Source organism: Amycolatopsis sp. NBC_01480 (genome assembly GCF_036227205.1).
Lineage (GTDB): Bacteria > Actinomycetota > Actinomycetes > Mycobacteriales > Pseudonocardiaceae > Amycolatopsis.
Window position 1 is genome coordinate 1702035 of the sequence record NZ_CP109442.1, and the last position, 56848, is coordinate 1758882.

Below are 56848 nucleotides of genomic sequence, written 5' to 3' on the forward strand. Positions count from 1 at the left end.
TGCTGGTCGCCGGCTGCTCGGGCGGGGGCACCCCCTCGGCGGCGCCGCCGTCGTCTTCGAACGGCACCCCGCCCGCGGCCTCGACGTCCGCCGCACCGACCTCAACGCAACCGGTCACGACCACGCAGGCCGCGCCGTCGACGAAGAAGCCGGCCGCCGGCGCGGTCGAGCGTTACGAGACTTTTCTGCACGCGGTGGGCAACCAGGACGTCAGCACGGCCTGCGAAATCGCCGCGCCCGCCGCCAAGAAGGCGCAGGACGAGGGCATGGGCCCGTGCGAATCGACGTTCCCGATCACGTTCTCGATGTTCAGCCCGGCGCAGCGGAAGGCCCTGCAGGCCGCCACCGTGGACCGGGCCCGCATCACCGAGTCCGCGACGAGGGTCGACATCCCGGCGAAGGCGGTCAAGTCCGCCGCCAAGTTCACCGACAGCGACCTCGGCGACGCCGTTCTGGAGCTACGCAACGGAAACTGGTACGTCACCGACTGACCGCCCCGCAACGGCGACCTTCAGCCCCGACTTGATCACACTGAGGACTACGCCACTCCAGGCCCGAAACCCCGCCCAGCCAACAACTTCCCGGCAAAGACCGGCCGCACTCCACACCGCAAGGCGACCACCCCGGGGGTCCGGGGGCGTGCCCCCGGGCGGGGCCTGGGGGTTGCACCCCCAGAAGGCACTGACGCGCGAGGTGGTTCGCGCTTTCCGCGAACACACCCCACCGCCGAAGCAGGCGTCACACCACGCGTTTCTTCAGCTTTCGCCGCTCTCGCTCGGACAGGCCGCCCCAGATGCCGAAGCGCTCGTCATGCGCGAGTGCGTACTCGAGGCACTCGTCCTTGACCTCGCAGCCCAGGCAGATCCGTTTGGCTTCACGGGTGGAGCCGCCCTTCTCGGGGAAGAACGCCTCCGGGTCCGTCTGCGCGCACAGGGCGCGCTCCTGCCAGTCCTGCTCTTCTTCACCGGCATCGAAGAGGTCGGTCAGATCCCCCAGTTGCTGCTCCGGGTTCTCTCCCCAACCCACGACGTGCCCCCACTCCTTGTTATCCGCTTCCGACCGCACGTCCGCCTCCTCGCTCCTACGCACTCCCCAGGCTGGCGGTGGTGAAACGACACCCGCTGTCCCCTCTCGACAACGAATGACATCACTGTGATTACACCCGTGTAGTGCGATCAGGTCAAGCGGAGTAGCGAGTTCGGGGGATACCTCTCGCCCCGGTGCGCAAGGGGACACGCCGGAGACTTCACACCGGGCATACGGAAGACTGGTGGGGTGCAGAGATCAGCAGTGCGGCCCAGCCCGGTCTTCTTCGGCATCCTCGCGGTGGCCGTCCTAGGCGGCTTCCTGGCCGCCTACGGCGATTCCGCGTCCCTGTTCGGCAGCAAGGACCCGATGTTCATCGCCGGGGTGGTGCTGCTGGTGGCGGGGGGCTGGATCGCCTCGCTGACGCTGCACGAGTTCGGCCACGCCATCGTCGCCTACCGCGGCGGCGACGGAGGCATCGCCGACAAGGGTTACCTCACGCTCGACGTGCGCCGGTACACCGACCCGGTGCTGTCGATCCTGCTGCCGCTGATCTTCCTGCTGATCGGCGGCATCCCGCTGCCGGGCGGGGCGGTGTGGATCAACCGGGGCGCGCTGCGCACCCGGGCCACCTCGATGTGGGTCTCGCTGGCCGGCCCGCTGAGCAACCTCGGCGTGGGCGCCGCGCTCTGCCTGGTGATCGCGCTGGTGCCGATGGCCCAGGGCCTCTTCTACGGGCTGTCCTACCTCGCGCTGCTGCAGGTGATGACGTTCCTGATCAACATCCTGCCGATCCCGGGCCTGGACGGCTGGGGCGCGCTCGAGCCGTACCTCTCGCCGCAGGCGCGGGAGTTCGGCGCGCGGGTGCGGCCGTGGGCGCCGCTGGTGCTGTTCGCGCTGCTGTTCGGCTTCCAGGCGGTGTCGAACCTGCTCTGGAACGTGGCCGGCGCGATCTTCCGCGCGCTCGGCGGCAGCGGCATCGCCGGGGCGATCGGGCAGACCGCGTTCCTGTTCTGGCGCAACTGACCCCGGACTCGTGAGTGGCTATGCCGGTTAGAACCGGCATAGCCACTCACGAGCCCGACCAGCGCGAGTTGGCCATGAGCCACACGTGGGCGCGCTTCCACACCTGCTTGAGGCCGTGCCGTTCGCCGAAGTAGTCGCCCGCCGCGCCGACGACCGGCAGCAACCCGAGCGCACGGTGGTAGAAGCGGCCCCGCGGCCGTTTCTCCAGTTCCTCGGTGATGCCCCAGAGCGAGCGCCCGAGCCGCCAGAGCGTGCCGGCGACGGCCTTCACTGTCACCCGTCCGTGTTCACGCTTGGAGTCCGTCAGCTCTTCGGTGAGCTTCGCCGCTTCACTGTCCTCTGCGGACTCATCGTGCGCGGCGTGCTTGCCGTCGGCCAGCGCCGGATCGATGTCGCGCTCGAAGAGCACCGCGGCGATCAGGCGTACGCGGCTGCCGACGTCGGTCACGCCGTACTCACCCGCGATCGCGCACAGCAGCAGACCCTGCGACGCGGCGCCGAGCGTGTCCTGCACCGGCAGCCGGTCCGCGAGCGCGCCGCCGAGGCCCGGGATCGAGGTGAGCAGCGCGGTGAACCGGCCGACGCGGTTGACCCACCAGCCGGCGCGCTGGTCGATGTCCATCGCCGCCCAAGCCGCGGTGCCGGGCACCTTCACCGACGTCAACGCGTCGAGCACCTTCTTCTTGAAACCCGCGTCGCCGAACTCCTCGTTGTGCGCGGCGCTGCGGGCGCGCGCCTGGAGGCCGAACGGGTCGGACTCGCGTAGCGCGTCGAGCATCGGCGCCGAGGCCCGGACGAACGGGCGCAGCACCGCGACGACCTGGCTGTCGGAGATCGAGTCAGCCACGGGCTGCCGTCCGATCCGGGGCCGTCCGATCCGCGGCGGCCCGGCCGAGCCCGCCGCCGAGCACCAGCGCCGCCGGCAGCGCGCTGGCGCCGAGCAGCAGCAGCGCGCGCCAGTCCTGCACCAGCACCAGGTCACCGCCCGGGCCGAACAAACCGAGGCCCAGCACCGTGATCACCCAGACGACCAGCGGCACCCAGGACAGGCCCGGCCGCACGAGCTTGCCGGCGGTCAGCACCAGCCACGGCGTGGTGACCGCGCCGACGAGCACGGTCAGCGGCAGCGGCACCACGTCGAGCGGGCCGACCCGCAACGGAAGGAAAAACAGCTCGAGCACACCCAGCACCAGTGCGTCCAGGCAGAGCAGGACCAGCATCAGGCGCCGGCCCGCCGGCAGCGGAGTCGTCATGTCAGAGGCCGCCGAACAAATCGGTCGCGGCGCCCGCGGCGTCCCCGTGCGCGAGCACGAAGTACTCGGCGCCCGGGATCGGCTGGGCGATGTCGTTGGTCAGCGCGAAGTGGACCACGTCGCCGTCGACGACCGTCAGCTGCGTCTCGTGGGCGCGCAGGGCCGCCAGCTTCGCCGGGAGGTGGGCCGAGATGTCGAGCACGGTGCTGACCTTCTCATCCGGGGTGCCGGGGAGCTCATCCCCCGCCGGTACCCGGAAGGGTGACGAGCCGTCGGCGCGCAGTTCCGCCAGCCCGGCGTCGACCGCGGTGCGCGAAGGGACCACATGGAAGACGCGTTCGACGGACTCCGCCCCGGGCGCCGCGGCCATCGTGACGTCGTGGGCCCGGATGTGGTCGGGGTGGCCGTACCCGCCGAAGGCGTCGTAGGTGACCACGACCTGCGGCCGCAGCTCGTCGATCAGCGCGCGCAGCTGCACCGCCTGCTCGTCGATGAGCCCGCCGGCGAACGCGCGCGGGTGGTCGGCGGCCGGGGTGCCCGCCATGCCGGAGTCGCGCCAGCGGCCGATGCCGCCGAGGTACTCGTGCCGGGTCACGCCGAGCGCGGCGCACGCGGCGGCCAGCTCACCCGACCGGTACCCGCCGAGCTGGTCGGCCGCGCCGGCCGCCAGCTCGGCCAGCCGCGGCGGGACGATCTCGCCCTCTTCGCCCAGGGTGCAGGTGACCAGGAAGACCTCCGCGGCCTCCGCGGCGTAACGCGCCATCGCACCCCCGGTGGTGATGCTCTCGTCATCGGGGTGGGCATGGACCAGCAGCAACTTTCGGATCACACCGATCAGGTTAATTCCTTGTCACTTCGGGTTCCGTCACGGCTGTGTGACTACTCCTTTCGCAGGGTCCACAAAAGGGAAGGCGTCCGTTATTGTCCCCCGGGCGAATGACTCACCCGAGCAGTGGACAAGTCGCCACGTTCATCCGTTTAGACACACGATCGACTACTCGCCGTAGTCGATCACCGGCAGAAACCGTGGTAGAGCTAGGCAAGACGAGATTGCTGTTCCATCACAATCTCACTGAGAGTGTCCGGATCGATAGTTTTGACGGCTGTCCACTGCCTAGGTTGCACGACTACGGTGAGCAAACTCGATTACATCGAAGCTTGCGGTCAGGAAGAGGTCGCCTCGCAAACCCGCGACGGCGTCGAGCAAGGAGAATCAATGTTAGTGACGACAAGGTCGCGCGCCGTGAAGCTAGGTGCGTTCGTCGCGGGCGCGGCCCTTCTGCTCTCCGCCTGTGGCGGCGGTGGTGGCAACAGCGCAGTGCAGACCGGGCAGGCATTCGCCGACTGCGACGCGAACCCGAACACCTGCAACACGGCCGCGGCCGACCAGCTGCAGGACGGCGGCGACGTCACGTACGCCATCGAGAAGAACATCCCGAACTGGAACGTCGTCTCGGCCGAGGGCAACGTCTTCGAGACCGGCGAGGTCACCAAGGGCATCCTGCCTTACACCTTCTACGCGACGCCTGACCTCAAGCCGGTGCTGAACAAGGACTTCGTCGAGTCGGCGGACGTCACCAGCACCAACCCGCAGGTGGTCACCTACAAGATCAACCCGAAGGCGGTCTGGTCGGACGGCACGCCGTTCTCGGCCGACGACTTCGTCTACAACTGGAAGACCCAGAACGGCAAGGACTGCCCCGACTGCGCCGCGGCCAGCACCTCGGGCTACGACCAGGTCTCCTCGGTCGTCGGCTCCGACGGCGGCAAGACGGTCACCGCTACCTTCTCCAAGCCGTTCACCGACTGGCGCCAGCTGTGGAGCTCCTCGGGCGCGATGTACCCGGCGCACCTGGCCGCCCAGCACGGTGACACCACCACCCCGGCCGGCCTCGCCGCCTCGTTCAAGTGGTTCGGCACGACCGTCCCGACCTGGTCGGGCGGCCCGTGGAAGATCTCGAAGTTCGTCAACAACCAGTCGGTCACGATGGTCCCGAACGACAAGTTCTGGGGCGCGAAGCCGAAGCTGGCCAGTGTGGTCTTCCGCGTCATCACCGACGCGACGCAGGAGCCGACCGCGCTGCAGAACAACGAGGTCCAGGCCATCTACCCGCAGCCGCAGGTCGACCTGGTCAACCAGGTCAAGAACATGCCGAACATCTCCTCCTACATCGGCCTCGGCCTGCAGTGGGAGCACTTCGACCTGAACCTGAAGAGCAAGGCGCTGGGCGACAAGGCGCTGCGGCAGGCCCTGTTCACCGCGGTCAACCGCAAGGACATGATCGCCAAGACCGTCGGCCAGTTCACCGACAAGGTCCAGCCGCTCAACAACCACAACTTCATGCCGCAGCAGGCCGGGTACAAGGACGTCATCTCCTCGACCGGCCAGGGCACGGGTGACATCGACAAGGCCAAGAAGATCCTGACCGACGCCGGTTACAAGATCAACGGCACGCAGCTGATGGACCCGTCCGGCGCCGCTGTCCCGGCCCTGCGGATCCGCTACACCGTCGGCAACCAGATCCGCCAGAACGAGTGCGAACTGTTCGCGCAGGCGGCGGCCCAGCTCGGCGTCAAGGTCAACGTCTCCTCGACCGACGACCTCGGCACCACCACGACGACCGGTGACTACGACATCATCGTCTTCGCGTGGGTCTCCTCGCCGTTCGTGTTCGGCGGCGCGGTGCAGAACTGGACCACCGGTCAGGGCAACAACTACGGCAAGTACAGCAACCCGCAGGTCGACAACCTGATCGGCCAGGCCAACGCCGAGACCGACCAGACCAAGGCCGCGGACCTGCTGAACCAGGCCGACCAGCTGATGGCGAACGACGCGTACGTGCTTCCGCTCTACCAGAAGCCGACCTTCCTCGCGGCGTCGGACAAGATCGCGAACATGCGGAACAACTCCACTCTGGACGGCCCCGTCTACAACATGGCGGAGTGGGGCCTCCGCAAGTGATCACCACCCGGTAGATTCCTGTTACCGGTGAGGGGCCGGCGCACGCCGGCCCCTCACCGTTTGCCCGTTTCCTACCGTTCCCGAACCGTACGCCCGATGCCCCCGCCACCGCCCCGGCCCTGCCACCACAAGCGGCGGTCGCCGGCAGAACACCGTCCAGAGCAGGAAGACCTCCATGCTTGCCTTCGCATTGCGCCGGCTCTTCGTCTCGGTGCCGATTCTGATCGTTTCGACATTTGTCGTATTCGTAATGGTTTCTCTGTCGGCGAACCCCCTGAGCCCGCTGATCCAGAGAAGCCCGCCCCCGCCGCCGCGCACGATCGAACTGGAGCGCATCCGGCTGCACCTCGACCAGCCGATCCTGGAGCGCTACTGGCACTGGATCACCGGTGTGCTGAGCGGTGACTTCGGCCCGTCGGTGCAGTCGAACATGAACATCGGCCACGAGGTGATCAGCCGGTTCGGCGTGACCCTGCGGCTGATCGTGCTGGCCATGGTGGTCGCCCTGATCCTGGCGGTGATCATCGGCGTGGTCAGCGCCGCCCGCCAGTACTCCAAGTTCGACTACACGGCGACGTTCTTCGGCTTCCTGTTCCTTTCGATGCCCTCGTTCTGGTTCGCGATCGTGCTCAAGCAGATCGGCATCTCGATCAACACGAGCGTCGGCGACCAGATCTTCTACACCATCGGCTCCTCGTCGATCATCGTCACCGGCGGCGCCTGGGCCCATTTCACGGACATCGCCGGCCACCTCGTGCTGCCGACGATTTCGCTGGCCCTGACCAGTTACGCCGCCTGGAGCCGGTTCCAGCGCGCGTCGATGCTCGAAGTGCTCAACAGCGACTACGTCCGGCTCGCCCGGGCGAAGGGCCTGCCCCGCTGGACGGTGACCCGCAAGCACGCGCTGCGCAACGCGCTGATCCCGCTCACCACGGTGACCGCGCTCGACATCGGCTCCATCCTCGGTGGCGCCGTCGTGACCGAGACCGTGTTCCAGTGGCAGGGCGCCGGAACGTTCCTGCTCAACGCGATCCAGCAGAGCGACGTGTACGCGGTCGAAGCCTGGCTGCTCATCGCGGCGACGTTCATCATCCTGCTCAACCTCATCGCCGACCTGCTCTACGGCCTGCTCGACCCGAGGATCCGGTATGCCTGACAACTTCGGGGGCCAACCCCCCACCACGCTCGGCGGCTCCCGTTTCGCCCCGGACAACCCGGAGACCCCGGCCGGTGCGCCCGAGCGCGAGTTCACCGTCAAGGAACGCAGCCAGGCCCAGCTGGTCTTCCGGCGATTCCGCCAGCACCGCCTGGCGATGATCAGCCTGGTCGTGTTCGTGCTGATCATCCTGTTCGCCTACGTCGGCGCGCTGGTCTGGAAGTACGGCCCCGGCGAAATCACGGAGGACAACTCGGCGCCGCCGTCGGGCGCGCACCCGTTCGGCACCGACGCAGTCGGCCACGACACGCTGGCCCAGGTGATGCGCGGGACGCAGATCTCGCTGCAGATCTCGGTGCTGGTCGCCGTGTTCGCGACGATCGTCGGCACCGTATGGGGCGCTGTGGCCGGCTACTACCGCGGCTGGCTCGACACAGTCCTGATGCGTATCTCCGACCTAGTGCTCACCCTGCCGCTGCTCGCCGTCGCCGCCGTGCTGGCGCACCAGTCGGGCGGCAGCTGGTCGCTGATCGCCGTGGTCATCGCCGGGCTGTACTGGGCGTACGTCTCGCGTGTCGCCCGCGGTGTGGTGCTTTCCTTGCGGGAGAAGGAATTCGTCGAAGCGTCCAAGGCGCTCGGCGCCAGCGACGCGCGGATCATCTTCCGGCACCTGGTGCCCAACGCGCTCGGCTCGATCATCGTGAACCTGACGATCCTGGTGTCGATCGCGATCCTCCTGGAGACCGCGCTGTCGTTCCTGGGCTTCGGTGTCCAGGTGCCCGACACCTCGCTCGGCCTGCTGGTCAGCACCGCGCAGACGGCGGTCGACACCCGCCCGTGGCTGTTCTACTTCCCGGGCCTGTTCATCATCCTGATCGCGCTGACGATCAACTTCATCGGGGACGGCCTGCGGGACGCGTTCGACCCCCAGCAGACGAAGGTGCGCGCATGACCGAGTACGACTCCCAAACGGGGAGCGGCGATCCCGTCCTCGTGGTGGAGGACCTGACGGTCCAGTTCCCGACCGGCGAGGGCCTGGTCAAGGCCGTCCGCGGGGTGAACTACCAGTTGCGCCGCGGCGAGGTGCTGGGCATCGTCGGCGAGTCCGGTTCCGGCAAGTCCGTCACCTCGCTGGCCGTGATGGGGCTGCTGCCCCGCACCGCCCAGGTCACCGGCTCCATCCGCTTCGGTGGCGTGGAGCTGCTGAAGTCCAGCGAGAAAGAGCTGAACAAGGTCCGCGGCAAGGGCATCTCGATGGTCTTCCAGGACCCGATGACCTCGCTCAACCCGGTGTACACCGTGGGCGACCAGATCGCCGAGGCGATCACCGCGCACAACAACGTCCGGAAGGACGTGGCGCGCAAGCAGGCGGTCGAGCTGCTCGAGCTGGTGCGCATCCCGAACCCGGCGCAGCGCGCGAACGAGTACCCGCACCAGCTTTCGGGCGGTATGCGCCAGCGCGTGGTGATCGCGATCGCGATGGCCAACAACCCGGACGTGATCATCGCGGACGAGCCGACCACCGCCCTCGACGTCACTGTGCAGGCGCAGATCCTCGAAGCGCTGAAGGCGGCGCAGCAGGAGACGGGCGCGGCGATGGTGCTGATCACCCACGACCTCGGGGTGATCGCGGGCGCGGCCGACCGGGTGCACGTGATGTACGCGGGCAAGGTCGTGGAATCCGGCACCGTGGACGAGATCTTCTACACGCCGCGGATGCCGTACACACTGGGCCTGCTGGGCAGCCTGCCCCGCCTCGACGTGAAGACCGACCGGCTCACCCCGATCACCGGCTCGCCGCCCGCGACCACGAACATGCCGCCGGGCTGCCCGTTCAGCCCGCGCTGCCCGCTGTCGCAGCCGATCTGCGACGAGGAGGAGCCGCAACTGGTCGCCGGCCCCGGCGGCCAGCACGCGGCCTGCCACTTCACCGACCAGGTGGTGGGCCGGGATCCGGCCGAGCTGTTCAGCGCCACCTCGGCCGACACGGCGGCCGTACCGGTCGTCGTCGAGGCCACCGCGAGCGACACGGAGACGAACTCATGAGCGAGGCAACGGCGGCCCGGACGCCCGTCCTGTCCGCGAAGAACCTGGTCAAGCACTTCCCCATCCGCGGCGGGGGGATCCTGCGCCGCACCTCTGGTGCGGTGCAGGCGGTGTCGGACGTGTCGTTCGACATCTACGACCACGAAACCTTGGCGCTGGTCGGCGAATCCGGTTGCGGCAAGTCGACCACCGCGCGCGTGGCGCTGGCCCTGCAGCCGCTCACCTCGGGCGAGGTGACGTACGAGGGCCGCAGTCTGGGCAAGATGCACAACCGCGAGCTGCAACGGCTGCGGCGCAGCATGCAGATCGTGTTCCAGGACCCGTACGCGTCGGTGGACCCGCGGCTGCCGGTGAACGAGATCATCGCCGAGCCGCTGCGCATCCACGGCATGTACAACGACGGCGGCCGCCAGCAGGTCCGTGACCTGATGAAGACCGTGGGCCTGCGCCCGGAGCACGGCAACCGCTTCCCGCACGAGTTCTCCGGCGGCCAGCGCCAGCGCATCGGCATCGCCCGCGCGCTCGCGCTGAAGCCCAAGGTGCTGGTGCTGGACGAGCCGGTGTCCGCATTGGACGTGTCCATTCAGGCCGGTGTGCTGAACCTGCTGAAGGACCTGCAGGCGGAGTTCGGGCTGTCCTACCTGTTCGTGTCGCACGACCTCTCGGTGGTCCGGCACGTGGCGGACCGCATCGCGGTGATGTACCTCGGCAAGATCGTGGAGACCGCGGCGGCCGAGGACCTGTTCCTGCACCCGACGCACCCGTACACGCAGGCCCTGATCTCGGCGATCCCGGTGCCGGACCCGCGCAAGGAGCGGACCCGCCAGCGCATCGTGATCACCGGCGACGTGCCGAGCCCGGCGAACCCGCCGTCCGGCTGCCGGTTCCGCACCCGCTGCCCCAAGTACGCCAACGAAATCGACGACGCGGGCCGCAAGAAGTGCTCCACGGAGGAGCCCGCCCTCATCGACCGCGGCCAGGGCCACCCGACGGCCTGCCACTTCGCTGAGAGCTTGCAGCTGATCTGAGTTCTGTTGCCTGTGAAGGCCTTCTTCCCCGCTTTGGACGCGGGGAAGAAGGCCTTCACTGCGTTGGGAGCTAGTTGCTGCCGCGAGTCCAGTTCACCGCGGAGCCGAACGGCCCGCCCATCGGCGGTCCCGGGGTAAGGCCGGAGACGCCCTTGCCGACGGCGAGGGTGTCGGCTTCCTGGAAGAGCGGGATCGCCACGTTGGCGGCCCACAGGGCGGGCTCGAGCGTCTTCAGGGCCTCGGCGGTGGTGGTGGAGCCGGTGAGGGCGGAGTCGATCGTGGCCTGGAGGCTTTCGTCGCACAGGCCGGCGGCGTTGGCGGGGACCACCGGCTTGGTCTTGTCCGCCGTGGCCTGTTCCGGGGCGCAGCCGAAGTTCGACGCGAGCACCGACGCCGGGTCGCCGCCCACGGCCTGCGGGACGACAGCGATGTCGACGCCGACGTTGCCGTTCGCGTCCGGGCCGGCCTGCTGCTGGCCGTTCACCACGGGCATCGCCAGCAGCGAGGAGAACAGGTCGCGCGGCTGGGGCGTGACGGCGGTGATCTGGACCCCGCCCGCGATCAGCTCGGCCGACAGCTCCTTGACGATCGAGGCGTACGGCTCGGCCTGCCCCGGCGACGCGATGACCAGAGACAGCGTTTTGGTGCCCTTGCGCCAGACTCCTGCGTCCTTGGTATAACCCGCGGCCTTGAAGTGTTGCTCGGCCTTCGCCGTGTCCGGTGCGGCGGGCGGGCCGGCCGGGATGGTGGCCGCGTAACCCTTGTCCGCCGGCGGCATCACCTGCGCGTCGGCCTTCATCGCCGCCGACGGGCCGCCCTTGGCGCCCGCGGCGATCAGCTTCGAGCGGTCGATCAGCGCCGCCACCCCGGCCCTCAGCTCGGAGCTGGACAGCGTCGCACTCACCGGCCGCAGCAGCACGCTCGCCTCGACCGGCCGCGCCAGCGTGTGCAGCTGCACCGCCGGCCCGAGGTCGTTCAGCAGCTGGAGCCCGGCGGAATCGGTGCGGGTGACGGAAAACTGGTCGTTGCCGCTGCGCAGCGCCGTCGCGATGCCGGACGGGTCGGAGCGGCGCAGCACCAGTGTGTCGACGGCCGCGGGCTTCTCCCAATAGCGGTCGTTGCGCTGGAGGATCACCTCGCCGCGCGCGGTGTCGATGCTCTTGATCGCGAACGGCCCCGCCACCGCCGGGAAGCTGGACGCGAGCGCGGTCGGCCAGCCGCCCGGCGCGTCCTTGAGCAGGTGCTGCGGCAGCAGGTTGTCGAACAGCGTCTGCCAGGCCGGGTACGGCTTGGTGAAGGTGACCTCGACGCCCTTGCCGCCGTCGCGCTGGTCGATGTTGGAGATCAGCCGGTAGCCCGCGGGCTCGATCACGCCGGGCTGGGACTTCATCGCGTTGTACAGGTAGATGAAGTCCTCGGTGGCGATCGGCGCGCCGTCGGACCAGGAGGCGTCCGGCCGGATCTCGTACTTCACCGTGAACGGCATCTGGGAGACGACCTCGGCCGAGGTCATCAGCGTCTTGTCCAGCGTGCGGGTGCCGTCGTCGGCGGTGCGGAACACCGAGGGCAGCAGCAGCTGCGAGAGCGCGGTCGTGACCGTGGAGGAGTCCGCCAGGTTGTGCGGGTTGTAGCCGCCGACCACGTCGTCGACCCCGACCACGATCTGCGACGGAGTGGGCAGCGCTGGCGTGCTGGTCGACGCGGCGGGCGAGGACACCACCGGCGGCGGCGGGGTGTTCGAACACGCGGCGAGCAGCACGCCCGCGAGCGCCAGCACCGGCGCCGCCTTGCGTCCCATCCGCACGCTCTCGTCCCTCCGCCTTCTGCTGCCCGAGCCCGATATGCTGCCATGCCGGGCCATCCCCCGGCACCGAGATTCCCACATCCGGCACGGCCTCGTGACACCGGAGTGGATACCGCCATCCGGTGGACGGGTGAGCGGGGTCCGGGGTTCCCTCAGCCGGGACCCGAACCGGGCCGGGAGTGGGCAGCGGCACAGCCCGAATCGGATACAGCCGCCCGGGCCTCCCTATTAGGGTCCGGTCAGTGAACAACCGCGTCCTGGTGCTGGCCGTCGTGCTGCTTTCGACGGTGACCTTCCCGCTGACGATCACCGGGGCTTCGATCGCGCTGCCGGACATCCGCGCGCGCCTGGGCGCCGGCATCTCGGCGACGCAGTGGGTGGTGAACGGCTACAACGCCGCGTTCGCCGGATTCCTCGTGGTCACCGGCTCGCTCGCCGACATCCTCGGCCGGCGGCGGGTGTTCGCGGCCGGGGTGGCGCTGTTCTGCGCGGCCAACGCCGTCAGCGTGCTGGCCGGCGGGATCGTCACGCTGAACGTCGTGCGCGCGCTGGGCGGGATCGGCGCCGCGGCCGCGGTGGCCGGCGGCGGGGCTGTGCTGGCCGGGACCTTCCCGGGGGCCTCGCGGGCCCGCGCGTTCGGGCTGCTGGGCACGACGCTCGGCGCCGGGCTGGCGTTCGGCCCGACGGTCGGCGGACTGCTGGTGGACGCGCTGGGCTGGCGCGCGGTGTTCGGCCTGCCCGCGGTCGTGTCGGCCTTGGTGCTCGCCTGTGTGCCGCTGCTGCCCCGCAGCACACCCACGCCAGGGCGGCGCCTCGACGTGCCCGGCGCGGCCGTCTTCACCGGGGCGTTGCTGCTGCTCATTTTCGCGCTGGTCGAGGCGCCCGAACTGGGCTTCGGCAGCTGGGTGATCCTCGCGTCGTTCGGGCTGGTGGTGGTGCTCGCGGCGGTGTTCCCGGCCGTCGAGAGGCGCAGCGCGGACCCGATGTTCGACCTGGCCGTGCTCGCGAACCGCCGGTTCCTGGCGCTGTCCGTGGCCGCCGGGTCGATCGTGTTCGTGCTGATCCCGCTGCTGGTGTACCTGCCGTCGTACCTGATCTCCGTGGTCGGGCTGGGCCCGGGCGCGGCGGGCGCGTGGCTGCTGCTGCTCACCGGCCCGGCCGTCCTGCTGCCGACGGCCGGTGCGGCGCTGGCCCGACGGCTGCCCGCGGTGGTGATGGTGGCCGGCTCAGTCGCGCTGACTGCCGCCGGCGCGTTCGGGCTGATCACCATCGGCCCGTCCAGCACGCCGTGGACGCTGCTCGTGCCACTGGCCCTCACCGGCGCCGGCATGGGTCTGTCCACCGGCCTGCTCGACGGCCTCGCGATCGGCAGCGTGCGGCCGGACCAGGCGGGCGTGGCCGCGGGCATGTTCAACGCCTCCCGCCTGGCCACGGAGACCATCGGCATCGCCGTGGTGGGCGCCGTGCTGGCCGCCCTCACCCACGACGCGCTGGCCGGCCCGGACTACACGACGGCGTTGCGCTGGGTCTGTTGTGGACTGGGCGTCTTCGCGACGCTGGCGACGGCCGGGGTCGCGGTCCTGCACCGGCACGGCAGTGCGGTCCCTGCCACATGAGAAAAAGCCGTCAAGGCCTCCTTATCTACGCTCAAGGTAGGCAAGGAGGCCTTGACGGCCGGTGAAACGTCAGCCCTGGTCGCGGCTCTTCGCGCGCGAACGCTCCTTCGCGCGGGTCGAGATCTCCAGCGTGACCTTGCGGACGCGGACGACCTCCGGCGCGACCTCGACGCACTCGTCGACCGAGCAGAACTCCAGCGCCTCCTCCAGGCCCATCTTGCGCGGGCGGGCCAGCGTCTCCATCACGTCGGCGGAGGACTGACGCATGTTGGTCAGCTTCTTCTCCTTGGTGATGTTGATGTCGAGGTCCTCGAAGCGCGGGTTCTCGCCCACGACCATGCCCTCGTACACCTCGGCGCCCGGCTCGACGAAGAAGGTGCCGCGGTCGGCCAGCTGGATCATCGCGTACGCGGTGACCGGGCCGGTGCGGTCGGCGACCAAGGAGCCGCTGTGGCGGGTGCGGATCTCGCCCGCCCACGGGAAGTAGCCCTCGAACACGTGGTTCGCGATGCCGGTGCCGCGGGTCTCGGTGAGGAAGTCGGTGCGGAAGCCGATCAGGCCGCGGGCCGGCAGCACGTAGTCGAGCTTGAGCCGGCCGGTGCCGTGCCCGCCCATGTGCTCCATCCGGCCCTTGCGCGCGGCCAGCAGCTGGGTGATCGCGCCGAGGTGCTCCTCCGGCGAGTCGATGGACAGGCGCTCGAACGGCTCGTGCACCTTGCCGTCGATGACCCGGGTGACCACCTGCGGCTTGCCGACGGTCAGCTCGAAGCCCTCGCGGCGCATCTGTTCGACCAGGATCGCCAGCGCCAGCTCGCCACGGCCCTGGACCTCCCAGGTGTCGGGGCGCTCGGTCGGGATCACGCGGATCGAGACGTTGCCGATCAGCTCCTGGTCGAGGCGGGCCTTGACCAGCCGCGCGGTGACCTTGTCGCCGCCGTTGCGCCCGGCCAGCGGCGAGGTGTTCACGCCGATGGTCATCGAGATGGCCGGCTGGTCGACGGTGATCCGGGGCAGCGCCACCGGGTTCTCCTGGTCGGCCAGGGTGTCGCCGATGGTGATGTCCGGGATGCCCGCGATGGCGACGAGCTCGCCCGCGCTGGCCTCGGTCGCCGGGACGCGGGTGAGCGCCTCGGTGACCAGCAGCTCGGAGATGCGCACGTTCTGCACCGTGCCGTCCTCGCGCATCCAGGCCACGGTCTGGCCCTTGCGCAGCTTGCCGGCGTGGATGCGGATCAGCGCGATGCGGCCGAGGAAGTTGGACGCGTCGAGGTTGGTGACCAGCGCCTGCAGCGGCGCGTCGAGGTCCGCGGCGGGCGGCGGCACGTGGCGCAGCAGAGTGTCGAACAGCGGGTCGAGGTTCTCGCTCTCGGGCACCTCGCCGTCGGCGGGCTGCTCCAGCGCGGCCTTGCCGGCGCGCGCGGAGGCGTAGACCACCGGGAGGTCGAGGATCGCGTCGTGGTCGGCGTCCTCGATGTCGCTGGCCAGCTCCAGGAGCAGGTCGTGGGTCTCCTCGACGACCTCGGAGATCCGGGCGTCCGGGCGGTCGGTCTTGTTGACCACCAGGATCACCGGCAGGCCGGCCTCGAGGGTCTTGCGCAGCACGAAGCGGGTCTGCGGGAGCGGGCCCTCGCTGGCGTCGACCAGCAGCACGACGCCGTCGACCATGGCCAGGCCGCGCTCGACCTCGCCGCCGAAGTCGGCGTGGCCGGGGGTGTCGATGACGTTGATGGTCACCTGGCCCTCGGGCGTCTGGCGGTGGATCGAGGTGTTCTTGGCCAGGATGGTGATGCCCTTTTCGCGTTCGAGCTCACCGGAGTCCATCACGCGGTCGACCATCTCGGCGCGTTCGGCGAAGGCGCCGGACTGCCGGAGCATGGCGTCGACCAGGGTCGTCTTGCCATGGTCGACGTGTGCGACGATGGCGACGTTGCGCAGGTCGGGCCGGGTCTTGCCGGACGCGCGGCCGGGTTCGACGGCGGTGGCGCTGGCTGCGGGCACGCGAAGACTCCTGAACTTCAAAGGCGGGTGGGCGGCCGCGTCGCGGGCGGAATCCGTGCGTGCGAGCACGTCCCCGAGCAGCATGGCCGGCTTTGGCCACACGCGGACCCCACAATCATACCTCCCGCCGAACTGTGAGTACCGCCACGCCCCTGGATCGGTTAGGCTCACCTAAGCTGGAAACCCGGACGTCACCGGCGACAAGGGAGCCTTCGTGGGCAAGAAACACCCCGCCGACCCACGGGCGGTCGTGCGCAAGCTGATGAAGGCCGGCAAGGTCAAGAAGAAGTGCTGCCGGTCGAAGCCGCGCTGCAAGAAATGCCCGGTGCTGGCGTTGAAAAAGGCCAAGAACGACCTGGTCAAGGCCGCCTGAGCCGGGTTCCGCGACGCGGCTCGGCCCGGTCTTCGCGAGCAGTGGCAGCGGTGACAGTGCGAGCCTGCTCACACCGTCGCGCGACCGGGCCTGGAAGTCAGTGCGGAACGGCCTCGTTGACCAGCCGCAGCTCCGGCGCCGTCTTCGTCGGGGAGAACTCGATCACCTCGTACTGCGCGAGGTGCTGCACCGAGAACGGGTCGGTCGCCAGGATCGCGTCGAGTTTCCCCCGGGCCATCGGGCGGGTGATGATCACGCCGCCGATCCGCGGGTTCCGGCGGCCCGAAGCGAGGAAGTGCCCCTGCTCGTACTGCTTCGCGAGCCACTGCGCGTGGTCCGGCAGCACGTAGTCGATCTCCTCGATGGGCGCGGTGTAGTTGAGCAGCACGACGAACATCCCCCGACGGTAGCCCCGGGGCCGCCCCACGGCATCCGGATGTGCCCTAGACTGTGACCCATGCTCGCGCCGAACAACCAGTGGTGGCCGCCCCTCGGCGGCCCCGAAGTTCTGCGCTGACATACCAGCGAAGGCCGCCCCGGTGGGCGGCCTTCTCGCTTTCTGCGGGTCTCCTCCCGGGGCACATCCAGGGAGAGGAAAGACCCATGGTCCAGCTGTCCGGCATCACCCCGTCCGGCCACACCCAGCTCGGCAACCACCTCGGCGCGATGCGCCGCTGGGCGTCCGACGGCGGGCCCGACGACCTGTACTTCGTCTCGGACCTGCACGCCATGACGACCCAGCACAACCCGGCCCGGCTCCGCTCGCTCGCGACTGAGCAGCTCGCGGTGCTGGTGGCCTCGGGCATCCCGCCGGAGCGCGTGTTCGTGCAGTCCGACATCGCGAAGGACCTGGGCGCGCTGACCTGGGTGCTCGAGTGCACCTGCGCGTACGGCGAGGCCGCGCGGATGATCCAGTTCAAGGAGAAATCGGCCCGCGGCGAGGTGGACGGCAAGCCCGGCGGCCAGGCCGGCGTCCGGCTCAGCCTGCTGACGTACCCGGTGCTGATGGCCGCCGACATCCTGTTGCAGGGCGCCGACGAGGTGCCCGTCGGCGAGGACCAGCGGCAGCACGTGGAGCTGGCGCGGACGCTGGCCAAGCGGTTCAACACCACGTACGGCGAAGTGTTCACCGTGCCGACGGCCGTGCTTCCCCTGACGGGCGCGCGGGTGAAGGACTTCGCCGACCCGACCCGGAAGATGTCGAAGTCCGCGCACGACTCGGCCGGGGTGGTGTTCGTGCTCGACGAGCCGGACCAGGTGCGCCGCAAGATCCGCCGCGCGCGCACCGACGGCGGTTCAGTGCCTGCGTATGCGCCGGAGACCCGGCCGGGGATCGCGAACCTGCTGGAGGTGCTCGCCGCGTGCACCGGCGGTGATCCGGCCGAGCTGGCCGACGAGTACGCGTCCTACGGCGTGCTCAAGGACGCGGTCGCCGACGCCGTGATCGAGGAGCTGCGGCCGATCCGGGAGCGCACGAAAGCGCTGCTCGGCGACGTCGCGGAGCTGGAACGGGTGCGCAAGGCCGGGGCCGCGCGGGCGGCGGACCGGGGCGCGCACCGCGTTTCGGCGGCGCTGCGGCTGATCGGCGCCGGCTGAAGAGCCGCGTCCAACCAGGGCCGTCCAACCAGGGGTGGCGCTTTCGCTTGTGCCGCAAGCGAAAGCGTCATCCCGGCACGCTTCAGACGAGCAGCGCGCGCAGGTCCGGGATCAAGCCGCGATCGGCGGGCAGCCAGTCGATGTCGTCGAGGTCTTCCGGCCCGACCCACTGCAGCGCGGTGTGCTCGACGGCGCGCGGCTCCTCCCCCGGCGAGATCAGCGCGGCGGTGTACACCCGCAGCACCTTGCCGCCCGGCAGCGGCACCTCGGCGCCGACGCGCTGCCCGATGGTGACGGTGACGTCCAGCTCCTCCTGGCACTCACGCGCCAGCGCGAACGCGTCGGTCTCACCCTCCTCGACGCGCCCACCGGGCAGTTCCCACTGCCCCGCGTGATGCGGCGGCCACGCCCGCTGCTGGGCAAGCAGCTTTCCGTCGCGCACCAGCGCGGCCCCGACGATGACCCCGTCCATCCGGACAGTCTCCCGCACCCACCCACCCGCCGAGTGCCCAGCCCTCACCCCTGCCCGTTGTGCTCTGAAGGCCACCATGAGAGACCTATATGCCCTCAAGGCCACCTTCAGAGCATCCGCAGGCAACCCCTGCCTAACGCGCCGCCCGCCAGGACACTTCGAACCGCGCACCGCCGTCCGGGGACTCTCCGACGCGGACGCGCCCGCCGCGCCGTCGCACGGCCTCGGCGACCATCGCCAGCCCCAGTCCGGTGCCGCCGGACGCGCGCGCCCGGTCGTCGGAAACGCGGTAGAAGCGGTCGAAGACCTTGGCCCGGTGCTCGGGCGCGATGCCCGGCCCGTCGTCGTCCACGACCACGCGCACGTGGCCGCGCGAGGCGAGCACCGAAACCACGATTTGCCCGGTGGCGTAACGGGAAGCGTTGCGCAGCAGGTTGTCCAGCACCAGCTCGACCTCCGAGTGCGCGGCCGAAGCCCAGGCCTGCGGAACGGCGGTGCTCACGCGCGTTTCCGGCGCCCCTGCGGGCAGCCGATCGACGGCCGCGCGGACTTCCGTCACCACTTCCACGGGCTCCGCGGGCGGCACCTCGCCGGCGTCCGAACGGGCCAGCGACAGCAGACCGTCCAAAAGGGACGAAAGCCGTTCGGCCTCGGTGAGGATGTCCGAAAGCGTCTCCTGAGCCAGCTCCGGATCCGGGTTGGTGACGGCGACCTCGGCCTGCACCCGGATCGACGCGACCGGCGAACGCAGCTCGTGCGCGGCGTCGCCGGTGAAGCGGCGTAACCGATCGCTCACCTCTTCCTGCCGGACGAGCAGCGCGTTGAACTCCTGTGCCAGCGCGCGCAGCTCGTCGTGCGACGTCGGCAGCGGCAGCCGCGAGCCCGGCGGCAACGCGCGCACCAGCCCGCGCATCCGCGCCACCGGCCGCAGCGCGAACCGCACCACCAGCCACGTCGCGAGCCCGGCCACCGCCGCGCCCACCAGCGCGACGACCACCAGCCAGACCCCGCCGTACTCCACCGCCGCGGCAAAGCCGACCAGCCCGGCGCCCGCGAGCACCAGCCGCTGCGCGCCGTCCGGCACGGTGACGACCTGGCCGCGCCAGCGCGAATCACCGGTCTGCACGGGCAATCCGGCCTTGAGCTGCATGACCTGCGTGGAGTCCAGCCGCGGCGCCGCGCGGCCGTCGAGGGAGCCGCCCGCGATGTCCAGCACCCGCACGGTGACCGGGTCGCGCGCGGTCAGCGGCTGCCCGGCCGAAACCTCCGCCGTCGCCGAGTTGAGCGCGGCCGTCAGCTCGTGGTCGACGGAGTCCACCAGCAGCGGCTCCAGCCGGTTCGCCGCCAGCGTGGCCAGCCCGAGCAGGCAGAACAGGGTGATCGTCGTGGCCAGCACCGTGATGCGCACCTGCAGCGAACGACCGCGCCACCAGGACAGCGAGCCGATCACAAAACCTCGTCCAGCTCAGCGTCCGAAGCCAGGTAGCCGTGCCCTCGGACGGTCCGCAGCAGCGAGCCCGCGCCCACCGCGTCGAGCTTGCGCCGCACGTAGCCGACGTAGACCTCCACCAGGTTCCGCGTCACGGCCTGCTCCTCACCCCACACCGCGCGCAGCAGCTCGTCCTTCGTCACCACCGTGCCGGCCCGGCCGACGAGCACCTCCAGCAGCGCGAACTCCCGCGGGCTGAGCGGCACCTCGGCGCCGTCCCAGCGCACCTGCCGCAACGCGCGGTCGACCTCCAGCGCACCGAGCTTCAACGCGCCGCGTGAGGCGTCCGGCCCGGCGCGCCGCAGCGTCGCGCGCACCTGCGCGACCAGCACGACGAAGGAGAACGGCTTCACCAGGTAGCCGTCCGCACCGAGGTCGAGGCCGTCGGCCTGGTCGACCTCGCCGTCCTTGGCCGAAACGAGCAGCACGGGGGTCACCACGTTCTCCGCGCGCAGCCGTTCCAGCACGCGGTAGCCGGACAGGCCGGGCAGCATGATGTCGAGCAGCACCACGTCGAACGTGCCGGTGCGCGCGAGCTGCAGCCCGGTCGGCCCGTCGGCGGCCGTGACCACGTCCATGCCCTCCGCGCGCAGCCCGCGCTGAAGCGCCTTGCGCACGCCGGGCTCGTCGTCCACCACCAGCACTCGAGGGTTCACGAGGCTCATCATGACCGGTTTGCGCTGCTCCTGCGCGAGCTCTCAGCGCGATCTCAGCCGCGACGGCCGAGCATTCAGGGGTATCTCAGCCTCGGGAGGGAAACCTCTGAGCCGGGAGCCGGGCACACTGGGGCTCGGAAACACAGGGAGAGACACCATGGATCCGAAGAAGAAAGCGATCACCGCCGCAGTAGTCGGCACCGCGCTCGGCGTCGGGGGGCTCGTGGTCGTGGCCATGCCCGCCTCGGCCGGAGCCGCGCCGAAACTGCCGGAGGTCAGCGCCGAAAACCTGGTCCAGTCCGTGATGACCGCGAAGCCGGGGGCCTTCGACGGCACGGTGAGCGTGAGCAACAACCTCGGCCTGCCGAACGTGGGGAACGCGATCCCGGGGGCGAGCGCGCTGAACGTCGACTCCGCGCACGTGTTCAGCGACGGTGCGGGCAAGTCGAAGGTCTCGCTCACGCAGGGCAGCTCGCAGGAGACGATCATCCACGACGGCACCACCGTCTGGGACTACAGCTCGCAGAAGAACACCGCCACCAAGACGACGATCCCGGCGGACATCGCCGCGAAGCCCGGTGCGGGCGCGGACGCGTCCAAGATGACGGACCCGGCCACGGCGGCCCCGCAGCTGCTCGCGAAGGTCCGCGAGACCAGCACCGTGTCGGTCGACGGCACGGCCACGGTGGCCAACCGCCCGGCGTACGAGCTGGTGCTGACCCCGAAGCCGACCGAGCGCACGCTGCTGCGCGAGATCCGCGTCGCGGTCGACTCGCAGACCCGGATGCCGCTGCGGGTTTCGGTGCTGAGCAACGGAACCACCACCCCGGCGCTGGAGCTGGCGTTCTCGGACATCGAGTTCACGCCGCAGGCGGCGAGCGAGTTCGCCTTCACCCCGCCGAAGGGCGCGAAGGTGACCGAGAAGACCGCCAAGGTCGATGACCAGACCAAGGCCGAGGCCCAGCAGGCCCAGCAGGCCACCAAGGTCGTCGGCGACGGCTGGGACACGGTGATCACGGGCAAGCTGCCGGCCGACGCGCTCGCGCCGAAGCAGTCGTCCGGCTCGGCCGGAGGCCGGGGCATGGACCCGCAGAAGCTGCTCAGCCGGGTCGCCAAGCGCGTCAGCGGCACCTGGGGCAGCGGCTACCTGTTCACCACCAAGGTGGGCGGCGCGGTGCTGACCGACGACGGCCGGTTCGCCGCCGGCGCGGTGCCGGAGCAGGTCCTGTACGAAGCGCTGGGCACCAAGTGACCAGCACGGTCGAGGCCGGGGCGGGCACCTCTCAGGAGGCGCCCGCCCCGGCGGTCCCGCTCGCCGCGCGGACGCGGGGCCTGCGCAAGGTCTACCGCGGCACGGTCGCGGTAGACCACGTCGACCTCGATGTGCCCGAAGGCGCGGTGCTCGGCATGCTCGGCCCGAACGGCTCGGGCAAGACCACCACGATCCGGATGCTGCTCGGGCTGGTGCGCCCCACCGAGGGCGAGGTGGAGCTGCTCGGCCGGCCGATGCCGGACGGCGCGGCGCACGCGCTGCCGGACGTCGGCGCGCTCGTCGAGGGGCCGGGCTTCCACCCGTTCCTTTCCGGGCGGGACAACCTGATCCGGTTCGCGGCAGCCGAGCCGCGGCTGACCTCGGCGGGCATCCCGGCCGCGGTCGACACGGCGCTGGAGCGCGTCGGCCTCACCGATGCCTCACGGCGCCGGTACAAGGGCTACTCGCTCGGCATGAAGCAGCGGCTGGGGCTCGCGGGGGCGCTGCTCGTGCCGCGGAAGATGGTCGTGCTCGACGAGCCCACGAACGGCCTCGACCCTGCTGGTACCAGGGAGATCCGCAGGATCGTGGCCGAGCTGCACGCCGACGGCGTCACGGTGCTCGTCTCTTCGCACCTGCTCGCCGAGGTCGAGGCGACATGCACGCACGTCGCGGTGCTCCAGTCCGGGAACGTCGTCGCGCAGGGGGAGCTGTCCGAGCTGCTGGAGTCGGGGAACGCGGCGCTGCTCGTGCGCACGCCCGACGCCGAGCTCGCGGTGGAAACGTTGCGGGACAACCGGATCGGGGCCCGGCTGACGCCGGACGGGGTCCGCGCGGACCTCACCGCGACGGCCGCGCCCCGGGTGCTGGAGGTGCTCGTGGGCGCGGGGGTCGCGGTCCACGAGGCCACCCGGGCGCGCACGGGCCTGGAGGACCTGTTCGCCCGGCTCACCGAAGGCGGCCCGGCGGCCGGTTCTTCCGTTCCAGCCGATTCCGAGGGGGACGCATGACCACGCAGGCAATCGCGCTTCCCGCGCCGCGACTGGGCCACGACACGGTGCCGTTGCCCAGGCTGGTCGCGGCCGAGCTGCGCTGGATCTTCCGGCGGCCGCGCACGCTGGCCGTGCTCGGGCTGCTGGCGCTGATCCCGATCGTGATCGGCGTCGGGCTCACGCTGGTGAACCAGTCCGACGTGAGCAGCGGCCCGGCCGACAGCGGCGCCGCGCTGGTGGGGGCGGCGGTCAACAACGCGCTGGTGCTGCCCATCGCCGCGATGGTGATGACGCTGACGCTGCTCCTGCCACTGGCCTCGGCCATGGCCGGCGCGGACGCCATCGCGGGCGAGGCGGCCCACGGCACGTTGCGCGGCTGGCTGATCGCCCCGGTCAGCCGGGGCCGGCTGCTGGCGGTCAAGGCCTTCGGCGTCGCGACCGTCTCGGTGGTGGCGGTGCTGGCCATGTGCGTGACCGGGGTGGTCACCGGGCTGATCATCAACGGCACCGGCGGGCTGTTCACCCTGTCCGGCACCACACTGTCCCTTGTGGACGCACTGGGCCGCATCCTGCTGGCGGCGGCCTGGATCGTGCTGCAGCTGTGGGCGGTGGGCGCGGTGGCGCTGGCCGTGTCCAGCTTCACCGAGCACCCGATGCTCGTGGTCGCCTCGGTGCTGGCCGGGAACATCGTGTTCACCATCCTCGGCTTCCTGACCTCACTGAACTGGCTGCACCCGTTCCTGCTCACGCAGAACTGGACGCTGGCCCCGGCCGAGGTGCTGCAGGATCCGATGTCGTCCACGATGCTGGGCGAAGGCGCCCTGCGCGCGGTCTGCTACATCGTGGTGGGCCTCTCGATCGCGTACGCCCGCCTCACCACGCGCGACGGCTGAGTATTCAACCGACGACGGCGATCCCGTCCGGGTCCAGAGTGAGCCGGACGGGATCGCCCGCGCGCAGATCCGCCGTCACCGGCGCGACGGCGTCCACAGTGGACTCGTTCACGGAGACCACCAGCCGCACGTGCTCACGGCGGTGGACGGCGGCCGTCACCTCGCCCTCGATGCCCGTTTCCGCTACACGCAACGCATGCGGCCTGAGTCCCAGCCGCACCGGGCCGTCCGGGACCGCGGCAAGCGTGACGTCGCCGAGCGGCGTCCGCACCACTCCACCTTCCGCGACGCCGTCGGCGAACGAGGTCACGCCCAGGAACCGCGCCACGCCGTCGTCCACCGGCTGCTGCCAGACGGACCGGACCGCGCCCTCCTGACGGATCTCCCCGGCGTCGAGCACCGCGACCCGGTCGGCGAGCGTGAACGCCTCCTCCTGGTCGTGCGTCACCAGCAGGGCAGTGATCTTGTTGCGCCGCAACAACTCCGCCAGGTCGATGGCGAGCTGCTCACGCAGGCCCGCGTCCAATCCGGACAGCGGCTCGTCCAGCAGGAGCAGCCGCGGCTCCGGCGCCAGCGCGCGGGCGAGCGCGACCCGCTGGGCCTGGCCGCCGGACAGCTCCGTCACGCGCCGTCGTTCGAAACCGGTGAGCCCGACGAGGTCCAGCAACGCCTTCACGCGCGCGGCGTGCTCGCGCCGTGGCACGCCGTGCATCCGCAGCCCGAACGCGATGTTGGCGGCGACGTCGCGGTGCGGGAAGAGCTGCCCGTCCTGGAACACCAGGCCGAAGCCACGCCGGTGCACCGGGACCGGCGCGAGGTCGGTGCCGTCCCAGCGCACCGAGCCCGAGGTCGACGGCTCCAGCCCGGTGATCGCGCGCAGCAGCGTGGATTTCCCCGAGCCGGACGGGCCGAGCAGCGCCAGCACCTCGCCGTCGGCGATGTCGAGGCGCGCGCCGCGCACCGCCGCGAACGATCCATAGTGGACAGTCAAGTCCCGTACCGAAAGCGCCACTAGAACTCCCCCACCGAGCCGTGCCCGCGGACCGAGCCGAAGCGGTCGATCAGCGCGACGGCCGCCACGGTCACCACCATCAGCAGCGCGCACGCGGCGTACGCCATCTGGTTGTTCAGCTCGCCCGGCCGCCCCATCAGCGTCGCGACGGCCACTGGCAGCGTCGGCGCGTCCGGGCGGGCGAGGAAGCTCGTCGCCCCGAACTCGCCCAGCGCCACGACAAAACCGAACCCCGCGGCCGCGACCAGCGAGCGGGCCGTGAGCGGGAAGTCGATCTCGCGCCAGACTCGCACCGGGCTCGCCCCCAGCGTCGACGCGGCTTGGCGCAGCCGGACGTCCACCGCGCGCAGCACCGGCAGCACCATCCGCACCACCAGCGGGATGATCACCAGCGCCTGCGCGAGCGGCACGAGCATCGGCGACGTCCGCAGGTCGCCGGGCAGCGCATCGAGCGTGATGAGGTAGCCGAAGCCCACCGTCACGGCGGAGACGCCCAGCGGCAGCATCAACGCCGCGTCCATCGTCTCGCCCATGCCGCGCGCGAGCCGGCCGGGCGCGCGGCGCAGCGCGACCAGCACCACGCTGGCCAGCACACCCACGGCCATCGCGAGCAGTGTGGCGTCGGTGGCCGCGGCCAGCGAGTTCTTCGCCGCCGTCCAGCCGGAGACCTGCAACGCGTCGTTCGCGCCGTTACCGGACAGCGCGCGGTACCCGGCGAGGCTCCAGCCGTTCTCGCCGGACACCGACTCGGCCAGCAGCGCGACGATCGGGGTCATCAGCAGCGCCAGCACGACGGCGGCGGCGCCGACCGTCCACCACTCGCCACCGCGCGGCCGGCGGGCCGTGACCAGCGCGGACCGCAGCCGGACGGCGTTCTCCCGGCGCCGCCGCGCCATAGCGCCGAGCGCCAGCGCCGCCAGCACGGCCGCGAACTGGATCAGCGACAGCGCGGCCGCGCCCGAGAGGTCCAGCAGGTCGACGGTGCGCAGGTAGATCTCGGTCTCGAGCGTGCGGTACTGGCCGCCGCCGAGGATCAGCACCACGCCGAAACTGGTGGCGCAGAACAGAAAAACCACCGCGGCCGCGGACGCGACGGCCGGTCCGAGTGCGGGCAGCGTCACCGTGCGGAACGCCCGCCACGGCGACGCTCCGAGCGCCCTGGCCGCCTCCGTCGCGCGCGGGTCGAGGTGCGACCACAGCCCGGCGACGGTCCGCGCGACCACCGCGACGTTGAAGAACGCGTTCGCCAGCACCAGCGGCAGCACGCCGCCGTCCGGCCAGATCGCGCGGAAGGCGAGGCCGACCACCACCGTCGGCAGCACGAAGGGCACCAGCACCAGCATGCGCGCGAGCCCGACGCCGGGCAGCCGCACGCGCGCGAGCAGGTACGCGACCGGCAGGCCGGCCAGCAGGGCGACCACCGTGGACGCCGCCGCGCTGGCCAGGGTGAACCCGGCGAGCCGCCACGTCTGCGGGTCGGCGAGCACGGTGTCGACGCCGCCCGCGGAGAAGCCGCGGCCGACGATCGCCACCACCGGCCAGGCGAAGAACACCGCCAGGAACGCCACGGGCAGCAGCCCGAGCAGCGCGAGCCCGGCCGTGCGGAGGGTGCGCGCCGGGGTCAGGCCCCCATGAGCGAGCGCCATGCACCGATCCACTTCTCGCGGCCGGCCTGTACCTGGTCGGCGGGCAGCGTGGCCGGATTCGAGGGCAGCGGCGCCACCTGCGCCCAGCCCGCGGGCAGGTCGACGCCCTGGCGCGCCGGGTAGACGTACATGTTCGCCGGCACCGTGGTCTGGAACTGCTGGGACAGCAGGAAGTCGACCACCTTCTGCGCCTGCGGCAGGTTCTTGCTGCCGGTCAGCACGCCCGCGTACTCGACCTGGCGGTAACAGGTGTCGAGCAGGGCCTTCGTGCGCGGCTTGCCGTCCGGACCCACCTCGGCGGCGGGCGAGGAGGCGTACGAGACGACGATCGGCCGCGGCCCCTTGCCCGAAGAGCCGGAGAAGTCCTTGGTGTAGGCCTCTTCCCAGCCGCTGTCGACCTTCAGGCCGTTCGCCTTGAGCTTGGTCCAGTAGCCCTGCCAGCCCTGCTCGCCGAACTTCGCGATGGTGCCCAGCAGGAACGCCAGCCCGGGCGACGCGGTGGCCGGGTCCTCGGCGACGGTCAGGTCCTTGTACTTCGGGTCGGCCAGGTCGTCGTAGGTCTTCGGCTCCGCGAGGCCCTTGCTGGTGAAGTAGCCGGAGTCGACGTTCACGCAGACGTCGCCGAGGTCCACGGCGGAGAGCCGGTGCTCGGGGTCCACGGAGTAGCGCTGCGGCCCGCGGTCCGCCTCGGGGCTGGTGTAGGGCTGGAAGACGCCCTCGCCGAGCGCCCGGGAGGCGAACGTCGAGTCGACGCCGTACGCGACGTCGCCGATCGGGTTCGCCTTCGTGAGCACCAGCTTGTTGGTCAGCTCGCCGGCGTCGCCGTATTTGACGACCTTCAGCTTGAGCCCGGACTGGCGCTGGAACGCGTCGAGCACGTCCTGGGGCGCGACGAACGAGTCGTGCGTGACGAGCGTGACCTCGGGGGTCTGCTGGGCGCCGCCGCCCGAGCCGCCGGACAACGAGCAGGCACTCGCCAGCACGGTGACCGTGGCCACCGCCAGCGCCGAGCGTGCGGTCCGCGGATTCATCTGCTGTCCTCCTGCACTGGCCGGCGGCAGGAGAACGAGCCTCCCTGCGCCGGCATGATCCGGATTCAGGTGCGAACGGTCGCGGGTCTACGGGCACCCGCCTCTCAGCCCGGCGTACCGGACTCCCGTGGCAACCGTGCAGCCTAGCCGAGACGGGATCACCATTGGGCACATGGCGAAAATCATGAACGACTCGCAGGCCGACGAGGCCCTCCGAAGCTTCACCGACTGGCACCGCTCGGACGTGACGATCATCCGCACAGCTGAGCTGGCGAGCTTCCCGCAGGCGATCGAGGCGGTAGACCGCGTCGCCGTCCTGGCGGAGGCCGCCGACCACCACCCGGACATCGACATCCGCTGGCGGACGCTCACTTTCCGCCTCAGCACCCACTCCGAAGGCGGCCTGACAGCGAAGGACTTCGCACTGGCCCGCCAGATCGATGAGGTCCTCGCAGCCCTCTGACCAGGTGTGATCTCCGATACCGCGGCAACACCTGGGCCCTTCTCGCGCGTCCTCCCTACGAGGTTTCATCAACGCAGGGAGGACCAGGGGATGACTCAGGCAATCGTGGTGGGAGCCGTCTCATTCGGCTTGATGGTCGCGGCCGCGGGCGGTGTGCTCTGGCACACCGTGCGTAACCGCCGTGATCTCAGCCACAGGCGGTAACACACTCCATGATCGATGCGCTAATCCAGCGGAATATCCGGCACTCGCCCCGCTAGGACACGTCATGAACAGCACTTCCGCCACCCTCTCCACCTCCCAGCGCGCCTGGGTCACGACCTTCGCCACGGCCGTCACCCTGCTGGCGGTCCTGGTGCTCGGCCTGATCGGCTGAGTCTCCGCGCAAGCTGAGCCGTGGGGCCGCTGACAGGGCCGGATTCGCGAAGATCGAATCCGGCACTCCAGAGGCCCCACGTGATCACCGATCGCGCCAGGCCTGACGTGTGCTGAGCGCACCGCTGAGACACGTCAGGGCTTGTCCGGGTGGTCCGCCACCCACGGCCCGAGGTGCTTGACGTAGTCCGCGGGCGGCGGCGGCAATGGCACCTGGGGCGGCCGCTCCGGCACCATCGACTTGGCCAGGTCCCCGCGCCTTCGCCGCGATGTCCTGCACCGCTTCGGGATGCCCCAGCCGGGCGTTGCCGACGATGAAAACACGCCGGCGACCGTCACGGACCGCGCTGACAACCCCGCCGTAACCCGGCTCCCCGGCGAACAGCAGCCGCCCGGCCGGCGCTTCGACGTCCTTCACCAGCCCCTGCATCTCGGCCACCTCGTGGCCGCTTCGCGGGTCGGTGAGCAGCAACGTGGTGCTCCGCTTTTCCCACGCCCGCCAGGGGATCAGCCCACCCAGCTGCTCGACGACCGGCACCCGCTGCCACCGCAGGTGCTTGTAGCCGAACTCCCGCCAGGGGTAATTCGCGAGCACGTTGACGATGCCGTCCTTGTTGTACGCCCGGTCCGGCAGATAGGACTTCCGCACCACCACGCTGTACTCGGCATTGAGCACGTTCGCCTCGACGAACCGCCGGGTCTCGGCATCGGCAAGCGCCGCACCGGGCCGGATGGGGACGTTGATCGTCATGGTCACCCGAGCACCTGCCCGATCCTGCCGCTCTCCCCGGCACCCGCCGGGGGCGGTTCGAAGGACACCGTTGCCGCCATCTGCACGATCATGCCGCGGAACTCCGGCCCGTGCGCCTCGAACGGCGTGGACAGCTCGATGGCGGCCAGCTTGCTCCCGTCGTCGGCCGGCACGTAGGCCTCCAGCTGGAACACCGGCGACGTCGCGTCCTCGGCGACCGGGGGCTGCCCCGGGAAGCCCGGCGTGGGCAACTGCCGCGTCCGCTCGACGAACAGCATCGGCCGGTCCGCCAGATCGAGAAGGTCCACCTGGCCGCGTTGTCCCGCGTCAGCACGGGCCTGGACGAGGTCGGCCAGCACCAGCCGCGGGTTACGCGTTCCCTCGAATTCCTGCAGCGACACCACCAGCGAGGAAGTGACGACGGAGCCGTCCGCCGGCGAGGTGTGGTGGCCGATGCCGCAGTACAGCGAGCCGGCCGCGCCCAGCTCCGACAGCAGCACCGACAGCGCGCCGGTGACCGCCGAGACGAGCGGGCTGGGCCCGCCGACGTCGGTCAGCACCGCCTCGGCTCGCTCCATCGCCGCGTCGACATCGTGCAGCGGCAAGGGAAAGTAGCCGGGCGGGACGGCAACCCACAGCGGGATTTCCTCGACGGGCGTGGTTGTCATGAGACCGCCTGGTGGATGTCGTTCTTGATGTTCGAGCCGATGCCCCGCGCCCGCCAGAGCACGTTCAGCCGGTCGACCGCACCGATGTCGCTGACGCCGTTGCTGAGGAGCTTGTCCACGAACGTCGCCCCTTCGCCCAGCTTGGCGAGCGCAGGCACCTTCGCCAAGCCCTTCACCAGCAGGCCCGGCGTGTGCGCGGCGGCAGACGCGAGATCGGCGATGCCCGCGGCGCCGGAAACCCCCTCCACCGCGGCCTCCCCGCCCTTGATCGCCTTGAATGCCGGGCCGACGCCGGGGATCACGCGTGGCCAGATTCGCGGTCTCACCGAATTGGGCGGGCGAGGTCAGCGGACTGGTAGGCCCCGGCCGCAGCGGGCGCTTTATCGGTAGGCCTGATGAACGCGGCGAGGACCTGGACGCCGCTGATCTTGCGGCCTACTGGATGCGGTGGCGCGGCTGGACGGTGAACCGGGACTAGACCGATTTCCTCGGCGAGGCAACCCCAGCACGTGTCCATCCCGAAAGATGCTCGGCGACTTCGCCGTAGTCGATCGCACCGGTCGCGACCGCGATCACCAACTCGTACGCGTCGTCTTCCGGAGCGTCCAGGTCGATGTCATTGAGGCCATAGAAGACAAAAGTCGCCATCCAGCCCAGCCGCTTGTTGCCGTCGATGAGGGGATGATTGCGCACAATCGACTCCAGGAGCACAGCCGCCTTCTCGTCAAGAGTCGGATAGGCGTCCTGCCCCATCAACGAGGACTGCGGCCGGTGCGCCGCCGCGTCGAGCAACCCGAGATCGCGAATCCGGGAAACACCCAGGTCTCCCGCGAGGGCCAGCAAGTCATCCAGGGTCAGGTATTCAAGGCTCACTGCGCCAGGCGATCAAGCAAAGAGGCATAGCGTGTGCGCCCCTCGTCCGACAGGGCACGAACCCGATCGTCGCGCACAGAACGGGCAGCGGCCTCGGTAATCGCCCGCACAACGGCCTCCTGCTTGCTCACGCCCCTGGCCTCGGCGAGCATGGTCAGCGCGCGTTCCTGCTCCTCGTTCAGCCTCAACGTCATCGCCATGAATCAGATGATACCACTTCGGTATCATCTGATTCAGATCAGACGTTGAACCGGAACTCGACCACGTCCCCGTCAGCCATCAGGTAGTCCTTGCCCTCCATACGAACCTTCCCCGCAGCCCGCGCGACCGCCATCGAACCGGCCTCCATCAGATCGGCGTACGAGACGATCTCCGCCTTGATGAAGCCGCGCTCGAAGTCCGTGTGGATGACGCCCGCGGCCTGGGGGGCGGTGGCGCCCTGGGGGATCGTCCAGGCGCGGGACTCCTTCGGGCCCGCTGTGAGGTACGTCTGCAGGCCGAGGGTGTGGAAGCCGGCGCGCGCGAGGGCGTGCAGGCCCGGCTCCGGCTGGCCCACGGACTCCAGCAGCTCGCGCACGGACTCCTCGTCGTCCAGTTCCAGCAGCTCCGCTTCGACCTTCGCGTCGAGGAACACCGCGTCGGCCGGGGCGACGAGCTTCGTCAGCTCCTCGCGGCGCGCGTCGTCGGTCAGGATCGACTCGTCCGCGTTGAAGACGTACAGGAAGGGCTTCGTGGTCAGCAGGCTCAGCTCCCGCAACGCCTCGAAGTCCACCTCCTTCTGCGCCTGGAACAGCGTGCGCCCGGCGTCGAGGATCTCCTTCGCCTTCTGCGCGTTGTCCAGCGCCGGCTTGTTCTCCTTCTTCGTCCGGGCTTCCTTCTCCAGCCGCGGCAGCGCCTTGTCCAGCGTCTGCAGGTCGGCGAGGATCAGCTCGGTGTTGATCGTCTCGATGTCGCTGGACGGGTCGATCCGGCCGTCCACGTGGATTACGTCCGGGTCATCGAACACGCGGATGACCTGGCAGATCGCGTTGGCCTCGCGGATGTTCGCCAGGAACTTGTTGCCCAGGCCGGCGCCCTCGGACGCGCCCTTCACGATCCCGGCGATGTCCACAAAGGACACCACGGCCGGCACCGTCTTCTCCGAGTTGTACAGCTTCGCCAGCTCGTCCAGCCGCGGGTCCGGCAGCGGGACCACGCCGACGTTGGGCTCGATCGTCGCGAACGGGTAGTTCGCCGCGAGCACGTCGTTGCGGGTCAGCGCGTTGAACAGGGTGGACTTGCCGACGTTGGGCAGGCCGACGATACCGAGGGTCAGACTCACGACCGGTAAGTCTACGTGCCGGGCCACGGGCCGGGCCGACCCGGTAACGCGCCGTCGGATTTCCGCCAGTCAGGCCCGCGACCTGCTGGCATCATCGAGCCCATGGCCACCACGACCGCCGCGATCTGGCGCGACACCGAGCGCTGCTATCGCGCCGTCACCGCCCGCGACCCGCGGTTCGACGGCCAGTTCATCATGGCCGTCCGCACCACCGGCATCTACTGCCGGCCGTCCTGCCCGGCGCTCACGCCGAAGGCCCAGAACGTGCGCTTCTACCCGACGTCGGCCGCCGCCCAGGCCAACGGCTACCGCGCGTGCCGCCGCTGCCTGCCGGACGCCGTGCCCGGCTCGCCCGACTGGAACGTCCGCGCCGACCTCGCCGCACGCGCCATGCGCCTGATCTCCGACGGCCTCGTCGAGCGCGAGGGCGTGCCCGGCCTGGCGAAGCGGCTCGGCTACTCGGAACGCCAGCTCGGACGCGTCCTCACCGCCGAACTCGGCGCCGGTCCGCTCGCGCTCGCCCGGGCCCACCGCGCGCATTCCGCGCGGCTGCTGATCGAGATGTCCGGGCTGCCGCTCACCGACGTCGCGTTCGCCGCCGGGTTCTCCAGCGTCCGGCAGTTCAACGAGACGATCCGCGAGGTGTTCGCGACAACGCCTTCGCAGCTTCGCGCCGCGAGCCTCCGTCGTGGACGGCGCAAGGGCGACGAGCCCGGAGGCGCGACGCGGCTCAGCCTGCGCCTGCCGTTCCGCGCACCGTTCGACGCCCAGGGAGTGCTTCGTTACCACGCCTCGCAGGCGATCCCGGGCGTCGAAGCCGTCACGGAGGACGGCGGCGAGATCACCGGTTACGGCCGCACGCTGCGGCTCCCGCACGGCGGCGGCGCGGCCTGGCTCGCCCCGCGGCCGGATCACGTCCGCTGTGACCTGGGCCTGGCCGACCTGCGGGACCTGAGCAGCGCGGTCACGCGGGTCCGGCGTCTGCTGGACCTGGACGCCGACCCCGAGGCCGTCGCCCGGACCCTCGGCGCGGACCCGGCACTCGCACCGCTGGTCGCCGAAACGCCGGGCATCCGCGTGCCCGGCGCCGTCGACGGCCCAGAACTCCTGCTGCGGACGCTGCTCGGGCCGGCCGCCACGGCGCTGGCCGCCGAGCTGGGCGAGCCAGTCCCGCCGGCGGACCCGCCGCTGGACCCGCTGACCACCCTGTTCCCGACGGCCGCCCAGATCGCCGACGCCGGCGTGGGACCGCAGGCCAAGGCCATCGCCGCGGCGATCGCGCACGGCAGCCTCGACCCGCACGTCGGCCGCGATCCCGCCGAGCTGCGGGCCGAGCTGCTCGCGCACAGCGTCGACGCCCCGACCGCCGACTACGTGCTGATGCGCGTCCTCGGCGCACCCGACGTGCTGCTGACCGCCGACGCCGCCGTGCACCGCGGGGCAACGGCACTGGGCGTCGACCTGACCGAATCGGCCCGCGGCTGGCAGCCGTGGAGTTCGTACGCCGGGATGTACTTGGCGCGCGCCGGCAAACGTTCCTGAGAACGGCTTTCAGGTCCACTTCGGACACCACGGCCAAAACTTCACTGGCCGCGGGCGAGCTGGACACCTTTGACGACACCGAGGCCCGCCGCCGCTCGGATGCCTTCCGCGAGCAGGCATCGGACCTGCCGCGCAAGTTCCCCGCATGCCACCCAGTCAGTTGCCTCGCGCGCCACCTGGGGCAGCGACGCCAAGCACCGGCTACTCAGCCACGATGCGGTTCACTAGGCCGTGCGCACCTCCACCTTCGATCCCGTACGAGCCTTGCGGACCCGCAGCCGGGTCGGGATGCGCTGGCGCAGTTCCTCGACGTGCGAGACCAGGCCGACCACCCGGCCCCCGGCGCGCAGCTCGTCCAGGATGTTCATCACGACGTCCAGCGTCTCCGCGTCGAGGGTGCCGAAGCCCTCGTCGACGAACAACGTGTCGAGCAGCGCGCCGCCGGTCTCGGCCGCGACCACGTCGGCCAGCCCGAGCGCCAGCGACAACGAAGCCAGGAAGGACTCACCGCCGGACAGTGTTTTGGCCGGGCGGATCGCCCCCGAATAGTCGTCCAGCACGTCGAGGCCCAGCCCGCCACGGGTGCCGCGCGCGCCCGCCGCGTCGGAGTGCACGAACGAGTACCGGCCCTGGCTCATCGTGCGCAGCCGCGCGGTCGCCGCGAGCGCGACCTCCTCCAGCCGCGCCGCCAGCACGTACGACCGCAGCGACATCTTCCGCGCGTTCTGCCCGCGCCCATTGACCACTTCGGACAGTGCGCGCAGCTCCGCGTATTCCTCTTCGATCGGCTCGAGCCCGGCCAGCACCTTGCTCATCCGCCCGGCCAGCCGGGTCAGCTCACGATGCTGCGCCGTGACGGCCTGCAGCGTCGAAAACGCCCCCTCCGCCGTGGCCCGCGCGGACCTCGCGGCTTCGCTCGCGGGCCCGACCTCGACAACGTCGTCGGGCGAGATGCCGAACAGCTCGGGCTGGGCCAGCAGCTCACGCGCACCCGCGGCCATGGCCTCCGCCTCCGCGAGCCCCTGCTCCAGCTTCGTCACCTGTTCTTCAGACCTCGCGGCGCCGCGCATCTCCTCTAGCGACAAGAATCCCTTGGCGTGCAAGGAGATCTCGACGAGATCCTGTTGTTCGGCGAGCCGGCTCACCGAACCCGCGACGGCCGTACGCGCCTCGGCCACCGCGTCCAGCGCCCCGGCCAGCGTCAGCAGATGACGTCGGCGCGCGGTCACGTCAGGGAACTCGCCGCGGCCGGCGACCAGCCGTCGTTCACGCTCGTCGAGCCGGTCCTGCAACGAGCGGACCTCGGCCGTCGCCTCGGTGGCGGCGGTCTCGGCGAGCCGCCGCTGCTCCGCGAGCTTCTCCGCGTCCTGCTCCAGCGTGACGACCTGCTTCGCCAGCCGGTCCTTCCGCGCGGCCTGCTCGGACAGCGCGCTGACGGTCGCCCGTGCCTCAGCCAGCTCGGCCGCGACGGACTCCGCAGTGCGCTCGCCCAGCCGCTCCCGCAACGCCTCCAGCCGGGCCTTCGCCTCCTCCAGCGCCGAGACGACGCGCTGCCGCAAGGCCTCCGCCTGCTGCTCGGCCTCTTCCGCCGCGCGTTCCTCCGCCGGGTCGACGAGCCGCGCGCTGTGGCTCGCGGGCGCGGGGTGCTCCGCGGAACCACAAACCGGGCACGCCGCGCCGTCGGCCAGACTCGCGGCCAGCTCGGCCGCCATGCCTTCGAGCCGCCGTTCCCGCAGGTCCAGCCGATGCTGCCGGGCCGCCTGATGACCGTCGACGACCTCACGCAGCTTCGCCTCGCCGCGTCCGACGCGCTCCACCGCCGGCGGCAGGTCGGCCGCGGCGCGCGCGATCACCGTCAGCTCTTCGACGTGGGCCTTCGCACCATCGAGCTTCGCCGCGGCTTCGGCGGCCGAAGCCGCTTCGCCGCGCAACGCCGTCAACCGCTCGGGCAACTCCCCGAGCCGGGTCGTCAGTTCGACGGCCTTGTCCTGGGCCGCACCGGCCGCCGTCTTGCGCTCGTCGCGGCGCTTCGTCTCGATCTGCTGCTGCTCGGCCTCGGCGACCAGCTCGGCGAGCGCACCCGCGTCCTCCCGCAGCGAACCGGCCCGCTCCCGCAGGTCAGCTGGGATCAGCCCGGCCGAGTCGACCCCCAGCTCGGCCAGAGCCTGGGTGTGGTCGACCTCTGTGGCCCGCGCCTCGGCCAGCTCTGTGGTCCGCCGTTCGAGCAGCTCGGCCTCCGGCGCCACGGCCTCCGCACGCCGGGCCGCCGCGATCTCCTCGGTCCACCCCGCGCGCTCGTCGGCCTGCTCGGCGATCTGCGCGAGCCGGGTGTGCGCGGTGCGGACGCGCCGGACCTTCTCCGCGTCCTCCTGCGCCTCGCGCAACGTGGCCTCGGCCTTGTCCGCGGTCGAACGTGCTTGCGCCGCTTCGGTTTCCGCCGCACCGGCGCGCGCCGCGACGTCCTGCAGCACGGCCTCGACCCACTCCGCCTGGTTGTCCTCCGGAGCGTCCTGTTGCGCCTCCTGGGCGTACCGCGCGACCAGCTCGCGCACGTCCTGCTGACGCTCCTGCAACGCCCGCCCGCGCTCGGCGCGCAGGTCCGCGAACCAGCGTTCGACGTCGGAAAACCGCTCCGTGCCGAACAACCGCTCCAGCAGTTCCTCGCGCTCGCGGGTGTCCGCGCGCAGGAACCGCGCGAATTCTCCCTGCGGCAGCAGCACCACCTGGAAGAACTGCTGCGCCGTCATGCCGAGCAGCCGCACGACCGTGCGCGCCACCTCGTCGATCCGGATGACGCCCTCGGGCGGCAGCCCCGCCGGCGGCTTCCCGACCCAGCTCAGCGAGACCTTCGCCTGCTGCGTGGTGAACCCGTCGCCGCGCTTTTTCGGGCGCTGGTACTCGGGGCTGCGCACGATCCGCAACCGCTGGCCCTGCACGGTCAGCTCCAGCACGACCTCGGTGACCTGGTCGGGCTCAGCGAGGTCGCAGCGCAGCCGCTTGACCTCGCCACGCGCGCCCGGGACCTCGCCGAACAACGCGAAAGCGATCGCATCGAGCAGCGTTGTCTTGCCCGCGCCCGTATCGCCGTGCAGGAGGAAGAGGCCGTCGGCGCCGAGGAGGTCGAAGTCGACCACCTCGCGGCCCGCGTACGGGCCGAACGCCTGGACTTCCAGCAGGTGCAGCCTCACAGCTTCGCCACCGCCGCCCGGTCGGCCGCCTCTAGCGCGAGGAAGACGAGCCGCTCCTCGCGCTCGGAGGGCGGGGCGCCACGGCAGTCGTCGAGGAAGTTGCGGGCGATCTCGATGTCGCTGCGGCCGCGCACGGCCTCGGCGTACTTCAGCTCCGCGCCCGCGAGCCCGCCTTCCGGCTGCCAATCCAGGTGCACGGCGTGCGGGAAACGGTCGCGCAGCTTGCGCATGGCGTCGACCGGACGCACACGGTCGGTGAGCGTGACGGACAGGAAGTGCTCCGTCCATTCTTCGTGCTCCGGCGCGGAAAGCAGCTCGGCCAGCTCGCCGCGCAGGGTGGCCAGCGCCCGCGGCACGGGCAGCTCGTGCCGCCGGACCTCGGCCAGCCCGGTGGCGTCGAGGTCGACGAGCCAGACCGATTTCCGTCGCCGCGCCTCGGAAAACGAGTACGCGAGCGGGCTGCCGGAATAGCGAAGGTGCTCGGCCAGGGCCTGCGGGCCGTGCAGGTGGCCGAGCGCCACGTAGTCCACGCCGTCGAACACCGAGCCGGGCACCTGCTCGACCCCGCCGACGGCGATCGTGCGCTCGGACTCGCTGGCGTTGCCTCCGGTGACGAACGCGTGCGCCAGCACCACGGAACGCGTGCCGGGGCGAGTGGCGAGGTCCTCGCGGACGCGGCGCATGGCCTCGGTCAGGACCCCGGTGTGGCCGCGCGCCTCCGGGACGCCCAGCGCGTGCCGGGACGGCTCCGGCTCCAGGTACGGCAGGCCGTAGAACGCGACCTCGCCGTGCTCGTCCGCGAGCAGCACGGGCTCGGCCAGCCCGGCGACCGTGGCGCGCACGTGCAGGCCGCCGGCCGCGGCGAACTCGGCGAAGGCGCCGAGGCGTGGCCCGGAGTCGTGGTTCCCGGGCGTGATGACGAGCTGGGCACCGGCCTGGCGGATGCGGGCGAGCGCGGCCGTGGCGACCCGGACCGCCTCGGCCGAAGGGACCGCGCGGTCGTAGATGTCGCCGGCCACGACGACCACGTCGACCGCCTCGCTGGTGACGAGGCCGGCCAAGTGCCCGAGGACGGCTTCCTGCTCGGCGAGCAGATCGGCGCCGTGGAACGTGCGGCCGATGTGCCAGTCGGAGGTGTGCAGGACTTTCACGGCGACCACGTTAAGAGCGGACCCCGACGAAACGCGGGAGACTCGCCGACGAGCCACTCGAACGTGTGTACGAAGCCTATCAGGGGCCGGCCGGACACGCCGACGGCCGAACCGGTGAACCCGCTGGTCAGCTACGGAGTGCGACCGGCCGAACCCGTTTTTGTCGGTGCTGTCCGCCATGATGTCCCCGGTCGATCCGCACGGATCGGCGAAGGCACCAGGGACGGCAGCGGAGGAGGGAGAACCGGGTGGAGACAGTGATCACCACGGCGGCCATCGTGCTCGCGCTGCTCCTGTGCGTCGCGGTCGCGATCCTGTGGCGGCTCTACAACGACGGCATGCGGCGCGTGGACGCGGCGGCGCGGCTCGTCGCGGCGGAGCGCGCCAAAGGCGATGAGCAGCAGCTCGCGCTGCGCAGGTACGAGGTCGCGTTCGCGTCGATCAGCGGACGTGGCGAGCTGGGCGAGCAAGTGCTCGTGGAGACGGCGCGGGCGCTGGGTTTGCGCGAGGAGCTGCACTTCACGCTGCAGACCGATCTGGCGGGCGGCGGCAGCGTCAAACCGGACATGGTGCTGCGCGTCGGCGGCGGGCGCACGGTTCCGGTGGATGCCAAGGCGAGCATGGCGATCTGGGCCGAGGCCGTGGACACCGACGACCCGGAGGAGCGGCTCGACGCGTTGCGCGCCCACGTCCGGCAGCTGCGCTCGCGCGCCGCGGAGCTGGCCGGCAAGGGCTATCAGCGCTGGGCCGACGCGATCTACGGCACGATCATGTTCGTGCCGTCCGACGCCGCGGTGGTCGCGGCGCTCGACACCGACCCGGAGCTGTTGCGCTGGCTCATCGACCGCCGCGTGTTCCTGTGCGGCCCCACGGGCTTCGGCGTCCTGGCCTCCGCGGCCCTGTTCGCCGCCAGCGACCGCGCGCTGGTGGAGGACGTCGAACAGGTCCGCGCGGGCGCCGCCTCGGCCCACCGCGCGGCGGGCAATGCCGTCGACGCGCTGAATCTGTCGAGCACCCACCTGCAACGCTTCATCTCCGCCCGGCGCCGCGAGCTGGAAGCCCTGGAGAACTTCCGCACGACGGTCGCCCCCCTGACAGGCGCCTCGGGCAGCCCCGCGCCGGTCCCGCAGGTGCGGAAGGGGGACGAACTGGCAGCCAGCTGACTGACTCTTCTCGGCGGAGCCTCTGTGTTGTGGGGGCGCCAGCGCTTGGACGGTCTGGGCACGGACCACCCTCACGCGCCGCGACGGGCCGCGCCTCATCGCACCGCGCCTCATCGCGACGCGAGGGGTCGGGTCGCTGAGCACCGCATTGCGACCGGACTGGCCGGGCCACACTGTGCGGGACCGCGTCGCACTACGACCGAGACTGGTCGGGCCGGGCCGAGGAACCCGGGGCGAGCCGCGCCGGACTGCGCCAGGCGGAATGCACAGTCGTTCGGGCGTTCAGGTTGACGGGTGCGGTGTGCGAGCGCGGTGGTTCAGGACCGCAGTGCGACGACTCACTTGGTGTCCAGACCCGCCGAGCGTGATGAGCCACCGTGCTTCTTGCCCGGCAGCGCTTCCTGACCCGCTGCTCTCATGACCCACCGTGGCCGTCTGATCCGGCGTTGTCATCGCGACGGTGCAGGTACCAGCCAATGGGACAGCCGTTCCGGGAAGGCGGACGTTCCGGAACAGCCCGTTCCGGACGCGGACAGGTAAAAAACTCGCAAACTATCGACCGCGGGCCCGGGCGTTCTCCCGGCTCCGCGGATCAAGTCGGCGAGGCCGGATCGGGGCTGGTCAGCGGCGCGAAGTGGCTGGTCGGCGAGCTGCGGCCCTGGTCGCAGGCCGGGCAGCACGTGCGCGGTCCGCCTGCAACCCGCGTCACGCTGGCGGGTGGCTGGTCAGGGCAGTCTTCGGCCGTGCTGGCAAGATCGTGACAAGTACGGGCTACGGTGTTGCCTCGTGACCGCGATACGCGATCGCCAGAGCGATCCTGATGCCGATGACGCCCCCGTGCCCTGGGACGAGCGTCTTGTCGTCGGCGCGAGGCGCGGGCTGCCTTGGTGGGCGGCCGTACTTGTGGGCTTCGGCCTTGCCGTGCTCGGCGCCGTCATCGACGAGAAGACCAAGGGCAGCCTCGACCTCGTTTTCAAGGCCGGCTATTTCGTCGGGGCTGTGATCGCGGTCGGTGCGGTGCAGAGACGGGCGCTGTTCGGCCCGATGGTGCAGCCGCCGCTGGTGCTGGCCGTCACGGTGCCCGGTGTGGTGCTGCTGACCGGCGGCTCCGGTTCGAGCGGGGACACGCTCTCCAAGCTCCTGGACATCGGCCGGCCGCTGATCAACGGCTTCCCGACGATGGCGGTCGTCACCGGCGTGACACTGCTCTTCGGCTTCTTCCGTATCTACCGCGAGCGCGATCCCGACGCCCCGGTGAAGCTGAAGGGCAAGAGGGCCCCCGCCGACGACGCCGAGCCGGCGGCTGCCCGGCCGCGGACCCGGCCTCCGGGATCCAGCCGTTCGGGCCAGACGCCGCTGCCCGCGGGTGGACGCCGGGGCGCGCCGAGGGACCGGGACCTGGACGCCCCGCCGCCGCGCCGCCCCCGTCCGCCGGCCGACCCGGGCGCCCGCCCGCGCCGCGACCCGGCCGACCCCGGCCCGCGCGGCACGCGCAAGCCCCCGCCGGAAGGCCGCCGTTCGCGACCGCCGGAAGCGGACCCGCGCCGCCGCGGCGAGCCTCGTGGCGACACCCCGCCGCCGCGCCGCCGCCCCCGTCCCGAGGACCCGCCCCCAGGCGCCCGCCCTCGCCCGCCCCGCCGCGAGCCCCCGCGCCGCTCCCGCCCCTGGGACGACGAATCCTGACAACCCGACAACGTTGACATCCCGCGGCAACCACCCGCCGGACGCAGACACCAAGAAGGGCCGCCGATCCACACCGGATCGGCGGCCCTTCTGGTTCTCCGAGCACATAGTTTTTCTTGCGGGGCAAGGGAAGCAGGATCAAGAACCTCGCATCGCCGGTCTGCCACGCGGACCACGCACGCCACCGCGCAGATTGACCGGACGCAGGCTGGACGGCCAGCCAGGGCGGGCTGGGCAAGCCGAGGGGCAAGCAGGCTAGCCAGCCAAGCAACCAAAGCAGGCCGGTCAAGCGGAGCAGGCAAGCAGAGCGGGCCAAGCGGGCAGCCAGGACACGCCGGTCAAGCGGAGCAGGCAAGCAGAGCGGGCCAAGCGGGCAGCCAGGACACGCCGGTCAAGCGGAGCAGGCAAGCAGAGCGGGCCAAGCGGGCAGCCAGATGTATTGCCTTGTGAGGTTGGGGACGCCGATGAGGGGAGGCAGGCCGGTCAGCCCAACCCCAGCCCGCCCCAACCCCACCCCATGCTCAGGACTCCGACTCCCCCGAACCCTCCGCCTTGACCGCTTTCCGCAGCTCCTTCGGCAACGCGAACGCGATCTTCTCGTTCGCCGTGGTCACCTCGTCGACCTGGCCCCAGCCGCGGTCGGCGAGCCAGGTCAGGAGGTCCATGACCAGGTTGTCCGGGACCGAGGCGCCCGACGTGACGCCGACCGTGACAACCCCTTCCAGCCACTTCTCGTCGACCTCGGTGGCGAAGTCGATCAGGTGGGCGTCGCGGGCGCCGGCCTTCAGGGCGACCTCCACGAGGCGCTTGGAGTTCGACGAGTTCGTCGAACCGACCACCAGGACCAGGTCGCACTCGGGGGCCATCGCCTTGACCGCGACCTGGCGGTTCGTGGTGGCGTAACAAATGTCGTCGCTGGGCGGGTCTGCCAGGCCGGGGAAGCGTTCGCGCAGCTGGTCGACGCGCTCCATCGTCTCGTCGACCGACAGGGTGGTCTGGGACAGCCAGATCACCTTCGACGGGTCGCGCACATCGACCTTGTCGACGTCCTCCGCCTTGTCCACGAGCTGCACCTTGTCCGGCGCCTCGCCCGCGGTTCCCTCGACCTCCTCGTGGCCTTCGTGGCCGATCAGGAGGATGTCGTAGTCGTCCTTGGCGAAGCGGTTGACCTCTTTGTGCACCTTTGTCACGAGGGGGCAGGTCGCGTCGATGGTGCGGAGGTTCCGCTCCTCGGCCTCGGCGTGCACCATCGGCGAGACGCCGTGCGCGGAGAACACCACCAGCGCGCCCTCGGGCACCTCGGAGGTCTCCTCGACGAAGATCGCGCCGCGCTCGCGCAGGGTCTCCACGACGTGCCGGTTGTGCACGATCTCCTTGCGCACGTACACCGGCGCGCCATACAGGTCGAGGGCCTTCTCCACGGCGATGACGGCGCGGTCCACCCCCGCGCAGTAGCCACGCGGCTTCGCGAGCAGGACTCGCTTGCCGGTCGCCGGTTGGCCGGAGCCGGCGATCGTCGGAGTGCCGGCGGGGTCGATTCCGGGGCTCGCTGAACTCATGCCCCCAGCGTACGGGCTGCCCTGCGGCGAACTCGAAGTCCTCTTTAGGATGACCTGGCTCCGCCATCCGGGGTGTGCCGGGAGTCACCTGGTGTACCCCAACCCACCCGTTCGGTTGGGCAGGATGGCCCCTATACGGCAGGCTGGACGCATGAAGCCACTCCCGCTCCCCATCCGGGTCGCCGCGGGCCTCGCCGTCATCACCGCCGAGCGGGTTCGCGGCCTCCCCCAGCAGCTCACCGGGCTCCCCGTCACCGTGGTCAGCCAGGTGCTGCAGTTCTCCATGCGCGTGCAGCAGCACGTCACCGAGCTGGCCATCAAGGGTGACGACGCCCTGTCCGGCCTGCGCCCGGTCGAGGACACCCCCAGCTGGGCGACGTTCGACGAGGACGCCGAGCCCGACGTCACGCCGTCGCGGCCGACGCTGGTCTCGGTCGACAATCCGCCCGAGCCGCGCGCGCAGACCAACGGCCACCGCCCGTCGTTCACCGAGCCGGAGACCGAACCCGCTGCCGAGCCCGAAATCGAGATCGTGCTGGAGCCCCTGCCCGAGAGCGATGACGACGGCGACCCGTGGGCCCAGGAAGAGCGCGCGCTGGCCGAGGAGCACGCGGACGGTGAGAACGACAGCGCCGCCGGCCCCGCGGGCCTGCCGAACTACGACGAGCTGACCCTGCCGCAGCTGCGCGCCCGCCTGCGCCGCCTGACCGTCCCCCAGCTCGAAGAGATCCTGGAGTACGAGAAGGCCAACGAGGACCGTGCGTCCTTCACCGGCATGCTCGCGCGCCGGATCGGCAACGCGCGCAAGGCGGAAGAGGAACAGGGCGACAGCGCGGAAGGCAAGTGAGCGGCGAACCCGCCACCAGCGCGGAAAACCCTTGGCCGGTAAGGACTGTCGCGCGCAAGATCGGCGACTGGGTGCACCGGCTCGGCGCCGTGTGGGTCGAGGGCCAGGTCACGCAGATCAACGCGCGGCAGGGCACGCAGACCGCGTTCCTGACGCTGCGCGACCCGTCGGCGGACGTCTCGATGTCCGTCACCTGCCCGATGTGGCTGGTGCGTGAGCTGGCGACGCCGCTGCGCGAAGGCGACCGCGTGATCGTGCACGCGAAGCCGTCGTTCTTCTTCGGCCGCGGCACGCTCAGCCTGCGCGCCGACGAGATCCGCGCGGTCGGCATCGGCGAGCTGCTCGCGCGGATCGAGCGGCTGCGCAAGCTGCTGGCCGCCGAAGGCCTGTTCTCACCCGAGCGCAAACGGCCGATTCCCTTTCTGCCGCAAGGGATCGGCCTGATCACCGGACGCGCTTCGGCGGCGGAGCGCGACGTGCTGGTGAACGCGCAGGCGCGCTGGCCGCACGTGCTGTTCAAGGTGCTGAACACCGCCGTGCAGGGCTCGCAGGCCGTGCCCCAGATCCTTCGTGCACTGTCCACACTGGACAAAGACCCCGAGGTCGACGTCATCGTGATCGCCCGCGGCGGCGGCAGTGTCGAGGACCTGCTGCCGTTCTCCGACGAGGCGCTGTGCCGGGCCGTCGCGGCGGCGGGCACGCCCGTGGTCAGCGCGATCGGGCACGAGCCGGACACCCCGCTGCTCGACCACGTCGCCGACCTGCGCTGCTCCACGCCCACGGACGCGAGCAAGCGGATCGTGCCGGACGTGCGCGAGGAGTCCGCCCGCGTCCGCCAGATGCGGGATCGCGGCCGCCGCGCGCTGCACGGCTGGGTCGACACCCAGACGAGGCTGCTGACCCAGCTGCGCAGCCGCCCGTCGCTGGCCGACCCGCTCGGCCCGATCCAGCGGCGCCTCGACGAGGTCGAGATGCAGCGCGAGCGCGGCCGCCGCGCCATGCTCGGCCTGCTCGCGCGTGACCAGGCCGAAGTCGCCAACGCGCGCGGCCGGCTGACCGCGCTGGGCCCGGCCGCGACGATGTCCCGCGGTTATGCCGTCGTGCAGTTCACCGACTCCGAAGGCAACCTCCAGGTACTCCGCTCCGTCTCCCAGATCGAGGACGGTGCGCGCTTGCGCGTGCGGGTCGCCGACGGGGCGGTCCACGCCGTCACCGAGCCGACCGAGACCGCGGAAGGAGACGGGCCGTGACGTACCGGGCACCGGCGTTCCTCCCGCTCACCGTGGACGCCGCCGCCCGGCTCGACGCCGGCCCCCTGCTCCGCCAGGCCCTGGCCACCGACCGGGCCGCCACCGAATGCTGGACGGCACTGCTCGCGGGCTGCGGTTCAGCCGCCCGTCGTGACCTGGCGCCGCAGCTGCGAAGGCTGTCCGAGGCGACGTCCGTGCACGTCGGCCGGCGCTGGTGGTTCGCCGAGGGCGCCGAGCACCGGCGGCGCGTCGCGGGTGCCCAGGAACACCTCGAAGACGCGATCGCGGACAGTGACGGGCAGGAGTTCGCCCTCGCGTTCGTCGGTTACGACCACGCGATGGCCACCGCGGTAGTGTGCGCGCACAGCCCGGTGCATCGGAAGGTCGGAGAACGTCGAGCGTGAGCGAAGCAGCCAGCGAAACCGCCGGACTCGGCTACGAGCAGGCCCGCGACCGGCTCGTCGAGGTGGTCAAGGAGCTTGAAGCGGGCGGACTGTCCCTGGAGCAGTCGCTCTCGCTGTGGGAGAAGGGCGAGGAGCTCGCGAAGGTCTGCGAGCGGCACCTCGAGGGCGCGCGCGAGCGGATCGAGGCCGCGCTGGCGTCCGTGGAGACCGACGACTCAGAGTGACGTGCACCATGCGCGGCTGAATCGGTCACGTGACCGGAGCGTCTGAGAGACTGGGCACCCGCCGAGTTCAGCGATCCGGGAGGCCCGCATGACTACCGCCAGTGACCCACGCCGCCGTGAAGCGCCGGATCGCAACCTCGCCATGGAGCTGGTCCGGGTGACCGAGGCCGCCGCGATGGCCGCGGGCCGCTGGGTCGGCAAGGGCGACAAGATCGGCGGCGACGGCGCGGCTGTCGACGCGATGCGCCAGCTCGTCTCCACCGTCTCGATGCGCGGGGTCGTCGTGATCGGCGAGGGCGAGAAGGACGAGGCGCCCATGCTGTTCAACGGCGAAGAGGTGGGCAACGGTGACGGCCCGGACTGCGACGTCGCGGTCGACCCGGTCGACGGCACCACGCTGATGGCCAAGGGCATGCCGAACGCGCTGGCCGTGCTCGCGGTGGCCGAGCGCGGGGCGATGTTCGACCCGTCGGCCGTGTTCTACATGGAGAAGCTCGCCGTCGGCCCCGACGCCGCGGGCAAGGTGGACCTGGCCGCACCGGTCGCGGAGAACATCCGCCGGGTCGCGAAGGCCAAGAACTCCAGCGTCAGCGACGTGACCGTGTGCATCCTCGACCGGCCGCGGCACGAGCAGATCATCAAGGAGGTGCGGGAGGCCGGCGCCCGCATCCGGTTCATCTCCGACGGCGACGTGGCGGGCGCGATCGCCGCGGCCCGGCCGACCACCGGTGTCGACATGTTGCTCGGCATCGGCGGCACGCCCGAGGGCATCATCGCGGCCTGCGCGATGAAGTGCCTCGGCGGTGAGCTGCAGGGCCGGCTGTGGCCGAAGGACGAGGCCGAGCGCGAGAAGGCGCTGGCCGCGGGCCACGACCTCGACCGGGTGCTCGGCAACGACGACCTGGTGCGCGGCGACAACACCTTCTTCTGCGCCACCGGCGTGACCGACGGCGACCTGCTGCGCGGCGTGCACTACCGCTCGGGCGGCGCCACCACGCAGTCCATCGTGATGCGGTCCAAGTCCGGCACCGTCAGAATGATCGACGGCTACCACCGGCTGAACAAGCTCCGGGCTTACTCGTCCGTGAACTTCGACGGCAACCTGGACAGCCCCGAGGACGGTCTCGACGCCGTCCCGCCCCTGCCCTGAGTTCTTCCCGACCAAGGAGTCGCCCGGTGCCCAAGCGGTTGTTCGCGCTGCTGTTGACGATCCTCGCCGGAGCGGCGCTCGCCACCGGTAGCGCGAGCGCCGGGCCGTCGATCGTCGGCGGCACCGCCGCGGACCAGCCTTACCCGTTCGTGGTGTCGCTGCACTCCTCGTCGGGCGAGGTCTTCTGCGCCGGTTCGCTGATCGCGCCGACCTGGGTCGCCACGGCCGCGCACTGCGTGTACGGCAAGGCCCCGGGTACGGTCGCGCTTCGGCTGGGCAGCAACGAAAGCGACCAGGGCGGGGAGACCGCGCAGGCCGCGGAGTTCATCGTGCACCCGCATTTCAACATCACCACGCAGACCGGCGACCTCGCGCTGATCCGGCTCACGGCGCCGGCGCAGACGGCCCCGATCGCCCTCGGCACCAGCGCGGCACCCGGTACGGCAACCCGCATCCTGGGCTGGGGCCAGACCTGCGCGGCCCCGGACTGCGGTCCGCTCGCGCCTTCGCTGCAACAGCTCGACACGCATCTGGTCGAGGGCTCGAAATGCACCGCCGCCTTCGACGGCACCGCCGAGCTGTGCACCGACAACCCGGACGGCAAAGCCGGCTCCTGTTATGGCGATTCCGGCGGCCCGGAGCTCGCCCGCGACGGCGACCACTGGACGCTGATCGGCCTCACCAGCCGCGCCGGCAACGGCTCCCCGACCTGTGCGACGGGGCCTTCGATCTACACGTCCGTGGTCGCGTACGCGCCGTGGATCGCGGAGAAAACCGGCTGACTCACTCGGCGTTGCTGGAGTGGCCCGGGAACAGGTGGGCGTCCGGGTCCAGCGCGACGGCGATGTTGTTCACCGCGGTGGCGGCCTCGCCGAAACCGGTGGCGATCAGCTTGACCTTCCCGGGATACGCCGCGACGTCGCCGGCCGCGTAGACGCGAGGCCGTGCTGTCGCCATCGTCGAATCCACCGCGATGGCGCGGTGGTCGATCTCCAGCCCCCAGCTCTCGATCGGGCCGAGGTCGGCCGTGAAGCCCAGCGCCGCGACCACGGCGTTGGCCGGAAGCTGTTCGCCCTCACCGTTTTTCACCGCCACCTCCACCGCCGCGAGTTCGCCGTCCGGTGCCTCGACGAAGCGCGTCACCTCGGCGTCGGTGATCATCCGCACGCCCAGGCCGCGGACCTCGCGCACGATCGACTCCGCGGCGCGGAACTTCGCGCGGCGGTGCACGAGGGTGACGCTCGCGGCGATCGGGTGCAGTGCCAGGCACCAGTCGAACGCCGAGTCGCCGCCGCCGACCACGACCACGTGCTGACCCGCGTGCGCCTGGAGCGAAGGGACGAAGTGGACCATGCCGCGGCCGAGCCAGCCGTCGCCTGCCGGCAGCGGACGCGGGGTGAACTCGCCGATGCCCGCGGTGATCAGCACGGCGCCCGCGCGCAGCACCTCGCCGCCGTCCAGGGTCAGCTCGACACCGCCGTCGACGCTTTCCAGCTTCTCCGCCTTGCGGCCCAGCAGGTACGCCGGCTGCCACGGCTCGACCTGGTCCACCAGGCCCTGCACCAGGTCACGGCCGCGGACCGCGGCGAACCCGCCCACGTCGAAGATCATCTTCTCCGGGTACATGGCGGTGACCTGTCCGCCCGGCTCGGGCAGCGAATCGACCACGGCCATCGAAAGGCCGCGGAACCCCGCGTAGTACGCCGCGAACAGCCCCGTGGGCCCGGCTCCGATGATGACGAGGTCGTACGACGAATCCATGAGGCTCGCTCCAGCCAGTGGTGGGGTGGCGGTGATCGAGAACACTTGGATCCTAGTCCCGCCGGACGGGTGATTTCCGCGAACCGCGTGTGCGACGCCACCCCGCGATCGGCGCCGAACAGGGCCAGAATCGGGGGTATGGCTGAACAGGAATACCGGATCGAACACGACACGATGGGTGAGGTCCGCGTCCCGGTCGACGCGCTCTACCGCGCGCAGACGCAGCGTGCCGTCGAGAACTTCCCCATCTCCGGCCGCGGTCTCGAGCGCGCCCAGATCCGCGCGCTGGGCCTGTTGAAGGCGGCCGCCGCGCGCGTGAACGCCAAGCTCGGCGTGCTGGAGCCCGACGTCGCCGACGCGATCGCCGCCGCGGCCGACGAGGTAGCCGAAGGCAAGCACGACCGGCACTTCCCGATCGACGTCTTCCAGACCGGCTCCGGCACCTCGTCCAACATGAACGCGAACGAGGTCATCGCGACGCTCGCCACCCGCGCGCTGGGCCGCGAGGTGCACCCGAACGACCACGTCAACGCCTCGCAGTCGTCGAACGACACGTTCCCGACGACCATCCACGTCGCCGCCACGGAAGCCGTGCTCACCGACGTCGTCCCGGCGCTGGAGCACCTCGCGGGCGCGATCGAGACCCGGGCGCAGGAGTGGGCGGATGTCGTGAAATCCGGCCGCACGCACCTGATGGACGCTGTGCCGATCACGCTCGGCCAGGAGGCGGGCGCGTGGGCCGCGCAGGTCCGCTTCGGCGTCGAGCGGCTCAAATCCGGCCTGCCTCGGCTGGGCGAGCTGCCGATCGGCGGCACCGCCGTGGGCTCCGGCCTGAACGCGCCGGAGGGCTTCGGTGCCGCCGTCGCCGCCGAACTCGCGGAGCTGACCGGCCTGCCGCTCACCGAGGCGCGCAACCACTTCGAGGCGCAGGCGACGCAGGACAGCGTCGTCGAGACCTCCGGCCACCTGCGCACGATCGCGGTGTCGCTGAACAAGATCGCGAACGACCTGCGCTGGCTGGGCTCCGGCCCGCGCACCGGGCTGGCCGAGCTGGCGCTGCCGGACCTGCAGCCGGGCTCGTCGATCATGCCGGGCAAGGTCAACCCGGTGATCCCGGAGGCCACGCTGCAGGTGGTGGCGCAGGTGATCGGCAACGACGCGGCGGTGGCGTTCGCGGGCGCGGCCGGCAACTTCCAGCTCAACGTGAACCTGCCGGTGATCGCGCGCAACGTGCTCGAATCCGCGCGGCTGCTCGCGGCCGTCTCGCGGCTGCTGGCGGACAAGGTGTTCGACGGCGTGACCGCGAACGTCGAACGGACCCGTCAGTACGCCGAGGGCTCGCCTTCGATCGTCACGCCGCTCAACAAGTACATCGGTTACGAGGCGGCGGCAGCGGTCGCGAAGCAGGCGCTCAAGGACATGAAGACGATCCGCGAAGTCGTCATCGAACGTGGTTTCGTGCGGGACGGCAAGCTCACCGAGGCCCAGCTCGACGAGGCCCTCGACGTGCTTCGGATGGCTCGCGGCGGCAAGTAGGCCGGCTGAGGTCTTTCCGCTGAATTCCCTGGTCGGAGCGGGTTCGTATTCCTGATCGGGCTCCTGATCGAGCGATGGACGAGCGGAAATTGTCGGTGCCGGGGGTCATGATGTCGGGGTGCTGCTGACCGAGATCGTCACCGCGTCCGCCGAACTGGCGGCCACCCGGTCCAGGAAGGCGAAGACCGCCACCCTGGCCGCGGTGCTGCGCGCCGCCGAGCCCGCCGAGCTGCCCGCCGTGATCGCGTACCTCACGGGGCAGACGGCGCAGGACCGCCTGGGCGCGGGCTGGCGCACGCTCGCGGACCTGGCCGTCTCCCCCGCGGCGGCGCCCGAGGTGGGTGTCGGCGAGGTGGACGAGGCGCTCACCGAGGTCGCCGCCGCGTCCGGGGCGGGTTCGGTGAAGCGGCGGGCCGAGGTGCTCACCGCGCTGTTCACCCGGCTCACCAAGGCCGAGCAGGAGTTCCTGTTCCGGCTGGTCACCGGCGAGCTGCGGCAGGGCGCGCTGGAGGGCGTGATGGTCGACGCGATCGCGGCGGCGGCCGAGCTGCCGGCGGCGGACGTGCGGCGCGCGTTCATGCTGTCCGGCCGGCTGCCGGTCACCGGCCACGCGGCGTTGACCGGTGGCGCCGCGAAGCTCGCCGAGTTCCGGCTGGCGCTCGGGCGGCCGATCCGGCCGATGCTGGCCTCCCCGGCGGAATCGCTCGACGAAGCGGCGGCCGAGCACGGGCACGCGATCGTCGAGTACAAAATGGACGGTGCGCGGATCCAGGTGCACCGTCAGGGCGAGGAAGTGCACGTATACACCCGCACGCTGCGGGAGATCACGTCGAGTGTGCAGGAGCTGGTCGACCTCGTGCGGGCGCTGCCGTGCGAGTCGGTGGTGCTGGACGGCGAAACCCTGGCCCTGGCCGACGACGGCCGGCCGCGCCCGTTCCAGGAAACGATGAGCCGCTTCGGCAGCACGCGCGAGGAGCAGGTGCGCGCGCTGCTACTGCGTCCGTACTTCTTCGATTGCTTGCACCTCGACGGCGTCGACCTGCTGGACGCGCCGCTTTCGGAGCGAAACGTGGCGCTGCACCGGGTCGCGGGCAAGCACGTGATCCCGGGCGAGGTGGAGCCCGCAGACCCGGCCGCGGTGCTGGACGCGGCGATGGCCGCGGGCCACGAGGGCGTGATGGTGAAGGACCTCGCCTCGCCATACGCGGCAGGCCGGCGCGGGCGGGCCTGGCTGAAGGTGAAACCGGTGCACACCATCGACCTGGTGGTGCTCGCGGCGGAGTGGGGTCACGGCCGGCGCACCGGCACGCTCTCCAACCTGCACCTCGGCGCCCGCGACCCGGACGGCGGCCCGCCGATCATGGTGGGCAAGACCTTCAAGGGCATGACCGACGAGCTGCTGGCTTGGCAAACCAAGCGGTTCCAGGAAATCGAGACCCACCGCGACAACTGGACCGTCCACGTGCGGCCGGAAGTGGTCGTCGAAATCGAACTCGACGGCGCCCAGGTCAGCCCTCGCTACCCGGGCGGCCTGGCGTTGCGTTTCGCCCGCGTCGTCCGCTACCGCCCAGACAAAACCCCCGCCGAGGCCGACACGATCGACACCGTCCGCAGCCTCCTGCGCGGCGACCGGTCCGGAGAGGAGGGCTGACTCTGGTGATACCGGCTCTGGCCAAGTGACGACGGCCGACGCCTCGGCCGACCGCGCCTGGCCCCCTGCGTCCAGTCCGCGTCCCGAACACTGCCCAGGCCACCACCTCGGCCAGCCATCCGACGCCAGCCGCGCCCCGAACACCGCCCGGGCAACCCGGCCACCCGGGTACCGGGGCGTGCCGGAGTCAACCGCGGACGCGGCGGAAGGCGTTGAGCGGGTCGTTCATCCCGGCCTGGGCCAGTGCCCGCCAAGCGCTTCGGTCACGGGCAATCGGCTTGCCCGAAGCGACGCGGTGCATTTGCTGGGTGTGCCATTGGATTTCGAGCAGGCTGTCGGCCAAGCGGATGCCGGTGCGCGGGCAAAGCCGCTCGGCGCGGGCGTCCTCGCCGGCGAGCAGGCGCGTGGGCAGGCTCGGGTCGACGGTCAGGGGCCGGCCGAGGCCGATCAAGTCCAGGGCGCCCGAGCGCAGCGCTTCGGCCATGCCGGCGGCGGTGGTGAAGCCGCCGGTGACCATGAGGGCGACGTCGGAGACCTGGCGTGCTTTGGCCGCATAGTCCAGAAAATACGCTTCCCGGCGCGCAGTGCTCTCACGGCCGGAGCCCATCATCACGGCCTTCTCGTACGTGCCGCCGGAGATCTCCAGCAGGTCCAGGCCCGCGTCGCCCAGGGCACGGACGACCTGCAGTGACTCGTCTTCGCCGAAGCCACCGCGTTGAAAGTCCGCGCTGTTCAGCTTTACCGACACCGGCACGGACTCGCCCACCGCCGCGCGCACTCGGGCGACCACTTCAAACAGGAAGCGGCTGCGGTCACGGCCCCACGCGTCGTCGCGGAGGTTCGTCAGCGGTGAGAGGAACTGCGAGATCAAGTATCCGTGCGCGCCGTGCAGCTGCACCCCGTCGAAGCCCGCGTCGACGAACGTCTTCGCCGCCAACGCGAAACGGTCGATGATCGTCTCGATCTCGGCGCCCGTCAGGGCTCGCGGCGCGGCGAAAGCGGTCCGCACGCCACGATTGCCGAAGGGCACCGCGGACGGCGCGACCGGTTGCCGCGTCAGGAACCTCGGGCTCTGCCGACCGGGATGGTTGAGCTGCACCCACAGCCGGGCGTCGGTCCCGTCGACGCTGCGCGCCCACGGCCGGAAGACCGCCGGGTCCGGAACGGCAGGCAGCGCGACGTTCCGCGGTTCGCCGAGCGCAGCCGGGTCGACCATCACGTTGCCGGTCACTAGCAGGCCCGCGCCGCCGTGCGCCCAGGTCCGGTACAGCTCGGCCAGCTCCGGCGTCGGCCGGTTGCGACGGTCGCCGAGCTGCTCGCTCAGCGCCGACTTCGCGATCCGGTGCGGCAGCACCGCCCCGCAGCGCAGTTTGAGCGGCTCGGCCAGCAGTTCCCGGGTGGCTGTCATCGCGGTCCCGTCGTCGCAGCGAACTTACCGGCAGTAGGCTACCCGAAAGTAGATACCATCGGTATCCCAACCGGAGGCGACCCCGGGCGCTAGGGTCTGCAGACCATGACGGCGATAGTGCAGAACCTGGTCACGTCGGGTGTTTTCGAGCTCGACGGCGGCAGCTGGGAAGTGGACAACAACGTCTGGATCGTGGGCGACGACGCCGAGGTCATCGTGATCGACGCGGCGCACGACTCCGCCGCGATCGCCGAGGCCGTCGGGGACCGCGAGCTGCGCGCGATCGTCTGCACCCACGCCCACAACGACCACGTCAACGCCGCGCCCGAGCTGGCCGCGCGCACCGGCGCGCCGATCCTGCTGCACCCGGACGACCGCGTCGTCTGGGACCTCACGCACCCCGGCCGCGCGCCGGACGGCGAACTGGCCGACGGCCAGGTCATCACCATCGCGGGCACCGACCTCACCGTGATCCACACCCCGGGCCACGCGCCCGGCGCCGTCTGCCTCTACGCGCCCGGCCTCGGCGTCGTCTTCACCGGCGACACGCTCTTCCACGGCGGCCCCGGCGCCACCGGACGGTCCTATTCGGACTACCCGACTATCGTGAAGTCCATCCGCGAGCGCCTTTTCGCCCTCCCCGACGCGACCCAGGTCCGCACCGGGCACGGCGAGGGCACCACGATCGCCGACGAGAAGGCGGGCGCGGCGGAGTGGCCCGAAGCCTGAGGCCCTCACCAGCGGACCCGGACCAGGCACCCGGAGAACGCTCCAGCGAGCCGGGCTAAGGAGCCAGCCGGGGCGCCACCGGTTCGACGCGCGCCTTCACCTTGGCCTCGGCCGCAAGCGTTTGCGCCCAGGTCTGCAGGCCCTCGACGTCAACGCCGTGCGGCGGCCGCGCGCGGAACGGCTCGATGTTCGCCGCGCCGCGCTCCAGCAGGGAGGCCGCGCCCGCGCCGTTGCCGCGGGCGGCGTGGGTGAGGCCGACCGCGAGCTGCGCCAGGCCCCGCCACAACTCGCGCTCGGGGCCGTCAGTCGACTTCCACGCGTCCTCGAAGACCTCGTGGGCGTGGAAGGGCTTGCCCTCGTCCAGCAGCCGCTGGGCCTCGACCAGCGTCTCCTCCGGGGTGCGCACTATCCCCTCGGGCTGACGCTCGACGCCGTCGGCGCCGTACGGCAGCGGCCGCCCGAGGCCGTCGCGGGGGCGTGCGTTGCGGGCACGCCCGGTGTCGTCGCGGTCACGGCCGTTCATAACGGCATTGTTCCACGGGCCAGGCCTGGTTCGCGTCCCGCGCGCGAGCCACGTACCGTGGGAACACGTGCGCTTTCTGGATGGGCATGTGCCCGCTCACGACCTGACCTACGACGACGTGTTCCTGCTGCCGAACCGTTCCGACGTGGAGTCCCGCTTCGACGTAGACCTGTCCACTGTGGACGGCAGCGGCGCGACGATCCCCGTGGTGGTGGCCAACATGACCGCCGTCGCCGGACGGCGGATGGCCGAGACCGTGGCCCGCCGCGGCGGGCTCGTGGTGCTGCCGCAGGACGTCGACACCGCCGCGGTCACCGACATCGTGGCCTGGGTGAAGAGCCGTCACCCGGTGTGGGACACCCCGCTCGTGCTGACCGGCGGCGACGCGGTGGCCGACGCGCTCAACCTCGTGCACAAGCGCGCCCACGGCGCCGTGGTGATCGTCGACGGCGACGGCAAGCCCGTCGGCATCGTCGACGAAGCGGCCTGCGCGGGTGTCGACCGCTTCGCGCGCCTCGCCGACGTCGCGCAGCCCGCGGCCGTCGCCGTCCCGCTGGACACGGAGCCGCGCGAGGTCTTCGAGCAGCTGCACGCCCACGGCGCCCGGCTCGCGCTCGGCCTCGACGCCGAAGGCCGCCTCGCGGGTGTGCTGACCAGCGTCGCCGCTCTGCGCGCCGGCATCTACACGCCGGCCGCGGACGCCAACGGCAACCTGCGGGTGGCCGCGGCCGTCGGGGTGAACGGCGACGTGGCCGCGAAGGCCGAAGCGGTGCTGGCTGCGGGCGTCGACACGCTGGTGGTCGACACGGCGCACGGGCACCAGGAGAAGATGATCGCCGCGCTCAAGGCGGTCCGCGCGGTCTCGCCGCGGGTGCCGGTGGTGGCCGGCAACGTCGTCACCGCCGAGGGCACCCGGGACCTGATCCACGCGGGCGCGGACATCGTGAAGGTCGGCGTCGGCCCCGGCGCCATGTGCACCACGCGGATGATGACCGGCGTCGGACGGCCGCAGTTCTCGGCCGTCGCGGAGTGCGCGGCCGCCGCGCGCGAGCTGGGCAAGCAGGTCTGGGCCGACGGCGGCGTGCGGCACCCGCGCGACGTCGCGCTGGCACTGGCCGCCGGCGCGTCCGCCGCGATGGTCGGCTCCTGGTTCGCCGGCACCCACGAATCCCCAGGCGACCTGCGGTTCGACGAGCAGGGGCGGCCGTACAAGGAGTCGTTCGGGATGGCGTCCAAGCGGGCCGTCGGCGCCCGGACGCGCACCGACAACGTCTTCGACCGTGCCCGCAAGGCCCTGTTCGAGGAGGGCATCTCGTCCTCGCGCATGGCGCTGGACCCGAACCGCCCCGGCGTGGAGGACCTGCTCGACTCGATCTGCGCGGGCGTCCGCTCGTCGTGCACGTACGCGGGCGCGCGCACGCTGGAGCAGTTCCACGAGCGCGCGCTGCTGGGCGTGCAGTCCGCCGCCGGCTTCGCCGAGGGCCGCCCGCTCCCGTCCGGCTGGTGAGGACTCGTGAGTGTTTATGACGGTTAGAACCGTCATAAACACTCACGAGTTCCTCAGGGGCTCAGCCGTGGTCCTCCAGCATCTCGGTGACGAGCGCGGCGATCGGCGAGCGCTCCGACCGGGTCAGCGTCACGTGCGCGAACAGCGGGTGGCCCTTCAGCTTCTCGATCACCGCCGAGACGCCGTCGTGCCGTCCGACGCGCAGGTTGTCGCGCTGGGCGACGTCGTGCGTGAGCACCACCCGGGACGCCGTGCCGAGGCGGGAGAGCACCGTGAGCAGCACGTTGCGCTCCAGGGACTGCGCCTCGTCCACGATCACGAACGTGTCGTGCAGCGAGCGGCCCCGGATGTGGGTCAGCGGGAGCACCTCGAGCATGCCGCGGTCGAAGACCTCGTCCAGCACGTCTTGGCTGACCAGCGCGCCGAGGGTGTCGAACACCGCCTGCGCCCACGGCTGCATCTTCTCGCTCTCGGAGCCCGGCAGGTAACCCAGCTCCTGGCCGCCGACCGCGTAGACCGGGCGGAACACCACGACCTTGCGGTGCTGGCGGCGTTCCATCACCGCCTCGAGCCCGGCGCACAGCGCCAGCGCGGACTTGCCGGTGCCGGCGCGGCCGCCGAGGGAGACGATGCCGACGTCGGAGTCCAGCAGCAGGTCCAGCGCCACCCGCTGCTCGGCCGAGCGGCCGTGCAGCCCGAACGCCTCGCGGTCGCCCCGCACCAGCCGGATCCGCTTGTCCGCGGTGACCCGCCCCAGCGCGCCGGTGCTGCCGGCGAGCAGCCGCAGCCCGGTGTGGCAGGGCAGCTCTCCCACCTCGGCCAGGCCGAACTCCACCGGGTCCACCGAGTTGCCCGCGAACAGGGCGTCGACCAGCCCCTGCGGCACGTCCACGTCGGTCATGCCGGTCCAGCCCGACGGCGTGACCTCCTGCGCGCGGTACTCGTCGGCGGAGAGGCCTACGGCCCCGGCCTTGACCCGCAGCGGGATGTCCTTCGTCACCAGCGTCACCGGCACCTTCTCCACGGCCAGGTTCAGCGCGCAGGCGAGGATGCGGTGGTCGTTGGAGTCGGTCCGGAAGCCGACCGGCAGCACCGAAGGGTCGGTGTGGTTCAGCTCCACCTGCAGGGTGCCGCCGTGGTCCCCGATCGGGATCGGCGCGTCGAGCCTGCCGTACTGCCGGCGCAGGTCGTCGAGCAGCCGGAGCGACTCACGGGCGAACCAGCCCAGCTCGGGGTGGTGACGTTTCGCCTCCAGTTCACTGATGACGACCAGCGGGAGGACGACCGCGTGTTCGGCGAACCGCGTCACCGCCCACGGGTCGGAAAGCAGGACCGACGTGTCCAGCACGTAGGTGGACACACCTGGGTCGGGCGAGATCGAGGCTTTCTCCGGGCCAGAGGCACCGGTCGAAGAACGGCCAGAGGCCTTGCGGGGTGAACGCTGCGCAGTCACGACGGCATCTCCCTCGAGGGCGTGTGCACCCCACGCCCGCACTCGCTGGGCCGGGCACCTCCCTGGCTGGGTCCGCTCCTCCTGACGCCGGCTGCGTCAGGCGATGCGGCCACGAGGGCCGGGTGCCGGCCCCCTCGTGCATCTCGTGGGCGGCTGAGCCGCCCCCTCGATCAACGCCACGACCAGGGCCTCCCGCGAGGACCCGCACGGAACGCGTGCCCTCACTTCCGGAAGGTACCTACGTCCGGGCGATCGTGCAGGCAGCCACACAGGTGATTCGCCAATTCGTCATCTCACCGTGGGTCGCCCGACATCAACACCCTGTGACATCACGCTGAGTG

The 56848-nt window shown here is 71.2% G+C and carries 53 protein-coding genes and 1 riboswitch (1 of these 54 running past the window's edge); of the genes, 27 read left to right on the forward strand and 26 right to left on the reverse strand.

Annotation, left to right across the window (positions count from 1 at the left end; genetic code table 11):
- A protein-coding gene (locus OG371_RS07900) for a hypothetical protein (protein ID WP_329067078.1) crosses the window boundary here: on the forward strand, positions 1–491 show its 3' portion. It extends 43 nt beyond the left edge of the window; only the last 491 of its 534 coding nucleotides appear in the window; its start codon lies off the left edge, out of view; the stop codon is at positions 489–491.
- A gap of 247 nt (positions 492–738) precedes the next feature.
- Here the strand turns inward: OG371_RS07900 and OG371_RS07905 are convergent, their stop codons facing one another.
- Entirely contained in the window at positions 739–1065 is a 327-nt protein-coding gene (locus tag OG371_RS07905) for a WhiB family transcriptional regulator (protein ID WP_442876088.1), read from the reverse strand.
- Between the two features lie 225 nt (positions 1066–1290).
- Here OG371_RS07905 and OG371_RS07910 point away from each other — a divergent pair, with 225 nt between their 5' ends.
- Positions 1291–2052 carry a site-2 protease family protein gene (locus tag OG371_RS07910; protein ID WP_329072946.1) on the forward strand — a complete coding sequence of 254 codons (762 nt, stop codon included), beginning with the start codon at positions 1291–1293 and terminating at the stop codon, positions 2050–2052.
- A gap of 46 nt (positions 2053–2098) precedes the next feature.
- Here the strand turns inward: OG371_RS07910 and OG371_RS07915 are convergent, their stop codons facing one another.
- The 3 genes from OG371_RS07915 to mshB are packed head-to-tail and all read right to left on the reverse strand — an operon-like array spanning position 2099 to position 4143.
- Positions 2099–2899 (reverse strand): hypothetical protein, encoded by an 801-nt coding sequence (locus OG371_RS07915; RefSeq protein ID WP_329067080.1) that lies wholly within the window; start codon positions 2897–2899, stop codon positions 2099–2101.
- On the reverse strand, positions 2892–3305 hold the full coding sequence (locus tag OG371_RS07920) for a hypothetical protein (RefSeq protein ID WP_329067082.1): 414 nt from the start codon (positions 3303–3305) through the stop codon (positions 2892–2894). Before OG371_RS07920 ends, OG371_RS07915 begins: the two co-directional genes overlap by 8 nt.
- A 1-nt stretch (position 3306) precedes the next feature.
- Positions 3307–4143: an N-acetyl-1-D-myo-inositol-2-amino-2-deoxy-alpha-D-glucopyranoside deacetylase gene (gene mshB / locus OG371_RS07925; protein ID WP_442876148.1), complete on the reverse strand. Its 837-nt coding sequence runs from the start codon at positions 4141–4143 to the stop codon at positions 3307–3309.
- Between the two features lie 378 nt (positions 4144–4521).
- Here mshB and OG371_RS07930 point away from each other — a divergent pair, with 378 nt between their 5' ends.
- The 5 genes from OG371_RS07930 to OG371_RS07950 all read left to right on the forward strand — a co-directional run bounded on the left by OG371_RS07930 (position 4522) and on the right by OG371_RS07950 (position 10497).
- On the forward strand, positions 4522–6267 hold the full coding sequence (locus OG371_RS07930; RefSeq protein ID WP_329067086.1) for an ABC transporter family substrate-binding protein: 1746 nt from the start codon (positions 4522–4524) through the stop codon (positions 6265–6267).
- A 175-nt stretch (positions 6268–6442) separates the two neighbouring features.
- Complete coding sequence (locus OG371_RS07935; protein WP_329067088.1) at positions 6443–7423, forward strand: ABC transporter permease; 981 nt, start codon at positions 6443–6445, stop codon at positions 7421–7423.
- Positions 7416–8375, forward strand: a complete 960-nt coding sequence (locus tag OG371_RS07940) for an ABC transporter permease (RefSeq protein ID WP_329067090.1) — start codon at positions 7416–7418, stop codon at positions 8373–8375. Before OG371_RS07935 ends, OG371_RS07940 begins: the two co-directional genes overlap by 8 nt.
- On the forward strand, positions 8372–9469 hold the full coding sequence (locus OG371_RS07945) for an ABC transporter ATP-binding protein (RefSeq protein WP_329067092.1): 1098 nt from the start codon (positions 8372–8374) through the stop codon (positions 9467–9469). Before OG371_RS07940 ends, OG371_RS07945 begins: the two co-directional genes overlap by 4 nt.
- A complete protein-coding gene (locus tag OG371_RS07950; RefSeq protein WP_329067094.1) occupies positions 9466–10497 on the forward strand; it encodes an ABC transporter ATP-binding protein in 1032 nt (343 codons plus the stop codon). Before OG371_RS07945 ends, OG371_RS07950 begins: the two co-directional genes overlap by 4 nt.
- Positions 10498–10567: 70 nt before the next feature.
- Here the strand turns inward: OG371_RS07950 and OG371_RS07955 are convergent, their stop codons facing one another.
- Positions 10568–12295 carry an ABC transporter family substrate-binding protein gene (locus tag OG371_RS07955; RefSeq protein ID WP_329072948.1) on the reverse strand — a complete coding sequence of 576 codons (1728 nt, stop codon included), beginning with the start codon at positions 12293–12295 and terminating at the stop codon, positions 10568–10570.
- A 248-nt stretch (positions 12296–12543) separates the two neighbouring features.
- On the opposite strand from OG371_RS07955, the gene OG371_RS07960 reads away from it, so the two are divergent.
- Complete coding sequence (locus OG371_RS07960) at positions 12544–13917, forward strand: MFS transporter (RefSeq protein WP_329067096.1); 1374 nt, start codon at positions 12544–12546, stop codon at positions 13915–13917.
- 69 nt (positions 13918–13986) lie between these two features.
- Here the strand turns inward: OG371_RS07960 and typA are convergent, their stop codons facing one another.
- Complete coding sequence (typA, locus tag OG371_RS07965) at positions 13987–15915, reverse strand: translational GTPase TypA (protein WP_329067098.1); 1929 nt, start codon at positions 15913–15915, stop codon at positions 13987–13989.
- A 214-nt stretch (positions 15916–16129) separates the two neighbouring features.
- On the opposite strand from typA, the gene OG371_RS07970 reads away from it, so the two are divergent.
- Positions 16130–16288: a hypothetical protein gene (locus OG371_RS07970; protein ID WP_329067101.1), complete on the forward strand. Its 159-nt coding sequence runs from the start codon at positions 16130–16132 to the stop codon at positions 16286–16288.
- Positions 16289–16385: 97 nt separating this feature from the next.
- Here OG371_RS07970 and OG371_RS07975 read toward each other — a convergent pair whose 3' ends face one another.
- Complete coding sequence (locus tag OG371_RS07975) at positions 16386–16685, reverse strand: YciI family protein (RefSeq protein ID WP_329067103.1); 300 nt, start codon at positions 16683–16685, stop codon at positions 16386–16388.
- Positions 16686–16891: 206 nt separating this feature from the next.
- On the opposite strand from OG371_RS07975, the gene trpS reads away from it, so the two are divergent.
- Positions 16892–17884 (forward strand): tryptophan--tRNA ligase, encoded by a 993-nt coding sequence (trpS, locus tag OG371_RS07980; RefSeq protein ID WP_329067105.1) that lies wholly within the window; start codon positions 16892–16894, stop codon positions 17882–17884.
- An 82-nt stretch (positions 17885–17966) separates the two neighbouring features.
- Here the strand turns inward: trpS and OG371_RS07985 are convergent, their stop codons facing one another.
- The 3 genes from OG371_RS07985 to OG371_RS07995 all read right to left on the reverse strand — a co-directional run bounded on the left by OG371_RS07985 (position 17967) and on the right by OG371_RS07995 (position 20513).
- A complete protein-coding gene (locus OG371_RS07985) occupies positions 17967–18356 on the reverse strand; it encodes a (deoxy)nucleoside triphosphate pyrophosphohydrolase (RefSeq protein ID WP_329072950.1) in 390 nt (129 codons plus the stop codon).
- 133 nt (positions 18357–18489) lie between these two features.
- Positions 18490–19806 (reverse strand): HAMP domain-containing sensor histidine kinase, encoded by a 1317-nt coding sequence (locus tag OG371_RS07990; protein WP_329067107.1) that lies wholly within the window; start codon positions 19804–19806, stop codon positions 18490–18492.
- Entirely contained in the window at positions 19803–20513 is a 711-nt protein-coding gene (locus OG371_RS07995; protein WP_329067109.1) for a response regulator transcription factor, read from the reverse strand. Before OG371_RS07995 ends, OG371_RS07990 begins: the two co-directional genes overlap by 4 nt.
- Positions 20514–20658: 145 nt before the next feature.
- Between OG371_RS07995 and OG371_RS08000 the strand changes: the two genes are divergently transcribed.
- Genes OG371_RS08000 through OG371_RS08010 form a run of 3 tightly spaced genes read left to right on the forward strand, consistent with a single transcriptional unit; the run spans position 20659 to position 23638 of the window.
- Positions 20659–21753, forward strand: a complete 1095-nt coding sequence (locus OG371_RS08000) for a LolA family protein (RefSeq protein ID WP_329067111.1) — start codon at positions 20659–20661, stop codon at positions 21751–21753.
- Positions 21750–22763, forward strand: a complete 1014-nt coding sequence (locus OG371_RS08005) for an ABC transporter ATP-binding protein (protein ID WP_329067113.1) — start codon at positions 21750–21752, stop codon at positions 22761–22763. Before OG371_RS08000 ends, OG371_RS08005 begins: the two co-directional genes overlap by 4 nt.
- Positions 22760–23638, forward strand: a complete 879-nt coding sequence (locus OG371_RS08010; protein ID WP_329067115.1) for an ABC transporter permease — start codon at positions 22760–22762, stop codon at positions 23636–23638. The genes OG371_RS08005 and OG371_RS08010 overlap by 4 nt, the downstream gene beginning before the upstream one ends.
- Before the next feature lie 4 nt (positions 23639–23642).
- Here the strand turns inward: OG371_RS08010 and OG371_RS08015 are convergent, their stop codons facing one another.
- Genes OG371_RS08015 through OG371_RS08025 form a run of 3 tightly spaced genes read right to left on the reverse strand, consistent with a single transcriptional unit; the run spans position 23643 to position 27327 of the window.
- The gene (locus OG371_RS08015) at positions 23643–24650 is read right to left on the reverse strand and encodes an ABC transporter ATP-binding protein (protein ID WP_329067117.1); all 1008 of its coding nucleotides are present in this window, start codon (positions 24648–24650) and stop codon (positions 23643–23645) included.
- Positions 24650–26296, reverse strand: a complete 1647-nt coding sequence (locus OG371_RS08020) for an ABC transporter permease (RefSeq protein ID WP_329067118.1) — start codon at positions 26294–26296, stop codon at positions 24650–24652. Before OG371_RS08020 ends, OG371_RS08015 begins: the two co-directional genes overlap by 1 nt.
- Positions 26272–27327: a thiamine ABC transporter substrate-binding protein gene (locus OG371_RS08025; protein ID WP_329067120.1), complete on the reverse strand. Its 1056-nt coding sequence runs from the start codon at positions 27325–27327 to the stop codon at positions 26272–26274. The genes OG371_RS08020 and OG371_RS08025 overlap by 25 nt, the downstream gene beginning before the upstream one ends.
- Before the next feature lie 24 nt (positions 27328–27351).
- A riboswitch (TPP riboswitch) is annotated at positions 27352–27466 on the reverse strand.
- A gap of 33 nt (positions 27467–27499) precedes the next feature.
- On the opposite strand from OG371_RS08025, the gene OG371_RS08030 reads away from it, so the two are divergent.
- Positions 27500–27790 carry a 4a-hydroxytetrahydrobiopterin dehydratase gene (locus tag OG371_RS08030; protein WP_329067123.1) on the forward strand — a complete coding sequence of 97 codons (291 nt, stop codon included), beginning with the start codon at positions 27500–27502 and terminating at the stop codon, positions 27788–27790.
- 460 nt (positions 27791–28250) lie between these two features.
- Here the strand turns inward: OG371_RS08030 and OG371_RS08035 are convergent, their stop codons facing one another.
- The 6 genes from OG371_RS08035 to ychF all read right to left on the reverse strand — a co-directional run bounded on the left by OG371_RS08035 (position 28251) and on the right by ychF (position 31778).
- Positions 28251–28922 carry a hypothetical protein gene (locus OG371_RS08035; protein WP_329067126.1) on the reverse strand — a complete coding sequence of 224 codons (672 nt, stop codon included), beginning with the start codon at positions 28920–28922 and terminating at the stop codon, positions 28251–28253.
- The gene (locus tag OG371_RS08040; protein ID WP_329067128.1) at positions 28919–29584 is read right to left on the reverse strand and encodes a hypothetical protein; all 666 of its coding nucleotides are present in this window, start codon (positions 29582–29584) and stop codon (positions 28919–28921) included. The genes OG371_RS08035 and OG371_RS08040 overlap by 4 nt, the downstream gene beginning before the upstream one ends.
- Positions 29581–29886, reverse strand: coding sequence for a hypothetical protein (locus tag OG371_RS08045; RefSeq protein WP_329067130.1), 306 nt, complete (start codon positions 29884–29886; stop codon positions 29581–29583). The genes OG371_RS08040 and OG371_RS08045 overlap by 4 nt, the downstream gene beginning before the upstream one ends.
- Before the next feature lie 172 nt (positions 29887–30058).
- Positions 30059–30457 carry a type II toxin-antitoxin system death-on-curing family toxin gene (locus tag OG371_RS08050; protein WP_329067132.1) on the reverse strand — a complete coding sequence of 133 codons (399 nt, stop codon included), beginning with the start codon at positions 30455–30457 and terminating at the stop codon, positions 30059–30061.
- Complete coding sequence (locus tag OG371_RS08055; protein ID WP_329067133.1) at positions 30454–30657, reverse strand: CopG family transcriptional regulator; 204 nt, start codon at positions 30655–30657, stop codon at positions 30454–30456. Before OG371_RS08055 ends, OG371_RS08050 begins: the two co-directional genes overlap by 4 nt.
- A 38-nt stretch (positions 30658–30695) precedes the next feature.
- Positions 30696–31778 (reverse strand): redox-regulated ATPase YchF, encoded by a 1083-nt coding sequence (ychF, locus tag OG371_RS08060; RefSeq protein ID WP_329067135.1) that lies wholly within the window; start codon positions 31776–31778, stop codon positions 30696–30698.
- A 102-nt stretch (positions 31779–31880) separates the two neighbouring features.
- Here ychF and OG371_RS08065 point away from each other — a divergent pair, with 102 nt between their 5' ends.
- Positions 31881–33320, forward strand: coding sequence for a DNA-3-methyladenine glycosylase 2 family protein (locus OG371_RS08065; protein WP_329067137.1), 1440 nt, complete (start codon positions 31881–31883; stop codon positions 33318–33320).
- A gap of 224 nt (positions 33321–33544) precedes the next feature.
- Here the strand turns inward: OG371_RS08065 and OG371_RS08070 are convergent, their stop codons facing one another.
- Together OG371_RS08070 and OG371_RS08075 are read right to left on the reverse strand one after the other, a co-directional pair.
- Positions 33545–36508 carry an SMC family ATPase gene (locus OG371_RS08070; RefSeq protein WP_329067138.1) on the reverse strand — a complete coding sequence of 988 codons (2964 nt, stop codon included), beginning with the start codon at positions 36506–36508 and terminating at the stop codon, positions 33545–33547.
- Positions 36505–37659: an exonuclease SbcCD subunit D gene (locus OG371_RS08075; protein ID WP_329067140.1), complete on the reverse strand. Its 1155-nt coding sequence runs from the start codon at positions 37657–37659 to the stop codon at positions 36505–36507. The genes OG371_RS08070 and OG371_RS08075 overlap by 4 nt, the downstream gene beginning before the upstream one ends.
- A 248-nt stretch (positions 37660–37907) precedes the next feature.
- Here OG371_RS08075 and rmuC point away from each other — a divergent pair, with 248 nt between their 5' ends.
- Complete coding sequence (gene rmuC / locus OG371_RS08080; RefSeq protein WP_329067142.1) at positions 37908–38822, forward strand: DNA recombination protein RmuC; 915 nt, start codon at positions 37908–37910, stop codon at positions 38820–38822.
- 786 nt (positions 38823–39608) lie between these two features.
- A complete protein-coding gene (locus tag OG371_RS08085) occupies positions 39609–40505 on the forward strand; it encodes a DUF6542 domain-containing protein (RefSeq protein WP_329067144.1) in 897 nt (298 codons plus the stop codon).
- Between the two features lie 521 nt (positions 40506–41026).
- Here the strand turns inward: OG371_RS08085 and OG371_RS08090 are convergent.
- Positions 41027–42064 carry a 4-hydroxy-3-methylbut-2-enyl diphosphate reductase gene (locus OG371_RS08090; protein WP_329067146.1) on the reverse strand — a complete coding sequence of 346 codons (1038 nt, stop codon included), beginning with the start codon at positions 42062–42064 and terminating at the stop codon, positions 41027–41029.
- Positions 42065–42215: 151 nt separating this feature from the next.
- On the opposite strand from OG371_RS08090, the gene OG371_RS08095 reads away from it, so the two are divergent.
- The 6 genes from OG371_RS08095 to OG371_RS08120 all read left to right on the forward strand — a co-directional run bounded on the left by OG371_RS08095 (position 42216) and on the right by OG371_RS08120 (position 46721).
- Complete coding sequence (locus OG371_RS08095) at positions 42216–42911, forward strand: lipid droplet-associated protein (protein WP_329067148.1); 696 nt, start codon at positions 42216–42218, stop codon at positions 42909–42911.
- Positions 42908–44161: an exodeoxyribonuclease VII large subunit gene (gene xseA, locus OG371_RS08100; RefSeq protein WP_329067149.1), complete on the forward strand. Its 1254-nt coding sequence runs from the start codon at positions 42908–42910 to the stop codon at positions 44159–44161. The genes OG371_RS08095 and xseA overlap by 4 nt, the downstream gene beginning before the upstream one ends.
- On the forward strand, positions 44158–44565 hold the full coding sequence (locus OG371_RS08105; RefSeq protein WP_329067151.1) for a hypothetical protein: 408 nt from the start codon (positions 44158–44160) through the stop codon (positions 44563–44565). The genes xseA and OG371_RS08105 overlap by 4 nt, the downstream gene beginning before the upstream one ends.
- A complete protein-coding gene (locus tag OG371_RS08110; RefSeq protein WP_329067153.1) occupies positions 44562–44789 on the forward strand; it encodes an exodeoxyribonuclease VII small subunit in 228 nt (75 codons plus the stop codon). The genes OG371_RS08105 and OG371_RS08110 overlap by 4 nt, the downstream gene beginning before the upstream one ends.
- Positions 44790–44877: 88 nt before the next feature.
- Entirely contained in the window at positions 44878–45939 is a 1062-nt protein-coding gene (gene glpX, locus OG371_RS08115; protein WP_329067156.1) for a class II fructose-bisphosphatase, read from the forward strand.
- A gap of 26 nt (positions 45940–45965) precedes the next feature.
- On the forward strand, positions 45966–46721 hold the full coding sequence (locus tag OG371_RS08120) for a S1 family peptidase (protein WP_329067158.1): 756 nt from the start codon (positions 45966–45968) through the stop codon (positions 46719–46721).
- A gap of 1 nt (position 46722) precedes the next feature.
- Here OG371_RS08120 and OG371_RS08125 read toward each other — a convergent pair whose 3' ends face one another.
- Positions 46723–47700 carry an NAD(P)/FAD-dependent oxidoreductase gene (locus OG371_RS08125; RefSeq protein WP_329067159.1) on the reverse strand — a complete coding sequence of 326 codons (978 nt, stop codon included), beginning with the start codon at positions 47698–47700 and terminating at the stop codon, positions 46723–46725.
- Positions 47701–47838: 138 nt separating this feature from the next.
- On the opposite strand from OG371_RS08125, the gene OG371_RS08130 reads away from it, so the two are divergent.
- Positions 47839–49236, forward strand: a complete 1398-nt coding sequence (locus OG371_RS08130; protein WP_329067161.1) for a class II fumarate hydratase — start codon at positions 47839–47841, stop codon at positions 49234–49236.
- 118 nt (positions 49237–49354) lie between these two features.
- Positions 49355–50887, forward strand: coding sequence for an ATP-dependent DNA ligase (locus tag OG371_RS08135; RefSeq protein WP_329067163.1), 1533 nt, complete (start codon positions 49355–49357; stop codon positions 50885–50887).
- Positions 50888–51074: 187 nt separating this feature from the next.
- Here the strand turns inward: OG371_RS08135 and OG371_RS08140 are convergent, their stop codons facing one another.
- The gene (locus OG371_RS08140) at positions 51075–52295 is read right to left on the reverse strand and encodes an NADH:flavin oxidoreductase/NADH oxidase family protein (RefSeq protein ID WP_329067165.1); all 1221 of its coding nucleotides are present in this window, start codon (positions 52293–52295) and stop codon (positions 51075–51077) included.
- Positions 52296–52400: 105 nt separating this feature from the next.
- On the opposite strand from OG371_RS08140, the gene OG371_RS08145 reads away from it, so the two are divergent.
- Positions 52401–53024: an MBL fold metallo-hydrolase gene (locus OG371_RS08145; RefSeq protein WP_329067168.1), complete on the forward strand. Its 624-nt coding sequence runs from the start codon at positions 52401–52403 to the stop codon at positions 53022–53024.
- A 55-nt stretch (positions 53025–53079) separates the two neighbouring features.
- Here OG371_RS08145 and OG371_RS08150 read toward each other — a convergent pair whose 3' ends face one another.
- Entirely contained in the window at positions 53080–53547 is a 468-nt protein-coding gene (locus OG371_RS08150) for a DUF309 domain-containing protein (protein WP_329067170.1), read from the reverse strand.
- A gap of 67 nt (positions 53548–53614) precedes the next feature.
- On the opposite strand from OG371_RS08150, the gene OG371_RS08155 reads away from it, so the two are divergent.
- Positions 53615–55054, forward strand: a complete 1440-nt coding sequence (locus OG371_RS08155; RefSeq protein WP_329067172.1) for a GuaB1 family IMP dehydrogenase-related protein — start codon at positions 53615–53617, stop codon at positions 55052–55054.
- Between the two features lie 61 nt (positions 55055–55115).
- Here the strand turns inward: OG371_RS08155 and OG371_RS08160 are convergent, their stop codons facing one another.
- On the reverse strand, positions 55116–56507 hold the full coding sequence (locus OG371_RS08160) for a PhoH family protein (protein WP_442876089.1): 1392 nt from the start codon (positions 56505–56507) through the stop codon (positions 55116–55118).
- Positions 56508–56848 lie beyond the last annotated feature (341 nt).

Coding starts and splice junctions, on each gene's coding strand:
- OG371_RS07985 (WP_329072950.1), bottom strand. CDS start 18,356: ATGGACGGGGTCATCGTCGGGGCCGCGCTGGTGCGCGACGGAAAGCTG.
- OG371_RS08140 (WP_329067165.1), bottom strand. CDS start 52,295: ATGACAGCCACCCGGGAACTGCTGGCCGAGCCGCTCAAACTGCGCTGC.
- OG371_RS08090 (WP_329067146.1), bottom strand. CDS start 42,064: ATGAGTTCAGCGAGCCCCGGAATCGACCCCGCCGGCACTCCGACGATC.
- OG371_RS08030 (WP_329067123.1), top strand. CDS start 27,500: ATGGCGAAAATCATGAACGACTCGCAGGCCGACGAGGCCCTCCGAAGC.
- trpS (WP_329067105.1), top strand. CDS start 16,892: ATGGTCCAGCTGTCCGGCATCACCCCGTCCGGCCACACCCAGCTCGGC.
- OG371_RS07955 (WP_329072948.1), bottom strand. CDS start 12,295: ATGGGACGCAAGGCGGCGCCGGTGCTGGCGCTCGCGGGCGTGCTGCTC.
- OG371_RS07945 (WP_329067092.1), top strand. CDS start 8,372: ATGACCGAGTACGACTCCCAAACGGGGAGCGGCGATCCCGTCCTCGTG.
- glpX (WP_329067156.1), top strand. CDS start 44,878: ATGACTACCGCCAGTGACCCACGCCGCCGTGAAGCGCCGGATCGCAAC.
- OG371_RS08010 (WP_329067115.1), top strand. CDS start 22,760: ATGACCACGCAGGCAATCGCGCTTCCCGCGCCGCGACTGGGCCACGAC.
- OG371_RS08040 (WP_329067128.1), bottom strand. CDS start 29,584: ATGACAACCACGCCCGTCGAGGAAATCCCGCTGTGGGTTGCCGTCCCG.
- OG371_RS08150 (WP_329067170.1), bottom strand. CDS start 53,547: ATGAACGGCCGTGACCGCGACGACACCGGGCGTGCCCGCAACGCACGC.
- OG371_RS08025 (WP_329067120.1), bottom strand. CDS start 27,327: ATGAATCCGCGGACCGCACGCTCGGCGCTGGCGGTGGCCACGGTCACC.
- OG371_RS08145 (WP_329067168.1), top strand. CDS start 52,401: ATGACGGCGATAGTGCAGAACCTGGTCACGTCGGGTGTTTTCGAGCTC.
- OG371_RS07950 (WP_329067094.1), top strand. CDS start 9,466: ATGAGCGAGGCAACGGCGGCCCGGACGCCCGTCCTGTCCGCGAAGAAC.
- OG371_RS08020 (WP_329067118.1), bottom strand. CDS start 26,296: ATGGCGCTCGCTCATGGGGGCCTGACCCCGGCGCGCACCCTCCGCACG.
- OG371_RS08125 (WP_329067159.1), bottom strand. CDS start 47,700: ATGGATTCGTCGTACGACCTCGTCATCATCGGAGCCGGGCCCACGGGG.
- OG371_RS08130 (WP_329067161.1), top strand. CDS start 47,839: ATGGCTGAACAGGAATACCGGATCGAACACGACACGATGGGTGAGGTC.
- OG371_RS07920 (WP_329067082.1), bottom strand. CDS start 3,305: ATGACGACTCCGCTGCCGGCGGGCCGGCGCCTGATGCTGGTCCTGCTC.
- OG371_RS07995 (WP_329067109.1), bottom strand. CDS start 20,513: ATGATGAGCCTCGTGAACCCTCGAGTGCTGGTGGTGGACGACGAGCCC.
- OG371_RS08065 (WP_329067137.1), top strand. CDS start 31,881: ATGGCCACCACGACCGCCGCGATCTGGCGCGACACCGAGCGCTGCTAT.
- OG371_RS08095 (WP_329067148.1), top strand. CDS start 42,216: ATGAAGCCACTCCCGCTCCCCATCCGGGTCGCCGCGGGCCTCGCCGTC.
- OG371_RS07935 (WP_329067088.1), top strand. CDS start 6,443: ATGCTTGCCTTCGCATTGCGCCGGCTCTTCGTCTCGGTGCCGATTCTG.
- OG371_RS07930 (WP_329067086.1), top strand. CDS start 4,522: ATGTTAGTGACGACAAGGTCGCGCGCCGTGAAGCTAGGTGCGTTCGTC.
- OG371_RS07975 (WP_329067103.1), bottom strand. CDS start 16,685: ATGTTCGTCGTGCTGCTCAACTACACCGCGCCCATCGAGGAGATCGAC.
- OG371_RS07940 (WP_329067090.1), top strand. CDS start 7,416: ATGCCTGACAACTTCGGGGGCCAACCCCCCACCACGCTCGGCGGCTCC.
- OG371_RS08000 (WP_329067111.1), top strand. CDS start 20,659: ATGGATCCGAAGAAGAAAGCGATCACCGCCGCAGTAGTCGGCACCGCG.
- OG371_RS08055 (WP_329067133.1), bottom strand. CDS start 30,657: ATGGCGATGACGTTGAGGCTGAACGAGGAGCAGGAACGCGCGCTGACC.